The organism is Pedobacter cryoconitis (genome assembly GCF_003259615.1).
GTDB classification, from domain to species: Bacteria; Bacteroidota; Bacteroidia; order Sphingobacteriales; family Sphingobacteriaceae; genus Pedobacter; species Pedobacter cryoconitis.
In genome coordinates this window covers 173,015-213,821 of the sequence record NZ_QLLR01000006.1, presented here as the reverse complement: position 1 = coordinate 213,821, position 40,807 = coordinate 173,015, and the positions used below count along the sequence as shown (strand labels likewise).

The 40,807-nt window shown below is 37.6% G+C and carries 31 protein-coding genes (1 of these 31 only partly in view); 25 read left to right on the top strand and 6 right to left on the bottom strand.

What is annotated here, in order from left to right; translation table 11 throughout:
- Positions 1–288: transposase (locus LY11_RS09615; protein ID WP_146610830.1), on the bottom strand; the 288-nt coding region annotated here is incomplete at its 3' end.
- 50 nt (positions 289–338) lie between these two features.
- Between LY11_RS09615 and LY11_RS09610 the strand changes: the two genes are divergently transcribed.
- The 7 genes from LY11_RS09610 to LY11_RS09580 all read left to right on the top strand — a co-directional run bounded on the left by LY11_RS09610 (position 339) and on the right by LY11_RS09580 (position 9,439).
- Positions 339–2,942, top strand: a complete 2,604-nt coding sequence (locus LY11_RS09610) for a lantibiotic dehydratase (RefSeq protein ID WP_262510916.1) — start codon at positions 339–341, stop codon at positions 2,940–2,942.
- Positions 2,943–3,001: 59 nt separating this feature from the next.
- Entirely contained in the window at positions 3,002–3,193 is a 192-nt protein-coding gene (locus tag LY11_RS09605; RefSeq protein WP_111633496.1) for a class I lanthipeptide, read from the top strand.
- A gap of 194 nt (positions 3,194–3,387) precedes the next feature.
- Positions 3,388–4,683 carry a S41 family peptidase gene (locus LY11_RS09600; RefSeq protein ID WP_146610829.1) on the top strand — a complete coding sequence of 432 codons (1,296 nt, stop codon included), beginning with the start codon at positions 3,388–3,390 and terminating at the stop codon, positions 4,681–4,683.
- Between the two features lie 254 nt (positions 4,684–4,937).
- Positions 4,938–5,729: a sensor histidine kinase gene (locus LY11_RS09595; protein ID WP_111633494.1), complete on the top strand. Its 792-nt coding sequence runs from the start codon at positions 4,938–4,940 to the stop codon at positions 5,727–5,729.
- A gap of 5 nt (positions 5,730–5,734) precedes the next feature.
- Positions 5,735–6,865: a sensor histidine kinase gene (locus LY11_RS09590; RefSeq protein ID WP_111633493.1), complete on the top strand. Its 1,131-nt coding sequence runs from the start codon at positions 5,735–5,737 to the stop codon at positions 6,863–6,865.
- Between the two features lie 97 nt (positions 6,866–6,962).
- Positions 6,963–8,393: a S41 family peptidase gene (locus LY11_RS09585; protein ID WP_111633492.1), complete on the top strand. Its 1,431-nt coding sequence runs from the start codon at positions 6,963–6,965 to the stop codon at positions 8,391–8,393.
- Positions 8,390–9,439 (top strand): sensor histidine kinase, encoded by a 1,050-nt coding sequence (locus LY11_RS09580; RefSeq protein WP_111633491.1) that lies wholly within the window; start codon positions 8,390–8,392, stop codon positions 9,437–9,439. Before LY11_RS09585 ends, LY11_RS09580 begins: the two co-directional genes overlap by 4 nt.
- Positions 9,440–9,731: 292 nt before the next feature.
- Here the strand turns inward: LY11_RS09580 and LY11_RS09575 are convergent, their stop codons facing one another.
- Positions 9,732–11,003 carry a glycoside hydrolase family 71/99-like protein gene (locus tag LY11_RS09575; RefSeq protein WP_111633490.1) on the bottom strand — a complete coding sequence of 424 codons (1,272 nt, stop codon included), beginning with the start codon at positions 11,001–11,003 and terminating at the stop codon, positions 9,732–9,734.
- A 398-nt stretch (positions 11,004–11,401) separates the two neighbouring features.
- Between LY11_RS09575 and LY11_RS09570 the strand changes: the two genes are divergently transcribed.
- Positions 11,402–12,286: a polysaccharide lyase gene (locus LY11_RS09570; RefSeq protein WP_111633489.1), complete on the top strand. Its 885-nt coding sequence runs from the start codon at positions 11,402–11,404 to the stop codon at positions 12,284–12,286.
- Between the two features lie 112 nt (positions 12,287–12,398).
- Complete coding sequence (locus LY11_RS09565) at positions 12,399–14,288, top strand: 7TM diverse intracellular signaling domain-containing protein (protein ID WP_211321518.1); 1,890 nt, start codon at positions 12,399–12,401, stop codon at positions 14,286–14,288.
- Positions 14,289–14,395: 107 nt separating this feature from the next.
- On the opposite strand, the gene LY11_RS09560 is transcribed toward LY11_RS09565, so the two are convergent.
- Positions 14,396–15,439, bottom strand: coding sequence for a hypothetical protein (locus LY11_RS09560; protein WP_111633488.1), 1,044 nt, complete (start codon positions 15,437–15,439; stop codon positions 14,396–14,398).
- Positions 15,440–15,588: 149 nt separating this feature from the next.
- On the opposite strand from LY11_RS09560, the gene LY11_RS09555 reads away from it, so the two are divergent.
- The gene (locus tag LY11_RS09555; protein ID WP_111633487.1) at positions 15,589–17,955 is read left to right on the top strand and encodes a TonB-dependent receptor; all 2,367 of its coding nucleotides are present in this window, start codon (positions 15,589–15,591) and stop codon (positions 17,953–17,955) included.
- Between the two features lie 22 nt (positions 17,956–17,977).
- Here LY11_RS09555 and LY11_RS09550 read toward each other — a convergent pair whose 3' ends face one another.
- A complete protein-coding gene (locus tag LY11_RS09550; protein WP_111633486.1) occupies positions 17,978–18,700 on the bottom strand; it encodes a hypothetical protein in 723 nt (240 codons plus the stop codon).
- A 113-nt stretch (positions 18,701–18,813) separates the two neighbouring features.
- On the opposite strand from LY11_RS09550, the gene LY11_RS09545 reads away from it, so the two are divergent.
- The 4 genes from LY11_RS09545 to LY11_RS09530 all read left to right on the top strand — a co-directional run bounded on the left by LY11_RS09545 (position 18,814) and on the right by LY11_RS09530 (position 22,031).
- Positions 18,814–19,692, top strand: coding sequence for a DUF3828 domain-containing protein (locus tag LY11_RS09545; RefSeq protein ID WP_111633485.1), 879 nt, complete (start codon positions 18,814–18,816; stop codon positions 19,690–19,692).
- Between the two features lie 35 nt (positions 19,693–19,727).
- Positions 19,728–20,249, top strand: a complete 522-nt coding sequence (locus LY11_RS09540) for a DUF3828 domain-containing protein (RefSeq protein ID WP_111633484.1) — start codon at positions 19,728–19,730, stop codon at positions 20,247–20,249.
- Positions 20,250–20,420: 171 nt separating this feature from the next.
- Positions 20,421–21,275: a DUF3828 domain-containing protein gene (locus tag LY11_RS09535; protein WP_111633483.1), complete on the top strand. Its 855-nt coding sequence runs from the start codon at positions 20,421–20,423 to the stop codon at positions 21,273–21,275.
- A gap of 201 nt (positions 21,276–21,476) precedes the next feature.
- Positions 21,477–22,031 carry a DUF6985 domain-containing protein gene (locus tag LY11_RS09530; RefSeq protein ID WP_111633482.1) on the top strand — a complete coding sequence of 185 codons (555 nt, stop codon included), beginning with the start codon at positions 21,477–21,479 and terminating at the stop codon, positions 22,029–22,031.
- Positions 22,032–22,112: 81 nt separating this feature from the next.
- Here the strand turns inward: LY11_RS09530 and LY11_RS09525 are convergent, their stop codons facing one another.
- Positions 22,113–22,715, bottom strand: a complete 603-nt coding sequence (locus LY11_RS09525; RefSeq protein ID WP_111633481.1) for an HD domain-containing protein — start codon at positions 22,713–22,715, stop codon at positions 22,113–22,115.
- Between the two features lie 114 nt (positions 22,716–22,829).
- On the opposite strand from LY11_RS09525, the gene LY11_RS09520 reads away from it, so the two are divergent.
- The 9 genes from LY11_RS09520 (at position 22,830) to LY11_RS09480 (ending at position 34,089) form a co-directional block, all read left to right on the top strand.
- Positions 22,830–23,621, top strand: coding sequence for a methyltransferase domain-containing protein (locus LY11_RS09520; RefSeq protein WP_111633480.1), 792 nt, complete (start codon positions 22,830–22,832; stop codon positions 23,619–23,621).
- A gap of 102 nt (positions 23,622–23,723) precedes the next feature.
- Positions 23,724–27,389: a phosphoribosylformylglycinamidine synthase gene (gene purL / locus LY11_RS09515; RefSeq protein WP_111633479.1), complete on the top strand. Its 3,666-nt coding sequence runs from the start codon at positions 23,724–23,726 to the stop codon at positions 27,387–27,389.
- 103 nt (positions 27,390–27,492) lie between these two features.
- The gene (locus LY11_RS09510; protein ID WP_111633478.1) at positions 27,493–28,290 is read left to right on the top strand and encodes a hypothetical protein; all 798 of its coding nucleotides are present in this window, start codon (positions 27,493–27,495) and stop codon (positions 28,288–28,290) included.
- Positions 28,291–28,828: 538 nt separating this feature from the next.
- Positions 28,829–30,100, top strand: coding sequence for a hypothetical protein (locus LY11_RS09505; protein WP_111633477.1), 1,272 nt, complete (start codon positions 28,829–28,831; stop codon positions 30,098–30,100).
- A gap of 17 nt (positions 30,101–30,117) precedes the next feature.
- The gene (locus LY11_RS09500) at positions 30,118–31,356 is read left to right on the top strand and encodes a quaternary amine ABC transporter ATP-binding protein (protein WP_111633476.1); all 1,239 of its coding nucleotides are present in this window, start codon (positions 30,118–30,120) and stop codon (positions 31,354–31,356) included.
- A gap of 1 nt (position 31,357) precedes the next feature.
- Positions 31,358–32,188 carry an ABC transporter permease gene (locus tag LY11_RS09495; RefSeq protein ID WP_111633475.1) on the top strand — a complete coding sequence of 277 codons (831 nt, stop codon included), beginning with the start codon at positions 31,358–31,360 and terminating at the stop codon, positions 32,186–32,188.
- 67 nt (positions 32,189–32,255) lie between these two features.
- Positions 32,256–33,122, top strand: coding sequence for a glycine betaine ABC transporter substrate-binding protein (locus LY11_RS09490; RefSeq protein ID WP_211321517.1), 867 nt, complete (start codon positions 32,256–32,258; stop codon positions 33,120–33,122).
- Between the two features lie 272 nt (positions 33,123–33,394).
- Positions 33,395–33,598, top strand: a complete 204-nt coding sequence (locus LY11_RS09485; protein ID WP_111633473.1) for a hypothetical protein — start codon at positions 33,395–33,397, stop codon at positions 33,596–33,598.
- Entirely contained in the window at positions 33,595–34,089 is a 495-nt protein-coding gene (locus LY11_RS09480; protein ID WP_111633472.1) for a nucleotidyltransferase, read from the top strand. Before LY11_RS09485 ends, LY11_RS09480 begins: the two co-directional genes overlap by 4 nt.
- 181 nt (positions 34,090–34,270) lie before the next feature.
- On the opposite strand, the gene LY11_RS09475 is transcribed toward LY11_RS09480, so the two are convergent.
- Positions 34,271–34,732 carry a VOC family protein gene (locus LY11_RS09475; RefSeq protein WP_111633471.1) on the bottom strand — a complete coding sequence of 154 codons (462 nt, stop codon included), beginning with the start codon at positions 34,730–34,732 and terminating at the stop codon, positions 34,271–34,273.
- Positions 34,733–34,942: 210 nt separating this feature from the next.
- Between LY11_RS09475 and LY11_RS09470 the strand changes: the two genes are divergently transcribed.
- Positions 34,943–35,923 (top strand): glycoside hydrolase family 43 protein, encoded by a 981-nt coding sequence (locus LY11_RS09470; RefSeq protein WP_111633470.1) that lies wholly within the window; start codon positions 34,943–34,945, stop codon positions 35,921–35,923.
- 421 nt (positions 35,924–36,344) lie between these two features.
- A protein-coding gene (locus tag LY11_RS09465; RefSeq protein ID WP_111633469.1) for a Pls/PosA family non-ribosomal peptide synthetase crosses the window boundary here: on the top strand, positions 36,345–40,807 show its 5' portion. 4 nt of this gene lie beyond the right edge of the window; 4,463 of the gene's 4,467 nt are visible here — the first part of the coding sequence; its start codon is at positions 36,345–36,347; the stop codon falls past the right edge of the window.

Genomic DNA, 40,807 nt, shown 5'->3' with positions numbered 1-40,807 from the left:
CTTGGAGAAAATGCTGATGGCCTTTTTTAATATATCCCGTTCCATCTGCGTTTCACGCAGTTCTTTTTTCAAATTAGCCACCTCTTGCTCAGCTGCGCTGAGGATAACCTTTCCATTCCCAGGAAAACTGCTGCCTTGCTTGCTGGTGAATTCCTTACGCCATCTATATAATAAAGTCACATTGATATCCAGTTCTTTCGCAAGTGCAATTAGATCTGTACGGGTGTTACTCAGTTCAACGCTCATCAGCTTGAACTCCTTCGGGTATGCTTTTCTCTCTCGTGACATAATATTCTGTTAAGATATGTAAATCCTCTTAACTCTGTGTCTACTCAAATATAGCAACTCCAGAAGCTGCAAAACATGGTTTGAATTGTACTGATCTTACCTCGGTATTAGTAAAAGCAGGGATTAAAAGTGAGGAAGCTATTCTATTTATTGATAATTGTATCAATTCACAGCTTCTGATTAATGAACTTGATCCCGCTGTAACTGGCAATGGACTGCTCACTCAGGTCCTTGAAATTTTGGATAGTTATAACCTGCTAGATCACCAGCTGACTGAGATTGTTCAAACACTGAAAAAAATAGAGCAGCTACTAGGTAAATTGGACCGGGAGAAATATAATGGGATTGATCGTTATCAGGAAATACTTAAATTGATTGAATTAATAGGGATTCCATATGAAGCGGGAAAGATATTTCAAACTGATGTAACGGGAGCTGCTACTTCTCAAAGTGGTTTATCAATTAATTTGCAACAGGATATATTAACGGCTTTGGATGTCCTTTATAAAACTTCCACAAAACAGCCGCTTCGGTTGGAATTGTTTGCAAAGCGTTTTAATGAGCGTTATGGCGATAGAGAAATGCCACTTTTAGAAGTTTTGGATGCAGAAACAGGTATTGGTTATGTTCCCGATAAACATCTGGTTCCATCGCCAATTTTAGAAATGCTGACTTTGCCAGAAACAGAAGATAATCAAATGCTTGCGTGGGGCAAATGGGAGGAGATTTTACAAAAAAAATGGCTTAAGGCATATAAAAATGATAAATTATGTATAGAAATTTTTGATGAGGATATAAAAGATATTTTACAGGTAAATTTACCATTACCTTCTTCATTGCAGTTGATGTTTGAAATCACATTATCAGGACAGGTTTATGTGAAAAATGCCGGAGGAACAAGTGCTGTGAACATGGTTGCACGTTTTGCGCAATCAGATGCTGAGCTCAATAACCTGGTTTCTGAATTGACTATTGCTGAACAGGAAAATGAACCTGAAGCAATTTTAGCTGAGGTATTACATCTTCCCCAGGGAAGAGTTGGTAATATTCTTCAGCGCCCGGCTTTCAGAAATTACGAAATACCTTATCTCGCGAAATCTCTTTTACCTGAAGATCAGCAAATATGCGTGCAGGATTTACTAATCTCTTATCGGAAAAACAGGATAGTTTTATATTCAAAAAGACTCCATAAAGTTATTATACCAAGATTAAGTAATGCCCATAATTTCAGTCTGAACGCCTTACCTGTGTATCATTTCCTTTGTGATCTTCAGGATCAGGATCAAATAAGCAACCTGAAATTTAGTTGGGGAAGTCTTCAGAAGCAATATAACTTTTTACCGCGTGTAGTTTATAAAAATATAATATTAAGACGTGCCAGCTGGGTATTTACAGAAAAGGAGATACAGCTTCTGACTCAAAAGGATAATACATTGTTTAGCGAATTGCTGGTGAATTTTATAAAAGAATATAATTTACCTCAAAAGGTTGTTCTTGCTGACGGTGATAATGAACTTTTGATCAATTTTCAAGATCAAGAAATGACTTATGATATTTTTAAGTATACACTAAAAGGCAAAAAGTATTTTGTTTTTAAAGAGTATATAGAACTGGCTCCTGTGGTAAAAGATGTGAAAAACCAGCATTATAAACATCAATTTCAAACCTTTATGACTAGAAATCCTGAATCTGGCATGAATTTATTAACAGAACAGAATCATTATGAGCATGAAGAAGTAACATTGATAGCCAATAATGACAGCTCAGAATGGCTATATTATAAGCTGTACTGTGGGGTGCGTAATGCTGATGTAATACTAGCAAACGCTGTTAAGGTATTAACAGCTCATTGTGAGAAGAAGGAATGGATTAAAGAATGGTTTTTTATACGTTATACAGATAGTGATTTTCATATCAGATTGCGTTTGAAAGTCACTCATGTCAAATGGCTGCCTTACATTACCAGGGTATTTCATAAAGAATTGAAACCTTACCGTAAGATGGGATTTCTTTGGAATGTAACAACTGATACTTATCAACCCGAGTATATCCGGTATGGTGCAACTACGCTGTCCTGCGCCGAACAATTCTTTTATCGGGATAGTATTGCCTTTTTAGGGTTTCTTGATCATACTTCAGGTGATGAGAGAGAACTGCTTCGCTGGCAGTTTGCAATTCTTTCTATTGATACTTTATTAGAAGCATTTGAATTTAAGCTTGAACGTAAATTAGAACTCATAAAAGGGCTCAAAGAAATTTTTGCTGCGGAATTTAAATTCTCATCTGACCAAAAACAGCAGCTTTCCAAATTATTCAGAAAATATAAAAAAGAAATTTATACTTCGTTGAGTATTCAACAGCCTCATGATAAATTTTATCAATTGTATATGGTTTTAAGGCAACGTACGGCAGGTATAGAACCTTTGATTCAGGAACTTAGGGGAAAAGAAAGAGCGGGAGAACTGCAGGTTGCTATGCCAGATTTATTGGGAAGTTATATTCACATGTTGATTAATCGTATTATTCCTGAACTACAGCGTTTACATGAAGCAGTGATTTATGATTTTTTGTATCAGTACTATAAAAGTGCATATGGAAAAGAAACAAAATTTGATGAACGGATTAATATTACTTCATCAGATATAATTCTATAAATGGTTTATTGCATATTAAAGGAAGTAAGTTATATATTTAAAACAAATCTGTAAATTTTATGAAAAAGAATAAACAAATTCTTGATGTAAAATTGTCATTTGAAAAAATGACAATTGTGTCTCTTAATAAGGAAGAGCTTGTGAAAATAAAAGGGGGAGGGTATCCAGTTCAGGAAAAAATGAGCGATCAGCCATCAAGTGTACCGGGAAATGCCACTTGTGACCAAAACAACGGCGGCGGTACAGTTTAAGGTTGTTTTTTTAGCTGAATTTGCAATAGAACTATATATATTATAATAAAAATAACAACAAAGTGAGGGGGAAACTTATTCTAATTTTAATTTTATTACCAGGTCTTGCCTGGGCTCAAAATTGTAACTGTGCTGATAACTTTAATTTTTTAGTAGAAAAAATAAAGAATAATTATGTTGGGTATAAAGATAAGGTGAATGAGTCTAATCAGAAAAAATTTGATCTTTTTACTGATAGCTTACGGAATATTGCAAATTCAGCTGAAAAAATGCCGTGTTTTGATATTTGTACAGAGTGGCTTACTTTTTTTGAAGATGGGCACCTTAGTTTATCTTTTACTCCTGGAAAAGCTACAAATGATGAAATAAAGTCTTTTTTTAATACAGCTGAAAAAACGTCGTGGAATGAACATGATTTTAACTCTTATTTGCAACGAAATAAAGAAAAATTAGATAAGATAGAAGGTTATTGGACTTATGCTGCGAAAAGTTATAAAATTGGAATAGTAAAAGATATTGCTGCCGGAAAGAATGAATTCATTGGTTTTATTGTAAATACGACCAATCCTAACTGGTCAAAGCAACAGGTTAAAGTAAGGATTAAAAAGATAGAGGATAATTATCAGACTATGTACTTCAGAGGTGGGGATCATAGTAAGAGGGTTCCTCTTCTTTTGATAAACAAGGATACCATCGATCTTGGTTTTTTTGGAAAATGGTATAAAAGTCCATTTCTGGAAAATAAAGAGGAGGCCGTCAAATGGGTTGTGGATGATATACTGCCGTCTTTTAAGATATTGGATAAGGAAACTAATTTATTGGTATTACCTAGTTTTAGTATGAAATATAAAAACCAGGTAGACAGTATTATTGAAGTGAATACAGCATTATTGGAAAAAAGTAAACATTTAATTATCGATATCCGAAAGAATTCAGGTGGGCTGACTACAACATTTGAAAAACTATTGCCCTATATTTATACCAATCCAATTTATACATCTGGCGCATCAATATTGGCCACTGCGGATAATATTAAAGCCTGGTATAATCCTGATGTGCCTGGTGTTTCAGAAGCACTAAAAATTAAGCTTAAAGAAAAAGTTAGACAGATGAATGCGCATGTAGGCGAACTCTATCTATTATACCCTCCTGATTCGATCGTATTAGCTCATTTTTCAAAGAATCCGCAACGTATTTCTATTTTATTTGACCGGGGAAGTGCCAGTGCTGCTGAAATTATGATTTTAAATACCAGACAAAGTAAAAAGGTAACTTTTTTTGGGCAGAATAGTGCTGGTTCAATTGATTATGTGGAAGTTCTGAATATTAAGATTCCATGTAGTTATTTTTCCATGTTATACCCAGCTGTTCGCTATAATAGTGTAGATACACATCCTTTAAATAACACTGGAATAGCACCTGATGTAATTATCCCTTATGATGTTCCAAACTGGATTGAATTTGTAAGAAAATATAAACCCAGCCATTGAAAACACCGATAAATTATAAACTAATATCTTATCATATATTATTCTGGATAGGTTTTATAATCATTAACAGATATGATTCTCTTTTCCATCCCCAGGGTAATTATGCGCTTGTTTTGCTCGATGTATTTTGTGCTCAGGGAACAAATATAACTTTAGTTTACCTCACTATATTCGTGTGCTCAAAGTATATTGTTCCAACCAGGGTTGTCCCTTTGATAATTGGACTTTTTATACTTTATTGGTATTATTTTTTCATGTGGTATTTGGTCAGCCATGTGCTCAGGCCAGCAATCTTAATTGGATATGCCTGGAAGTTTAACTTTCTCTATTCAGTTATTAATATTTTTTTTGCGTTCTTTAAATTTATCTTTTTTGGTTTTGCATATGCTATTTTCTGGAAAGTTACTAAGCGGGAACAAAATATTCTGTTAACAGAAAAAGGAAAAATCGAAGCTGAGTACGCATTCCTCCGGGCTCAGATTAATCCTCATTTTCTGTTTAATACATTGAGTTTGTTTTATGTAAAATCTTTGCCTTTATCTAATGAGCTATCGGATGGGATAGTTACTTTATCTCAAATCATGCGCTATTCTCTTGAGAAGAATGAAAATGGTAATCTGGTGTTACTTTCTGATGAGTTGGAACATGTAAATAATCTGATCAAAATCAATCAGATGAGGTTCAACAATAACCTGCACATTGATCTTAAAATCGAAGATACCTTCCCTTCAATTCAGATTGTTCCATTGATTATTATAACTATCGTGGAAAATGTATTAAAACATGGGAACAATACACTTGCTAAAGATCCTGCCATAATTCACTTATTTAATTCTTCAGATGGTTATTTTATTCATTTATACACCTACAATAGAAAGAAAAATACATTAGTCGCAGATGCCAGTGGAATAGGAATGGAAAATATTAAGAAACGCCTTAATTACCACTATGGTGATAATTACGAATTGATTGTTGATAATAATGATGATTTCTATATGCTTAAACTTAAGGTGCCGGTTTCTCACCAAATTGATTTTTATTCTTAAATACAATGCAAATTTCTAAAAAATATAGCTTAATATTTTATCATCTGATTTTTTGGCTGTTTTATTTCGCTTTATACGCCCTTAATGAGTTTGCCAACATTCCTGAAATTTATTTTTTCAGTTTATTTGATGTACTCAACACACAAATACCAGATATAATTATTGCATATCTGGGAGTTTATCTTTTCGCAAAATACACTGTTCCATCTAAACCAGTACCGCTGTTCGTGGGGATTATTTTGATTTTTATACTGGATCTGATTATCTGGTATTTTGTTAGTTATGAAATACGGCCGTATATTAAATCTAATCCACCTGCGCCACTTCCTTTTGGTCTGCGTTATCATATTATTGGAGTAGCATATCATGCCTCCAAATTCTTGATTTTTGGATTTGCATATGCTTTTACAGTAAAAATGATCAAACACAAAAGGAAGCTTAATCAATTAGAAAAGGAAAGATTAGAAGTTGAATATGCGTTTCTCCGGTCACAAATTAACCCTCATTTTCTGAATAATACGTTAAATTTATTTTACGCAAAAGCATTGCCTTTATCTATGGAGCTCTCAGATGGGATTATGACGCTATCCCAAATTATGCGCTATTCACTAGATAGGAATGATACAAATCGTATGGTTATGCTTGCTGATGAATTGGGACATGTGCGTAACGTGATTAAGTTAAACCAGATGAGATTTAGTAATCGTCTGCAAATTGATCTGAATTTTGAATTCATATCTTCATCTATTCAGATTGTTCCGCTGATTATCATCACCATTGTAGAAAATATCCTGAAACATGGTGATTGTTCATTACCTGAAGATCCCGCAAAGGTTCATCTGTATATTTCTGAAGATGGGTGTTTCATTCATTTAAACACGTATAATAAAAAGAGTGACTGGGCAGCCGGGCACTCCAGTGGAATTGGGGTTGAAAATATCAAAAAACGTATTGCACATCATTATGGGAAAGATTATCAATTATTGATTGATGATAATGATACCTTTTATTCCTTATCACTTAAGCTACCTGTTTTTCATAAAGTACAATTTTATACTTCGCCTGGAAAGCGCGTTAATGCAAACCATATAGATTGGCCCAAACTATTCGCAAAGAAGAAGTTTAATCTTTCCTGATCGGTTTCATGTTTAGTTATAAACTTTCAGCATGAATGGATAAGACTAACCATTTATAATTACATAGTATCTGCTTCAAAATACAAACAACAATAAAATGAAAAAAATATTTATACTGGTTTTAATTTTATTGCCTGTTTTATCCAGAGCCCAGACCTGTAATTGCGCTGATAATTTTAAATCCCTGGTACAGAGAGTGAAAAATAATTACGTTGGTTATCGGGATAAGGTAACCGAAGCGAATCAAAAGAAATTTGATGTTTTCACTGATAGTTTGCAGCAAGTTGCGGCTTCAGCCGAAAAGATGAGGTGTTTCGATATTTGCTCGGAGTGGCTATCTTTCTTTGAAGATGGTCATATTAGAATGCAGTTTAAGCCAGGAAAAGCTACAAAAGCTGAAATCAGTGCCTTTTTTGCTACTTCTGAAAGAACAGACTGGACTGAACGGGATTTTGATAAATATCTGCAAGATAACAAAGGAAAACTTGATAGGATAGAAGGATACTGGACTTATGTTTTTAATACTTATAAGATAGCTGTAGTCAAAGATTCCAGCAGTAAAGAAGATGAATTTATTGGTTTTATTATCAAATCAGGTAATCCTGAATGGACACCTCAGCAAATAAAAATCAGGATAAAAAAGGTAAAAGATAAATATGAACTTATTTACTTTAGGGGAGTTGACCATGGCAAAAACTTCGGGGCTGTTTCCTTAACTGGAGATCATATGAACCCTGGTAATTTTGGGATGTGGTACAAGAGCATGGACCTTTTCAATAAAGATGATGAAGGAAAAGTACCAGTAAAACTTAATCAGTCGCCATCATTTAAAATATTAGATGAAGAAACTAATCTATTAGTAATTCCTTATTTTGCTATTAAGTATAAAAAATCTGTAGATAGTATTTTGGAGCGTAATAAAGCGCTCTTGCTAAAAACAAAACACCTGATTATTGATGTTCGAAATAATCCCGGAGGCCTGACAGGTACCTTCGCGCAATTATTACCTTATATTTATACAAATCCAATCTATACCGATGGTGGAGTTGTCTGGGCAACAGCAGATAATATTAAAGATGGGTATGATACTGATATGTCTGATCTTTCTGCAGATGATCAGAAAAAGTTTAAGAAAGATGTTGAAAAATTGAAGGCACACGTTGGTGAATTCTTTCCGCTTTATCCCGCAGATACTATTGAATTTTCTCAGGTTTTAAAAAATCCACAGCGTGTCTCTGTGTTAATGAACAGGGGGAGTGCAAGTTCTGCTGAGCATTTTATTTTAAGAGCTGAGCAAAGTAAAAAAGTTACGCTGTTTGGCCAAAATAGTGCGGGTGCAATTGATTATACGGAGATTGTGAGTGGAAAAATTCCATGTAGTTATTTTTCGGTTCTTTACCCTGCCTTCAGGTCAAATAGGGTAGAGAGACGCAGGTTGAACAATATCGGCATAAATCCTGATGTAATTATCCCGGATAGTGTTTCGGATTGGGTTGAATTTGTACGAACTTATAAACCTGGACATTGAAGAATTCAATAGATTATAAGCTAATATCTTATCATGTTATATTCTGGGTATTTCATTTAGTTTTCAATGGATATGAATCTATTTTTCAGCCTGGTGATCGTTACTGGATGGTTTGGCTTGACGTTTTTTGTGCACAGGGAACAAATATTTTATTGGTTTATCTTATTATAGCCCTGTGTTCCAGATATACTGTTCCGTTAAAAATCATCCCATTAGTTATTGGGATTATTGTGATTTACTGGTGGTATTTCTTCATGTGGTACGAAATAAATAATACGCTCAGACCCTTAATTAAAACCTGGCCAGTATTCAAATATAATTTTCTGTACTTTATTGTTATTATACTTTGGGCGTTTGTTAAGTTTGCATTTTTTGGTTTCGGCTATGCTATTTGTATAAATTTAATAAGGCGCGAAAAACATACAGCAATTATAGAGCGGGAGAAACGTGTGGCTGAGTATGAGTTTTTCCGTGCACAGATTAATCCTCATTTTTTATTTAATACGCTGAGTTTGTTTTATACAAAATCTTTGGCCCTATCTCCGGAATTGGCGGATGGAATTATCACTTTATCTCAAATCATGCGCTATGCTCTGGAAAAAAATGAGAATGGTAAAATGGTACTTCTTTCTGATGAATTGGAACATGTAAACAATGTGATTAAAATTAACCAGATGAGATTTAGCAGCAGATTGCATATTGATCTGAAAATTGAAGATACATTTCCATCAATTCAGGTTGTCCCACTAATTATTATAACAATTATAGAAAACGTGTTAAAGCATGGAAATTGTGCACTGATTGAAGATCCGGCTATAATTCACCTGTGTAATTCTGAGGATGGTTATTTCCTTCACTTATATACTTATAACAAAAAGAAGATAACATTAATTGAAGATGTTAATGGAATCGGGATTGAAAATATTAAAAAGCGACTCGATTACCAGTATGGTAACAATTATGAACTGACCATTGATGATAATAATGATTTTTATACATCGAAATTAAAATTGCCAGTTACTCACCAAATTGATTTTTATTCTTAATCCCTCACTGATTTATGCAAATATCCAAAAGGTATAGTTTAATATTTTATCATTTTATTTTCTGGGTATTTTATTTTTCGCTTTATGCTGTTACTGAGTTTGTCGGTATTCCTGATACTTATTTCTTCAGTTTTCCTGATATATTTGTCACACAGTTCCCCGGTGTAATTATTGTTTATTTAAGCATTTTTCTTTTTTTCAGGTATACTATTCCGAATAAACCAATACCACTGGTTCTTGGCATACTTGCTATCCATTTGGTTAATTGTATGGTTTGGGAAATAATTAAAAATTATATAACTCCACCAATAACAGGTTCGGTAGGTCTGACAGCAGTCAGAGGAATCTGGCCTTTGAGCATTTTGCCACCATCATTTGTTAACCTCAGATAATAATCTGAAGAACAATTGATGCCGTCTTCGTTGAGGGCAAGGAAATTACCTCCCGAAGGAACCATGGAAACATTCTCTGCGGTTTTGGCAATCTGATTACCTTCATTGTACTCATCGAACATAGAAATGTATATCCCCTGGCAGCCTGCCTTGATCATATTGTAAAACTGATGCCACATAAAATCACCATGGGCACGCTGTCTTTCTTGTAAATCGCCGGGTAATACACAAGGTTGATAATCGATGCCATTCGCATTACAATAAGCTTGATCTGGTACATTGCTATTGTTATAAAAGTTGTCAGAATCGTTGATATTGCCAATTCTTCCTACCATCCATGGGGAGATCATATTTAAAGCTTTATAAGCTTGAAGGAAGTTTGGCCGTGAATCGCTGTTTTCTTCTCTCCAATGTGCAGGGACACCACCAATAACATAACAACCCTTTGCTTTGAACCAATTGATAACTTCTAAGCATACAGCCGCAGACCAGGGATGGTTATTATCATCAAACCCAAATCCCCAGATACAAACTACTGGTTTGCCGTTTTGTTTGGCATAGGCCGCAGAAGCTGTATAAGCAGACATTTTGGAGGTCCAGTCAGTTTTGAGTTCTGACTGCATGTTTGTCCAGCCGCTTACATCGTACATGATATAAAATTTCCGGTGATGCGCTTCGGCAGCTATTTTAACTTTATTCGTAATCGCATCCCTTATCGGGCCTTCCCAGCCATTGGGATTAAACCGTTGTAATGCTGCTGCATCTATACCGTTTTGTTCCATCCATTTGAAATGAATATCAATAGTCTGGTCATTATAGGAAGAAAATAGTTTGGCCTGCTGGCCATAACCGAGGTTAGAGAATCCTGTTTGATAAGAAGCAGTGTACTCCCGCATATCTGGCCAGGACTTAATTCCATTATTACTATTGGAAGGTTGCTGTGAAGCGTTTGGAGCCCAATGCCACCAGGCATTAATTGGTGACCCATCGCCAATACAGGCGAACCAGCCCTGATAACCAACTGTAATTTTACCAACCACATCACCAACGGGTGAGGATTGTAACTGCTTTTGGTTTTGTGAACCATCAGCCTGAACGTTAAACTTCTGCTTTGCGCAGCTAAATAGCAGGCATAATGCCGCCATCCAATAAAGGTTATTGATGTTTTTCATAGAAGGTATTTATATAAGATGTTGAAGGTATTTGAATGTGATAAACAGTCTTTTGGGCTGATCTGCGGCCGAATATATCAAATAATAAGTTTAAGAATAAATTTTTGGCACGGGCCCGCTTGCTTTTTTTAATCTTTTGAAGACCATAATCCGGCAATTGAAAAAAAGAATAAATATTTTTTTGTGGTGTAAGCGTATCAAAGGTAAAATGAAACAGAAGTTAAAGCGGTTACAAGTTGATGAAGGCGCTTATTGTGTTAAAAAATCTATGATTTATAGCGTATCAATTATTTTTTAATTATTTGATATATAGTTAATTGTAAAATTATTCTCTTGTTTATGTCAATAAAACTCCTTTAAATTTATAGCAACCAATTTATAAACCAAATATTTATCTAATGAACAAACAGACTACTAAAAGACAGTTGATGGCTAGTATAGTTTTGCTGGCAGTTTTATTCGGGACAGCTTGTAAAAAAGATGTCAATACAAATGAACCGGGTAACCAAAATCAGGAGGCTTCAAGAACCGAAGTCAATGCCGTAAATGGAGATATAAATGTGAACTGGGAAAACAGGACCAATGGTTCAACTTATACCAATTCACAGGCAGCTGCAGATTTTGGAAACATTTCAGGGTGGCAAGAATCAAGGGCATTTATAACCAATGGAAAAGACGGATCTAATGGTTTAAGAGTTACTTTGTTACCAAACGCGCTATCAGGAGCAGGGGGCCTGATTGGAAATGTAAATGTGAGCCAGGGAACCGCTTATGAATTAGATTACGATGTAAAATTTCATAGCAATTTCAATTTCAGCAGAGGTGGAAAGATTGGTTTCGGCTTTGCAATTGGCGAAGGGAATACCGGTGGAGATCCAGGATGGGACGGAAATGGTGGAACGCTCCGCTTAATGTGGTATTCACCAAGTGCAGACCGGGTATTCTTTCAACCTTATGTTTATCATAAAGATCAGCCCACCAAATTTGGTGATACCTATACTAAACGCTTCCCTGCAAGCGGGTCACTTCAAAAAGGAGTTTGGTATCACGTCCATATGTATGTGAAAAGCAATACAGGTTCAAATACTAACGGACATGCGCAAATTATTATCAATGGTCAAACCATTCTGGATAATGATATTCGCTGGACTACAAATGATAGTCAAAGATTAATCAATAAGCTTACATTCCATACTTTCAGAGGAGGAAGCCAGGAAGAATGGAAAGCAAATACTACAGATTATATCTATTACGATAATTTAGTTGTGAATAAAATCAATTAGTGCACTCAACTGGTCTGGCAATCATTTGCCGGACCAGTTATTTGATTGTTAAATTGTTCATTGCAATTGATTATATTTAATCATCCTGTGATTAACATCTTTACAATTTTTAATGAATAAACCTGTATCTAACCCTTCTAAAGGCCATTTGGTTAAAATCCTTATGGTCATGTGTTTATTTTTAACGCTGACAATTGAGCTGTCTCACGCACAAAAGATCATTCCTGTTAATGATAAAGTCCCTCATTATATTTTTTCTTATGGAGAAATTGAGTATTTGGAAGATAGCACAAATGTTTTGACATTATCCGATATTTTAAAGCCCGCTGTTCAGTCAAAATTCCTGATCAATAAGAAGTATACGCCAAAGAACTACCACGTTACCTCTGCTTATTGGTACAGATTTAAAATAAAGCATGCTAAAGCATCTGCTAAAAACTGGATACTGGAATTCTTTGATCAGTCCATTAATCATTTTGGCCTATTTGTACCCGATGGCAAAGGTCATTACCAGGCTTACTATTCCGGGACTGCTTATCCATTTAGTCAAAGAGAATATCAGCATAAAAACTTCATTTATGAGCTTAATAATGATTCTAATGCCACGCTGACCTATTATGTACGGATAAAATCATCGCAGTCAGTAAGCGCAATTATGGTATTGCGGGATATACGCTGGTTTGTAAAATATGCACTGAATGAATACCTGATCTTCGGGCTGTTTTATGGAATGGTGATCGTTTTCAGTTTGTATAACCTGCTCATGTTTTTCGCAGTCAGACAAATGCAATATCTCTATTACGTCTTGTACAATCTGAGTATCGGCTTATACGAAATGAGTATTGATGGGATAGCCTTCCAATACCTTTGGCCAGACTGGCCTTTAGGGAATGAGTACGGCATTGGCTTTACTTTGTACTTAAGCAGTGTTTTCGCATTAATGTTCACGCTTAATTTTCTTTACGTCAAAACTAAGGCCCCCAGGCTTTATCAATTAATTATATGGGTTATCATTTTACGCAGTCTGTTTTTTATAGTCTGTCTGTTTAATAAACATCTGTTTAGTTATAAACTCGTAGAACTGATCCCATTATTGGTTGCTTATGGAACTGGTATCTATATTTTGAAGAACCGTTACCGTCCGGCAATGTTTTTTGTGATTGGTTATACCTTTCTGGTAATTGGTTTTCTGATTAAGATCCTCTTGTTATTGAATGTACCCTGGATGCCATATGGGCCATTTACTTATTATAGCCTGAGTTTCTGTTTTATATTTGAAATGATTCTTGTGTCTTTTGCAATTGGTGAGCGTGTAAGAACACTGCGTAAAAATGAAAGTGAAGTGCAAAAGAAAATGATTCATCAATTGCAGGTTAATGAAAGTCTGAAAGATACTTTAAACAAAGAATTATCTACTCTCGTTGATCAGCGCACACAAGAAGTAAGACTGAAAGCCTCTATTATTGAAAAGCAGAACGAAGAGATTTCGTTGATGAATACGATGTTGGAAAAGGATAACCAGGAGCTGCATTTGAACATAGAGAAAGTAAACAAAGCGAGGGTTATGTCTGATCATGTTGATTTTGCGGAGTTCAGTAAGATTTATCCAGATAGGGAAACCTGTTTTAAATATCTTTCTGAGCTGAAGTGGGCAAATGGATATGCCTGTCGTAAATGTACAAATACGTTTTATCTTGCTGGTTTCTTACCCTATAGCAGAAGATGTACCAAGTGTGGGTATGATGAGTCAGTAATTTCGTATACTATTTTTCAAAATAGCAAGATTCCCATTAATAAAGCTTTTTATATGCTTTTTCTGGTGTACTCTACAAAAGGGAAGATTTCTTCCCATAAACTCTCAGGATTATTGCTTATAAGACAGAGTACATGCTGGGCATATAACAGTAAAATGCAGAAGATTCTGGAAGAACGTAAAAAAGAATTAAAGACCAGCGGAGAGGGGGGATGGAGTAAATTGGTACTGGATTCAAACCATACTTAAACTAAGAGAGCATTTCTTTTAACAATCCAAACCAGGCAGCATTGGAGGATGATAAATAATTAAGGTCAATAACGAGATTACTTGCTTTGATGGCGAAAATGTTGCGGTTACAATTTTACCTGCCTGATGATATTCTTAATATTTAACTCTACAATATCAGTCATAGTTTGACAGCTCAGATAATTCAGATCTGCATAATGTTCCGACATGCCTTTTTTCAATGATTCTATATTTTCTGGCGTGGTTAGGATTTCCGTATTGGATACGTCCCGCAAATCGGTCAGGCGATGACGTTCACTGCGAACGCGGTGCAATATCGACGATTTCTCTTCCTGCTGATACTGCAGAAAAGTCTTATCAGATAGTTGCTCCATACACATCTTTACATAAGGAAGGTTTTCTTTAAAGAACTGTGCAAGGTATACTTTGATATTTCCTTCGTAAAACTGCTGATCAAAGTCAATAGCTCTGATTCTGAATTGAATGTCGTCGAAGTCGGGTGTAATCTGTACCACGAAATTATAAGCACGCATATCGCCTAATAACATAACTAAACAGCGCTCATTGAATTTTACAAACTCCTTCGCTATACGGGTAGGGTTATATTCAGGGTTGTGTAAATACATCTTTGCAAAAACGTCTCCGGGTATTCCTGCAACATGCTCCTCAATCAGCGTTTCCCCATCAACAAGATAGTTAACCTGGTTTGGTGATAAAATCTCTTCCAGCTCCAGTCCGTAAATCCGCGAAGCATCTGCCTTTTTCACATAAAAGTAGTCATACACATCATTTAAGCGGTTTACAATTTTAATCCGGAACGGGTGTGTATTACCAAAAGTGCAATATTCGATTTTCTCAATATACTTATGCTGTACAATACGAAGATTACCCGAGGCTTTTAAATTAGCATAAATGACTTTCAGGCCATTGTGCAGCTGTTCAATCCGGTCTGCAGGATAAATAGGGCCTTCCCAAAGTGAATCCTTTCCATATTTATCCATGATAGGATAGGCTTCATTAAAAACTAACAAATCATTATAAGTAATTGGAAGTTTTGAATCCCGCTGATAGGTTCTCAGGTATTTTTGCAAAGCAGGCGTAACTGGGAAAATAGGTTTTTTACGGGATATTTTTACATCATTAGGTTCCATGTACGGGCAATTTACGCTTAATCGGTGGTAATATATCGTTTCTTTTCAACTACAAAGAGAGATATTATCTAAAGTGTATTTAGACTGATTACAGATAATGTTTATCTTTGCCGATGTTATTATTACACTTACTCCTATCATATTATTTGATGAAATTCTTACTTACTACGCTTTTACTACTCGGTTTTCATACCGTTTTCTCTCAAACAACGCAAACAACAGGAAATATATCCGGTAAAGTTTTACTCGTAGATGGTCAGCCGGCCGGATCAATTTCAGTTTCTTTAATTGACCTTGCCAAACATACATTGACGAATGAGCATGGTAATTACTCTTTTAATCATATCAGCCCTGGAAAGCATACGATCAGAATTCAGATGCTGGGTGCTGCTCAAAAAGATCTGGCTGTAACGGTGATTGCCGGAAAAACCATTACTGCCGATTATCAGTTAAGCAAAGAAAATGTTCAAGCATTGCAAGAAGTTATCATCGGCGGTACATCTAATAAATTTTCCAGGAAAGAGAGCGTTTATTCTGCGCGTCTTCCATTAAAAAACCTGGAAAATCCACAAGTTTATATTTCTATTCCCAAAGAGCTTATCCAGGAACAATTAGCAGTTGATTTAGGTAGTATCTCTAAAAATGTTCCCGGCTCCGGAATCCCAATGCTCGCCAATCAAGGGAGGGTAACTTTTCGTTCCCGGGGTTTTGAAACTGAACCCATGGTAAGAAACGGAGTTGCTGGCTTTGCATATACTGCTATTGATCCTGCTAACCTGGAACGTATAGAAGCCATTAAAGGTCCCTCAGCTACTTTATTTGGAAATAACCTGTCTAGTTATGGCGGTTTATTTAACCGGGTAACCAAGAAACCTTATAACGGGGTAGGTGGTGAGGTTTCGTTATTTGGTGGTAGCTGGGACTATAAGCGAATGGCCTTTGATATCAATACGCCATTAAACGCAGAAAAGACTGTATTGTTCCGTTTAAACGGTGCAGGTACTTATGAAAAGAATTTTCAGGATTCAGGATATACAAAAAGCTTTAGTGTTGCCCCAAGTTTCTCTTATCAGATCACGGATAAACTTTCCATGCTGTTTGATGTAGAGTATGGGCAAGCTGAAGGAACATCCGTAGTTCGTTTTAATCCTTATACAAAGACAGATCCGGCTGCTAAAGTTGTTAAAATACAAAATATCAGAGACATGGGATTTCCTTACGATAAATTGTTTGGAAATAATGATTTAGCTTATAGAACACAGATGGTCAATGTATTTGCCCAGTTTAACTATAAAATGTCTGAAAAATGGACTTCCCAGACTGTGATGTCCAGGTCCAGTACCGCGATCAGAGGTTATATTTCAGCCCTGAATGGTGTTTCAGATACAGAACTGACTGCTTTAGTGATGCGGGGTTATACTTCATTTATTGCAACTGATATTCAGCAAAACTTTATAGGGGATTTCAAGATCGGATCACACCGGAACCGTTTAGTTGTTGGTCTTGATTTTTATAATAATACCAATACTTTTGATAGAGTTCAGGTCACAGGACCGAAAGTTGATTTTGTTAATCCTGGCAATGATGCTGGCATCAGCAAAAAGATTATTGATGATCTGGCACCAACTAAAGCCGGGAAAATAAGAAATGAATCTAATGCAGATAATAGCTATGCAGTTTACGCGTCAGATGTTTTTAACGTGAGTGAAAGACTTTTAGCTATGGTAAGTCTTCGTTTAGATCGTTATCAGGCTGACGGGACAACAGTTGTCGCTACTGATCTCAATACCGGGGCTTTTGGCCAGACCGCGCTTTCCCCTAAATTAGGATTGGTTTATCAGGTAGTTAAAGACCGTGTTTCTTTATTTGGAAGTTACATGAATTCTTTCACCAATAAAAACGGTACTAAGATTAACGGAGATATGGTTAAACCAGAGCAGGCAAATCAAATAGAAATGGGCGTTAAAGGTGATATATTTGATCATAAATTAGTAGGTACAATCAGTTATTATAATATCAAAGTAAAAGATATTGTTCGTCCGGATGTAGCGAATAATACCTACAGTATTCAGGATGGAGATCAAAAAAGCAGAGGAGTAGAAATTGAACTGACGGCAAATCCATTTCCGGGATTCAATATTATTGCGGGTTATGCTTATAATGACAGCAAGGCTATCGGAGGAACTCCGGATACTGAAGGCTTAAGACCAGCCTTATCGGGACCTGATAAGATGCTCAACTTTTGGTTGAGTTACAAATTTCCGCAAGGAGCATTAAAAGGTTTTGGTGCTGGTTTTGGCGGGAACTCAGGAAGTTCATCTTATCAAACCAATACCAAAACTTCTAAAGTGATTATTCCAGGTTATACCATGTTTGATGCCACTGTATTTTATGATCAGCGCCGTTTCAGAATCGGGGTTAAAGTTGATAACCTGACCAGTGAAAAGGCCTGGTCTGTAAGGTTAACCCCTCAAAGTCCGGCGCGTTACCTGGCGAACCTGACCTTCAAATTCTAAATTAATTGTTACAGTTTGTTAGTTAATCAACTAACAAACTGTAATTACAACGGTATCTTATACTAGTATAAGGCAACCCTTTATAACTGCCTGCCTCTGCTAAATTATAATCCTGTCTGATGATATATAAGCCTTTCATCACGGGCATAAAAGCAGCTTCACCATGCGCATCTATTTCAAGTGACTTCTCCCAGTTTTGTGGATTAAATACACGTAATTTCGTACCACTGACGGCCGGATTTCCATTATTGAAAGCCCTTACGATAATCATTTTATCTCTGGTAGCAGTAACTATATCTAAAAACTGGACAGGCTTTTCTACGTATCCCGTATGCTCAACAGTGTAAGCCGCACATAAATAATCGATCGGGCGTACACTCTTTCCGCCGGTTTTTGAACGGTCTACAACCGGAAGAGACTCATTGCGTGCTAAAATCTGGTATACACCCTTTTCCCGGGGAGTAAAAGTACCTTCCCAGCAATCTGCTTTAGGATTGATCGTGACCACCGTTGTTTTACCTTTTTCATCCAGGACAGTCACTTTGAAATCGCCAAGCGCTATAAGTTCAGGTCCTGTTTCGCGGTGACGGATATTATACTGATCAATTTCACCAAAACAGATTTGAATCTGTACAGGCTGATTTACTTTTCCCGGGCCTTTAATCACAAACCAATAACCATGCGCCTGGCTGATCACCGGTAAACAGACAAGAAAAAATAGCAAGCTGTAAATAATTCTTTTCATAATGCGGGCAAAGGTAAATATTTCGGGATTCAAATAGGGGTATAGTAGCTAAATCGCGTTTACAGAATTATAAAAGCTGTTTCAAGCCGCTTACTAACTTTAAAAATAATTATATGAAATTAAAAATCCTGTTATCATTGATCGTAACGACGCTCTTAATCAGTTGTAACCCTTTCAAAAATAATGAGATTAACAAAGTGATTAATGCCTTCTATAATCACCACAACGGGTCTTTTGAGGAAGTCAACAAAACCTTACTCTCCACAGGTTTATCCTCTTTAATAGACAAAGCAATTGCAGAAGAAGTAAAATCTGCCGAAGAACTCAAAGCCTTAAAATCAACAGATAAGCCAAATAAGATTGAAGGGGATATTTTTACCAGTCTTTCAGAAAGCTTCACCTCTTATGAGATCGGGAAAACCAGTATTTATGATGATAAGGCTACTGTTCAGCTCGAATTCACGAATAACAAGGCAGGCACTGAAACCTGGAAAGACGACATCGAACTGATTAAAGAAAATGGTGCATGGAAGATTGATAATGTCCGTTTTAAAGGCGAACGTGCTTTTGGTAAAAGTACTAAAGATATTTTGTCGCAATTTTTGACCCCAATTACTGCAGTAAATTCTGATGCTGACGATCAGCGGTGCAGACTGTCAGCTGGCAATCAATATCAATGGAGTAACCTTAAAAAAGGATGTATCCGTGTTCTTGAATTGCCTTTTAAATTAAGAAGCATGGATAAAGGCTCAATAGCAAGTGTCATCTTCTCTGATGATCAGAAAAAGGCAGAAGTATTTACACAAAACACAAGCTGGGTGTTAAACAAGAAATCTTTGACAGCTTATGAAACTGAAGCTTCCGATCAGGGTGTCTTTCTGGAGAAAAGAAATAATGTGTGGAGGCTCGGAGAATTAAAAGACGGTAAAACGATCTATTCAGGAAACGTAGAGTATGCCCCAGCTGTTAAAATAAAATACTTGTTAAAATAAACCAATATACGCTGTTAAAATAAATCCATATACTGATGATTTTCAAAATCCTGTTATCAATTATTACCGCTGTAGTATTATTTAGTTGTACCAATTCTAAAAGTAATAGTGCAGCTAAAGCTGTTGACGCATTTTATAAAAATTACAATGGCCCCTTTGAAGAGGTCAACAAAACTTTATTATCAAGAGAACTAGCTACACTGATAGATAAAGCTATTAAATTAGAAGAGCATTCGGCCGCCGAATTAAAAGCTGCAAATTCAACAGATAAGCCAGCAATGATAGAAGGAGATATTTTTACAAGTCTGTATGAAAGTTTTACTTCTTTTAAAATTGTACGTGTAAAAACTGACGGGGACCTTGCCACTGTACGCGTAGAATTCACCAATCAGCGGGAAGGAGATATTGTGTGGACAGATGAGGTGAAGCTGATCAGACAAAATGGGAACTGGAAGATCGATGACGTACGTTATGGATTGAAAAATGCAACCCTCCCTAACCTTAAAAAAGGGCTGTCAGATTTCCTGGCTCCAGAGCCCGTTGTCAATGAAAACTGACAAGCGATAAGAGGTTCGGAAACAGAAAAACGATTTATTTAATAAACAAAGTTACTGTGTTATCATTCAAATACTTATAGGTTAATTACCGTGATATTATTTATTGTCCTGTCTGAATAATTGCTTATATTAGATAATGCTATTTTTAGCTGAAAACCAAATATTAAGCTTATGAAAATCAAAATTCTATTTTTTCCTCTTATTGTTATTGCGCTCTTATTTAGCTGTAACAATACTCAAAGTAATGGGGTCACTAAGGTGGTCAACACATTTTATAAATATTATAAAGGCAAATATGTCGGCGCTGATAAAGGGATGCTGTCTGCCTCCCTGGCTGTATTAATTGATAAAGCCCTTGAAAAAGAAGCTACATCAGCAGCAGAAATCAGGGCTGCAAAATCAACGGATAAGCCAGCTATGATCGAAGGGGATATTTTTACCAGTTTGAATGAAGGATATACCGGTTTCAAAATTGGTGAAACTAAAATTGAAAGAGATAAAGCCACAGTCACTGTAGAGTTTACCAATAAGACTTATAACAATACCATATGGAAAGATGATGTGATACTGATCAAAGAGAACGGTGCCTGGAAGATTGATAACGTCAACTATAAACAGGACGCAGGTACAGGTAAAAACATCAAAGCCGTTTTAACGCAATTTTCCTCTGCAGCAGTTTCTACCCCAGGTGTTGTGGTAGGTGGGGATTCAGATGCGCATGGTTGTAAGGCTTCTGCTGGTTATACCTGGAGTGTACTTAAGAAAACCTGTATCCGTGCATTTGAATTGCCTTTAAAGTTATCAAATCCTTCAGGAACTCTGATGGCAGGGGTTGCCTTTTCTGCTGATAAAAAGCAGGCTGAGGTATTTGCGAAAGAAGGTAATATTATTTTAAACCAAAAAGCTGAAAATTCTTATACAAGTACAACCCCTGATGGTGGTATGTTCCTGGAAAAAAGAAATGGAAAATGGGAATTTGGCGGGTCCAAAGACGGTAAAGCTTTATATACTGAAAGCAAGAAATAGCGTTTTTACTTTATACATTACCCCCTGATTCAATACTATATAACTTTCAAAATAGCCTGTTCATTTAGTGAACAGGCTATTTTTATTTACATCACATCGACGAGCTTCATAAAGTTAATTTATTGATTAATAATAGGCTAATATTGCCGTGAATGATAAGTTTCTTGATAAAAATGCTTAATTTTTCACAAAAAAGCAGACATGGGAGAAAAGATCATATCAAAAGTAATCGGAACTTTAACTGAAGATGATAGCCTTTCAGATTGGTGGATAGGAGGGAAAATTGAGATCCCGTTTTTTGATCAGCAGAAGGTAGGTGTCAGTTTTACCGATTATGACCGGGAGCATGATGAAACTTTTTTAGCGGAGGCTGATGATGCTTTACAACATTTTTTAGCATTGACTTCTGCAGACCGGAAAGCTGTGACCCATCTTGTTTATAAAAACTGTTTAGATTTTCTGGAATTAGCGGAGCCTGACGAGGCAGATGATGATTTAAGGGCAATTACTGAGGAGAATGAGATTTGGAAATTTGTGCAGCCTACAGAAATTTATGTGACAAGACGGTTATATGAACAAGAAGATCTCTATGTTCAGGTTGCCTGTGCTTGTGATTGGGATCAGGAACATGGGTTACAATTAGTTTTCAGACAAGGCAAAAAACTGACCAGGGTAAGTGGGCAGGATGGTCATTTAACCGAAGCGGACGCTTATGGCAAACCAGATAGTGAAGACTATCTATTATCTCAATTTTAGATTTACTCCATGAAAAAGCAGAATTATATGGTCAGCAGGAAGCAGAATCAATAAATTCTACTCCTGATCTGGCCTTTTTTACTACTCCTGATCCGTCTTTTTTATATATCCTTTCACCACACTATCATTGATTAATGCTTCAGTGAAATCCCATATAGTTTTAGAGCCGTCCTGAATTTTGATGGTTTTTTCCATAACTGTATGATAGGGAACACTGTGTTCAGTCCAGGTACCGCCCTGGTTAGATACATTTTGTAGAATCGGTTCAAACCTGTCCATCGACCGCGCAAATCTGGCCTCTGAAGTATTTCCTGTTTCAAACTCTTCCCAGATGGCAATAAATTCCTCTGCTTGTTTTGCAGGCAACAAGCCAAATATTCTTTCTGCCGCTTTACGCTCTGCCTCTGTATTGTCGTGGTTTACAATGGTATCGTATAGAAAAACATCACCTGAATCAATCTCTACCAGGTCATGGATCAACAACATTTTTAAGACTTTTAAAATATCTACAGGCTCATTGGAATGCTCTGCTAATGTAAGTGCCATCACAGCAAGGTGCCAGCTGTGTTCCGCATCATTCTCTCTGCGGTCACTATTAAAAAGGCGTGTTTTCCTTTGAATGTATTTAATCTTGTCGATTTCGTGAATAAAAGCAACTTGCTGAAGTAATATATCTAAGTTCATGATGATAAATATCTTTTTCAAAGATAGAAATGGAAAATGGTTATCATAAGAATCCGATAAGAATTTTCTAACTTAAAGCGCTAAATAACCATTTAGCATAAACATTAATCTAAAATGAACAAAACTATACACCGGGACCACCAAACCACCAATAAAATATTCGATAACAGGAGCTTAGAGAAAGATTATGCGACTTTAATCCCGATCCTTAAAAATGGTTTGCGCGTACTGGATATTGGCTGCGGAACGGGGGCAATATCAAAAGATATTGCAGAAAGGGTAGGACCAGAAGGCTCTGTCACCGGAATTGATAATACAGAGAAGTTTATTGTCAGTGGTAAAGAAAGCTATCAAACCACCCTGAACCTGCAACTTATTCACCATGACTTATTCAGCTATGAAACTCAGGAGAAATTCGATCTGATTGTTTCCGCCCGCACCTTACAATGGTTAAGCAATCCAAAAGAAGCACTGTTGAAATTCAAATCCCTGTTAAAACCAGGAGGTCAGCTTTCTATTCTGGATTATAACCACGAACAATTGAGCTGGCAGCCACAACCACCCGAAAGCATGTTAACCTTTTATCAGACCTTTTTAAGATGGCGTGCTGATGCAGGGATGAACAATCACATTGCCGAAGATCTTGCCGGTTATTTTGCAGAAACCGGTTTTCAGGAAATTGAAGTGTTTAATGCAGAGGAAGTTTATCAGCAGCAGGATGACAACTTTTTACAACGGATTGGCATCTGGTCAAAAGTTGCAGGTTCTACACAAATGGTAGAGGAAGGTTATCTGGAAGATTCCCTTAGATTAAAAGCAATTGAAGAGTATGACCAGTGGATAGTCACTGATGCGGAGCAAATGATCATGAAGTTAAAAGAAGTGAGAGGGAAAACACCCCTGTGATTCTACATCTTAAAGTAGAATTTGCATATTGTTGCATCTATTTTTGCAATATATAGCGGCGTAGAATTTTTTTAAATTAAATTTGCGCCATAAAAACATACCATGATCTATTTCTTCTCCAACGAGCTTAATACTGTTTTTGCTTTACAATCAGAGCAAACTCTCTCATCGTCAGATATTTCAAAGTTAACTTGGCTGTTTGGCGGTGCCCAATTCAAACAAGAAACCGTTTTGACGGAGTTCTTTATTGGCCCGCGCGCTGCAATGGTAACCCCATGGAGCACGAATGCTGTTGAAATTACCCAGAATATGGATATTCACGGGATCATCAGAATTGAAGAGTTTAAAAACACAACAGCAGACTTTACTGACTTTGACCCGATGCTGTTTCAAAAGTACAGTGAACTTAATCAGGAGATTTATACGATCAGTATTCAACCAGAATCTATTCTGCCAATTGAAGACATCGCGGCGTATAATCAGCAAGAAGGCCTTTCCTTAAGCGAAGAAGAAGTAGATTACTTAAATAAATTAGCAGAAAAACTAGGACGTAAACTAACAGACTCTGAAGTATTCGGATTTTCTCAGGTTAACTCAGAACACTGCCGTCACAAGATTTTCAATGGTACGTTTGTGATTGATGGAGAAGAACAGCCATCATCGCTATTCAAACTGATCCGTAAAACATCTGAAGCTAATCCTAACGGAATTGTTTCAGCCTATAAAGATAACGTAGCCTTCGTTAAAGGCCCGAGAGTTCAGCAATTTGCTCCTAAAAGAGCTGACGTACCGGAATACTATGAAATTAAAGACTTTGATTCAGTAATCTCACTCAAAGCAGAAACACATAACTTTCCAACTACAGTAGAACCCTTCAATGGAGCAGCTACAGGTTCAGGAGGAGAAATCAGAGACAGGTTGGCCGGTGGTCAGGGTTCATTGCCATTAGCGGGTACTGCTGTTTATATGACATCTTTCTCTCGTCTGGAAGAAAATCGCCCATGGGAAAAAGCAGTAAACGAAAGAGACTGGTTGTACCAAACCCCGATGGACATTCTGATCAAAGCTTCAAACGGAGCGTCTGATTTTGGTAATAAATTCGGTCAGCCATTAATTACAGGTTCGATCCTTACTTTTGAACATGAAGAAGACGCAAGGAAACTGGGTTATGATAAAGTAATCATGCAAGCAGGCGGCGTAGGTTATGGTAAAGCTGACCAGGCACAAAAAGAAAAACCTGCCCTGAATGACAAAATTGTTGTTTTAGGCGGGGAAAACTATAGAATAGGAATGGGGGGGGCTGCGGTATCCTCAGCAGATACAGGAGCTTTAGGTTCAGGTATCGAGTTAAATGCCATTCAGCGTTCAAATCCTGAAATGCAGAAAAGAGTTGCCAATGCAGTGCGTGGTATGGTAGAAAGCGATCACAATACTATCGTATCTATCCATGATCACGGAGCAGGTGGTCACCTGAACTGTCTTTCTGAACTGGTTGAAGAAACTGGTGGAAAGATTGATTTAGATAAACTGCCGGTTGGTGATCCGACCCTTTCTGCCAAAGAAATTATTGGTAACGAATCTCAGGAACGCATGGGGCTGGTTATCAGTGAGAAAAACATTGATACCTTACAGAAAATTGCTGACCGTGAAAGGGCTCCGATGTATACTGTAGGAGAGGTGACAGGCGATCACCGTTTTACTTTTGAATCTGCAACCAATGGCTCTAAACCAATGGATCTGAAAATGGAAGACATGTTCGGCAGTTCTCCAAAAGTAATCATGCAGGATAAAACGATTGATAGAAAATATCAGCCCGTAACTTATAATACTGCAGACTTGAATACTTACCTCGAGCAAGTATTACAACTAGAAGCTGTAGCCAGTAAAGACTGGTTAACAAATAAAGTTGACCGTTGTGTAGGCGGCCGCGTTGCCAAACAACAATGTGCAGGCCCATTACAATTACCTTTAAATAACTGTGGTGTAATGGCACTGGATTTTCAAGGTAAAGACGGTATTGCAACATCCATTGGGCATGCACCGCTTTCAGCCCTGATTGACCCTGCTGCGGGAAGCAGAAATGCAATTGCAGAATCACTATCAAATATCGTTTGGGCTCCTTTAAAAGATGGTCTGGAAAGTATTTCACTTTCTGCCAACTGGATGTGGGCTTGTAAAAACGAAGGAGAAGATGCCCGCTTATATAAAGCTGTAAAAGCATGTTCAGAGTTTGCCATCAGTTTAGGAATTAATATCCCTACTGGTAAAGACTCTTTATCCATGAAACAGAAATATAAAGACGGAGAAGTTATCGCGCCAGGTACAGTAATTATTTCTGCTGCTGGTCATTGTGATGATATTACTGCAGTTGTAGAACCTGTTTTACGTAAAAGTGGTGGCGCTATCTATTATATCAATCTTTCCGGAGACCGTTATAAATTAGGCGGTTCATCATTTGCACAGATCTTAAATAAAATAGGTACTGAAACCCCTGATATTTTAGATGCAGCACAATTCAAAACAACTTTTAATACTTTACAAGAATTAATTAAAGCAGGAAAAATACAAGCAGGACATGATATAGGCAGTGGAGGTTTAATTACTACGCTTTTAGAATTGTGTTTTGCAGACCGTAATCTGGGTGCAAGCCTTGATCTTTCTGCTTTAGGAAATCAGGATATTATAGAAACACTTTTTGCTGAAAATATCGGTATCGTATTCCAGGCTGATGCAAGCGCAGAAGCTATTCTCGATGCAAATGGTGTAGTTTATCATCAAATAGGTACGGTGAACGAAACAGCTCAGTTAACTGTTAAAAACGCTGCTGGTAACTGGAGCTTTGATATTGATCATTTACGTGATGTATGGTTTAAAACTTCTTACCTGCTTGATCAGAAACAAAGTGGCCCGGTTAAAGCTAAAGAACGTTTTGATAACTATAAAAACCATGTATTAAACTATAGTTTCCCTTTAAACTTTGACGGTAAAAAACCAGTTATTGACTCTTCTAAACCAAGACCTAAAGCTGCTGTTCTTCGTGAAAAAGGAAGTAACTCAGAAAGAGAATTGGCAAATGCGATGTATTTAGCTGGTTTTGATGTGAAAGATGTACACATGACTGATTTAATCTCAGGCAGAGAAACCTTGGAAGACATCCAGTTTATAGGTGCAGTTGGTGGATTCTCTAACTCGGATGTTTTAGGATCGGCTAAAGGCTGGGCAGGAGCATTCTTATACAATGAGAAGGCGAAACAAGCGCTTACAAACTTCTTTAAGCGTGAAGATACGTTATCTGTTGGGGTATGTAACGGTTGCCAATTATTCGTTGAGCTTGGTCTGATCAATGAAGACCATGAAGAAAAACCTAAGATGTTACACAATGATAGTGCAAAACATGAGAGTATTTTTACCTCACTGACCATACAGGAAAACAATTCTGTAATGCTTTCCAGCTTAGCAGGAAGTACTTTAGGCGTGTGGGTTTCACATGGTGAAGGTAAATTTCAGTTGCCATACGCAGAAGACCAGTACAATATCGTGTCGAAATATGCTTATGAAACCTATCCGGCTAACCCTAACGGATCTGATTACAATACCGCTATGATCAGCGATAAAACAGGAAGACACCTGGTGATGATGCCGCACATTGAGCGTTCATTGTTCCAATGGCATTGGGCTAATTATCCTGAAGGACGTAAAGATGAAGTTTCTCCCTGGATGGAAGCTTTTGTGAATGCAAGGGAATGGATTGAGAAATTAGCCAGATAGATTATTTAAAATAGCTGGACCTGCAAATAAGCAAGTTCTTTATAATGGCCTGATGTACTATCTTTGTATAGTAATCAGGCCATATTTATATCAGGGGGATTTTATGAAAAGGATGGTGTTATTATTTCTGCTATTATTTGCTTACCGTGTACAAGCACAGGATATTGTGTACGAAGTGAAAATTGGTACGGCGAGCAAATATAAAAAAGACCCTACACCCAGATTGGCCATGTACCTCGCCTTTGATCTGCTTTTTCCTGACCGTTATCTGCCATTACCACTTTTTAAGCTCACAGGTGTTAAAAAGATGAAAGTAGAAAACCCTGGTGATCCATCTAAAAGCTTTGTACTGGTATTCAACAGAAGAGGGCAGTGGACTGCAATGCAAACTCCAAATGATACCTTAAGGATAACCTATAAAGATGGTGCGCCCGATGAATTTATAAATCATTCCGGGAGCTTTAAGAAATTTCAGTATTCAGGGGACACAGTAATTTCACTGCATAACCACAAGGTGGACCGCTATATCCGTAAAGGCAGAATTTTTCATAAAGTGAATAAGCATGCTGATAAATTATCACAACCGATAACCATTTATTCTAATACGAACTGGGATTTGCCCTTAACCATCCATTATAAACAACATCCGGACGATGATGAAATGAATATCATGACAGAAAACTTCTTTAATGATGGCAATGGGAACCTGATTTTGGATAAGACTATTTATATCAAAAGATCACACCTGGTCTTTAAAATGGAGAACGGATTACCGATCACTTTGAGCACCTTCAAACAGCGCTTATCCGGTGCGGAAAAATCAGTAAAAGAATCCGGCGAGCAGCCAGAATTGCTTAATTTCAGCTACGAATATTTTGAAAAAGAAAAAAAAACAAAATAAAATATCGTCCTTTTGAAGGCTGAAATTCCCACCCTTTATCCGGCAGTCAGATTTACTGTCCCGGTTGTCTGAAATTATGTGTTCAAACTCTTAAAACAGATCTGGCTCAGCTTCTTTAATATCGGTGAAAATCAAGCTTTATGTTTGCTGACACGCCTTTTTTTATTGTTCAATAATTATTACACCTTCTCTAATATTGCAATAAAACCGGGAGGAAATTTTGCGTCTTTTTTATAGCATAAAACCGGTTGAAATAACCCCTTTTTTTTCTTGTTTTTGCAACGCTAAATCCAGTCGATTCTAGTCCCATATCCGCCACAGGGGCTAAAAACCGATAAATTATGCTTACCTTTGCCTCGGTTTTAGTTTAAACGTCCGCTGTTAAATACGCCATCTGAGCGTTAAATTCTAGAAAGAAACAGCACAATTTCTGTTTAAATATTCAGGGAATTTACTCCCTGAGCATTTTTTAATTAATGTTTTATTTAAAGCATTTTATGATATGCGGCAATTAAGCCAGCATATATAAACTTTATTTATGAAAATAAAATTACAGCATCTGTTAAGCTGTATTGTATTTACCGTTATTTTACCTTTAACACTAATAGCGCAAGACTCTACATCAATAAAAAAAGATACTGCAGCAACTCCTTTAAAGGATACCAGGACTGCTCCTTTAAAGGATACCTCGTCTGCCTCTACAGAAAATACCACAACTGCTCCTTTAAAAAAGGATAATACAACTCCTTCGCGCCCGGATAAACCAGTTCTGAAAATTGGCGGCGCATTAAGATTCAACTACAACCTTTCCTCCTGGAAAAAAGAACAAGTTAAAAGAGGCGGGGACTTTGGTCTGGACATGTTTAGGATCAATGCAGACGTTGCTTATAAAAAGCTGGACTTTCACGCAGAATATCGCTTTTACTCTAAAGATTTCGGAGGGAGTTTCTTGAAAGAAGGTTATGTAAGATACCTTTTCAATGACAGTACCCATATGGACATCGGACTTGTTCAGAATCCATTTGGAAATACCGCTTATAACTCTCATAACTGGTTCTTCAACCTTCCATATTATGTAGGTTTTGAAGATAAGTTTTCTATGGGTGTGAACTTCCATCAGCGTAGAAACCGGTGGATTTATGATATTGCCTTCTTTAAAAATGCGATGGAGCTGAACTTCGGAGATAAATCCGGAACAGACCCATCCCGTTACTCATATGACGTTGCCGGCAGGAACAAAGAAGTTAATCAAGGTAATATCAAAACAGAATATTTGATAGCAGAAGACAAGAAAATTGGAATCTCCGGTATGCTTGGCGGAGTCTATAATATTCCTACGGGGCATATGGGAGCAAGATGGGCTGCAGCATTACACACAGATATGACTTTTGGCAGGGTTAATGTTAAGTTGCAATCTATGTACTATCAATATAATCTATCTGACTCAACTCAGTATAAAAATATAGTACAACTAGCTGCCTATGGTTCATCATACGATGTCGCCCGCAAAGCTTACCTGCATACCGCATCTTTCGCTTACACACAGCCTGTAAAACTGGGCCCGGTAAAGTCGCTTGTTTTCTATGAGAATTACTCTTATATGAACAAACCACAAGACGGATTTAAGGATACACAAATGAATGTACTCGGCTGTATGATTAATGCAGGGAACCTGGTGACCTATGTGGATTGGGCCGCAGGAAAAAACCAGCCCTGGTTAGGGCCGGATTGGCAAAACGGATTATCTACAGGTAATCCGGATTCAAAATGGAGTAGCCGGTTCAACATTAATATCGGTTATTATTTTTAACGTAAAACATCTATACTATGTCTAAACTTAAGATAGAAGACCTTACACTCATATTCGGGAAAGAAAAAGAGGAGGCACTCACACTATTGAAACAAGGGAAAACCAAAGCAGAGATCCTGAAAGAAACAGGATGTACAGTTGCGGTAAAAAATGCCAGTTTTAATATAGAAAAAGGCGAATTCTTTGTAATTATGGGTTTATCAGGTAGTGGTAAATCTAGTTTGTTAAGATGTCTGAACAGGTTAATTGAACCCACTTCAGGCAGTGTTATTTTAAACGATGTAAATATCACAAGCCTTGGAGACAAGGAATTGCAGAACGTTCGTAAAAAAGAAATGGCCATGGTTTTCCAGAACTTTGGTCTGTTACCTCACCGTACGGTCCTTGAAAATGTGGCGTTTGGTCTGGAACTACAGGATATTCCAAAAGAACAACGTGAAGCAAAAGCTCAGGAAGTTATTGAAATGGTGAGTCTGAAAGGATATGAAAATCAGAACACTTCAGAACTTTCAGGTGGGATGCAGCAACGTGTCGGTTTGGCCCGTGCCCTAGCGAATGACCCCGAGATCCTGTTAATGGATGAAGCCTTTTCTGCACTGGACCCGCTGATCCGTACACAAATGCAAGATGAGCTGATTGATCTGCAGGAAAAAATGCACAAAACAATTGTTTTTATTACACATGATCTTGATGAGGCGATCCGTCTTGGTGACCGTATTGCCATTATGAAAGATGGCGAAGTGATCCAGATTGGTACTCCTGAAGATATTTTAACCAATCCGGCAGATGAATATGTGTCCTCTTTTGTAGAAAAAGTGGACCGTAAATCAATTATAACTGCAGCAAGCTTGCTATTTGAAAAACCTACTGTTGCGATTTTCAAAAAAGATGGGGTAGAGGGTAGTTTGAGAAAGATGCGTTCTTCAGGATTAACGTCGCTACCAGCAGTTTCGGTAGACAAACATTTTCTTGGTTTTGTTTACCTGAAAGATATTCTGGAGCTTAAAGCCAAAGGACACCAAACCATAGAAATGGCTATTGTCAAAGACGTACCTGTTGCATACCCGGAAACTACAGTGGAACAAATGCTTCCATTTATTGCAGAAAATGGAAGAGCAGTGCCAATTATTGACAGAGAAACCAATAAACTGCTTGGAATCGTTGCACAAACTTCTCTTTTGATAGAGACTACAGGAACTTCCTGGGAAAATGTAACTGGAAACTCAATTGATAACTTACAAAACGAAGTAATATAATATGATACATATAGGACCTTATATAGAAGAATTTATAAACTGGCTTACCAGCAATTTTGGAGCCTTATTTAATATAATAAAGATTATCGTGATTTCCGTTGTGGACTCCGTTGAATGGGTATTGATGTTCCCTCCATTTTATATCATCATTTTACTGGTTGCTTTCCTGGCCTGGAAACGTACAGGTTTAGGTGTAACTATATTTACCATTTTAGGCTTAACCCTGATCTGGGCAATGGGCTACTGGGGACAAACGATGGCTACCTTAGCGCTGATTCTTTCTGCTGCCTTTATTGCACTGCTCATGGGCGTACCGATGGGAATCTGGGCTGCTAAAAATCCTTTGGCGGGAAAAATTATGCGACCTGTTCTCGACTTAATGCAAACGATGCCTGCCTTTGTTTACCTGATTCCTGCAGTATTGTTCTTTGGTTTGGGAAAAGTGCCTGGAGCATTTGCGACTATTATATTTGCGATGCCTCCTGCAGTTCGTTTAACTACCCTGGGCATCAGTCAGGTGCCTAAAGAAATTGTAGAAGCAACCCGTTCATTCGGGGCTACACCAAGACAACTGCTTTTTAAAGTAGAATTGCCTTTGGCCTTACCTACCATACTGGCAGGAGTGAACCAAACGATTATGATGGCACTTTCAATGGTTGTTATTTCAGCAATGATTGCGGCCGGAGGATTAGGTGAAGTGGTCTTAAAAGGGATTACACAATTGAAAATAGGACTAGGGTTTGAAGGTGGTATCGCAGTAGTGATCCTGGCAATTATCCTGGACCGTATTACACAATCCTTTGGGAATACTAAAAAGAGAAATATAGCCTAAGCTTATATTCCAAAGCGCTCTTAAAAACTTATTAATGATATTAAATCGAAAAAATAAATCTATTCAAATGAAGAAAGTAATTAGCGGATTATTAATAGCACTGACAGCAACCACACTTTACTCTTGTGGAGGAGCTGCGAACAATAAAAAAGTGACTATAGGTTATGTAAACTGGGCAGAAGGTGTTGCTATGACTCAGTTATCAAAAGTATTACTGGAAAAAGAAGGTTATACTGTAGAATTGAAAAATGCTGATGTTGCACCAATTTTTGCAGCAGTAGCAGGAGGGGATGCAGATGTCTTTATGGATGCCTGGATGCCAGTTACACACAAAGAATATATGGATAAGTTTGGCGCAAAACTGGAAGTTTTGGGTACTAACTATGCCAATGCCCGTATCGGATTAGTTGTTCCTGAGTATGTGAAAGTAAACAGTATTGAAGAACTGAATGCAAATGCTGCACTTTTTGGTGGCAAAATTACAGGAATTGATGCAGGTGCAGGAATTATGAATAAAGCAGAGTTAGCCATTAAAGACTACAAATTGAAGTTTGAACTACAATCTGCAAGTGAGGCTGCGATGCTGGCTATTTTGAAAAAAAGTATAGATGCAAAGAAACCAGTAGTTATTACCGGCTGGTCACCACACTATATATTCAGTACTTATAAACTTAAGTTTTTAGCTGACCCAAAAGGTGTTTTTGGAAAGGTTGAAACTTTACAAACTGTTGCCAATAAAGACTTTGTGAAATTAAACCCGCAGGTGACTTCGTTTTTCAGAAACTTTCAGTTAGACGATGCACAATTAGGTTCACTAATGGCAGCACTTAAAGGAGCTGATGATGAAAAAGCAGCGATTGAAAAATGGCTGACAGCTAACGAGGAATTCTCAGTTAGAATGAGTTCTTTTTTAAAGACTGAATCTGTAAAATAGCAGATAACCTGATGGTTGTTTCATTCTAATAAACAATCCAATGGTCGTTCCATTATCATAAACATCATTACAATCAAAGGCTATATGTCTCTTCATCAAGGAGTATATGGCCTTTTTTTTTAACTGAGGTATTTAAAAAACTTTGTTAGTGAGATTTAAAGTGAAAACTTAGATGTCGTATCTACACCTCTTAATGAGGTTATTACTAGCTATCGTTTTTTAGGTTTAAATAGATATATTTACATCTGATTCAAAGGCTAAATGATACTGCGATGAATAAGGTAAAAGACAGAATAAGAATCTTCAATACATTTGAAGAAGCTAAGAAAAACGAAATTCAGGACATTATCAAGCAATCACCTGTTGATCGTTTAAGGCATACAGTTGAGCTTATTTTACGTGTATATCAAGTAAGCAGAGAAGACTTAAAGAACAGAAGTGCTACAGGTAAAATTAGAATAATAACTTCCGGATGAATTTGTTTATAGAAAAACATCAGGACTTATTAAAAGAACTTTTATTAAAGGATGTTGATTTTATTATAATTGGTGGTTATTCTGTAATATTTCATGGCTATGCAAGAAGTACTGGCGATGTGGATTTATGGCTAAAACCAGACAACTTAAATAAATTGAAATTGTTAGATGTTCTAAAACAAATGGACTTTGATGAAGAGGATATACAACATATTGCTGAACTGGATTTTACAAAATATATTGTCTTTTCAATGTGGGACGAACCCGAAAAAGTAGATTTTTTAACCAGAATTAGCATGATAGAGTTTGAACACGCAGATCAGAGAAAAATTATTGCAGATGTTGATGGCGTAAAAGTTCCGTTTCTTCACCTTAACGATTTAGTACTGTCGAAATTTAATACTGGTAGGTTGAAGGATAAAGCCGATGTAGAAGAATTACAAAGAATACAAAAAGAAAAAGAAAGTAATATGGGGAGGTACCCTGTTTAGCTTGTTGGAAGAAGCCATTAATGGAAGATACCAGATAATGGAACAATACCTATTCAGAACTGGCTGTTATTATAAACCAGTTATTGCTGTTTTTACACAAAGGGTTAAGGTCTGATACCCTAACCCTGAATTTCATTTATACAGATTAGTATACTTCCGTTTAAGCGTATCTCAACATTGGCTAAGCATCTTTCAATACCTGCATGTCAAGTTTATCCATTTTCATCATTGCGCTCATCACTCTGGCAGCCTTTTCAGGATCATTATGATTTAATAATCTGCTTAAATCAGCAGGCACAATCTGCCATGATAACCCAAATTTATCTTTAAGCCAGCCGCACCTTGATTTTTCTCCCCCTTCTGATAACTTTTCCCAAAACTCATCTATTTCTTGTTGTGAATGACAGTTTACAAATAGAGAAATTGCCGGGGTGAAAGCAAACATAGGCCCGCCGTTCATTCCCAGGAAATCCTGTCCATCCAGATGAAAAGAAGCAGACATCACTGAACCTTTTGGCATAGGGCCACCCTCTCCATGATAAGAAATGTTTTGAATCACTGAATTTTTAAAGATGGAAGTGTAGAAATGAATGGCCTCCTCCAGATTGTTGTCAAACCATAAAAATGGGGTTATTTTTTTCATACGTAATATATTTGGTGGTTAATTAATTTTAATTTATTTAGCCATACATTAGGGAGAATAGTAGCTAAGCCCGTTTAAAGTTTAAATATACCTTAGTAATTTGATTTAATAAAGGGGGAAAAGAGACATTTAACAGGGGAAATCGTGCCCTTAAGGCTGAGACAATAACCAAGAAACAATAACCAATAACTACAACCAAGAACCACAACCATGAAACGTATTTTGATCCTTCTCGCATGTTCAGCTTTCGGAACTTGCCTATTTGCGCAGAAAAAACCAGTTAAAACTTCCGGTAACCCGATTTTTCAAGGCTGGTATGCAGACCCCGAAGCCATAGTTTTTGATAATAAATTCTGGGTATATCCAACTTATTCCGCTAAATATGAAGAACAAGTATTTATGGATGCTTTTTCATCATCAGACCTTGTGACCTGGAAAAAACATGAACATGTTCTTGATACTGCTAATTTTAAGTGGGCAAAAAAAGCAGTATGGGCACCCTCCATTACCAAAAAAGACAATAAATATTATCTCTTTTTTGGTGCAAATGATATACAAAGTGATCAGGAAACAGGAGGGATTGGGATCGGTGTGTCCGATAAACCCGAAGGCCCTTTTAAAGATTACCTCGGAAAACCATTAATTGATAAATTTTATAACGGTGCCCAGCCTATCGACCAGTTTATATTTAAAGATAAAGACGGTCAGTATTATTTGATATACGGAGGATGGGGACACTGTAATATCGGAAAAATGAAACCTGACTTTACGGGTTTTATCCCATTTGAAGATGGCAAATTATTTAAAGAAATTACTCCTCAGGGATATGTAGAAGGCCCTTATATGTTTATCAGGAATGGAAAATACTACTTCATGTGGTCAGAAGGAGGATGGACAGGCCCTGATTACTCAGTCGCCTATGCAGTTGCAGATTCCCCGATGGGACCATTCAAAAGAGTAGACAAAATACTCAAACAAGATCCAAAAGTTGCCACTGGTGCAGGCCATCACTCTGTGATCAAACACCCTCAAACCGATGACTATTATATCGTTTATCATAGAAGACCATTAAGTGAGAGCAATGGAAACCACCGCGTAACCTGCATTGATAAAATGGAATTTGATGCCAACGGCTTAATTAAACCAGTGCAGATTACATTTGAAGGCGTAAAAAGCAATCCAATCAAATGATAAAAAGTAATCCAATCAGATAATTAGAATTATTCTTGTAAATTGTTACAATTAATGCCCGGTAAAGGCGTTTTGTTCCTGTTTTAACCTTGTTTTTTATCATTTGTTTTATTCATTTTTGCACCCTTTTTTAAAACGCTGGATCTGCTGGTCCCGGCAAAAGGGCTATAAAGAAATTACAATAACACAGTTGGTGAAAATGATAACAGTATAAAGGATAAACTGAACAATTTGATGCCAAAAATTAGGACTGGTTTTTGTAAAGTATAAAAGCAAACAATAATGGCCAGATTGATTTAAATCCTATTTATTAGCAATAGGAGCATGGTAATAAGAGAAAAAACAACTAAGTTGTACATCCCATATCAATTGGGATTATAGACTGATTTTAGCCAAGAATTTTAAATACGCTGCTACACAAATGAATGAATTAACCGGGCCTTCTAAACAAACTTTGAACTTATTAAGTGCTGTTACAGGAGCTGTTTATGTGCTGTTGAATAAATATCAGGCCTATCTGAACGATGTAGTAAAGATTGAACTGAGCATTCGCGAAAACGGGCAAACTGGATCAGCTAAAAATGGAATTGAACTTCAATATCCATTAGATGGCTCATTGAAGTTCAATGTTTTAAGTGATCATATTGCCAGCCGCATTGATACCCTTAACTGCACGCAGGCCGATGACTTTTCAGTAATAATCAACTGGAAAAGTGACGATCAGGCCAATGAATATAAGTGCGTCATCCGTATAGAAGACGGTGATGTGGCTGCAGCAGAATTTACCTGTAAAGACACCGCATTTTACGCCGCTGTCTTTAAACAAGCACCCAGCCATTTTCTGAACGTATTACAGCAAGTAGCAGAAAATCCGGCGATACAAATCTCCAAACTCTCCTTTATGGATGAGCAGGAGCTGGAACAACTCATCATTTTTAACACCGGTCTGATCGATAACGCCGTTGGAACGCCTGAATTATTACACTCTATATTTGAACGTACCGCTTTAATCTTTCCTCAAAACAAAGCGGTTCACGCCGGAAGCAGACAGGTAAGTTACCAGGAGTTAAACCTCGCCGCAAACCAGCTGGCCAACCGTTTAATTGCAAAAGGTATACAAAAGGGTGATTTTGTAGGGATTTTACTCAAACGTTCACCGGAAGTCTACCTTTCCATGCTTGCCATTCTTAAAGCAGGAGCAGCCTATGTTCCCCTGGATATTGGTTACCCGGAAGACAGGGTGAGTTTTATCCTCGAAGATTGCGGAGCTAAATTTTTACTGAGTGATGAAGCCTGCTCTGCCAGTTTCAAACTTTCCTGCGAAGTAATCCTGGTAGATGACAACTCATTTGCCATTCGTCAAAATGATAGCGATGCTCCGGAAATAGCACTTACAGTTGCTGATCCCGCTTATATGATTTATACCTCTGGTTCCACAGGACGGCCTAAAGGTGTAATTATCTCTCACGCAGCTATCAGTAACCTGGTTAAAGGAGAAGATCGCTTATTTGAATTAAACCCACTGGATAAAGTGGCACAAGTTTTCTCTGTAGCCTTTGATGCCTCTTTAGAAGAAATCTGGCTTGCATTCCGGTCAGGTGCTACCTTATTTCCTGTCTCGGAGGCCGTTATGCACTCGGGAGCAGATTTAAGTGATTATATCGAAACCCATCAGCTCACGGTACTGTCTACCGTACCTACTATGCTTTCGATGATGCAATACCCTTTGCCATCGTTACGCCTGCTGATTCTTGGCGGAGAGAACTGTCCGCATGAACTATTGCTGCCATGGCACAGCAGCGGCCTTAGAATCGTCAATACTTATGGGCCAACAGAAGCAACGGTAATTGCAACCTATGCAGATTTTGATCCCTTACATAAAATAACCATCGGGAAACCCGCAGTTAACTATACCACCTATATCCTGGACGAACAACATTTACCAGTACCCATTGGTGTACCCGGTGAACTTTGTATCGGCGGGCCCGGACTGGCTATCGGTTACTTACATCAGCCCGAACTAACCGCAGAGAAATTCATTCAGCCAGCTTTTCCAATCGCTGATGCTGCACCAGCCTGCTTATACCGCAGCGGTGACCTTGCCCGTTTCAATGAGCAGGGCAATATTGAATTTCTAGGACGTATTGACCTTCAGGTAAAACTAAGAGGATATAGAATAGAACTTTCAGAAATAGAATCGCAATTACTGCAAATTGAAAGTATTAAAAATGCGGTTGTTACCGTTAAAGAAGACGAACAGAAAGTACAAAGACTGGTTGCTTATCTGATCCTGAAAGGAGAAGCAGATACCTTTAATGAAGAAGGCTGTAAAACACAGCTTAAAGCCAGGCTGGCACCCTATATGGTGCCTGCGGTATTTGTTATTATGGAAGCTTTTCCACTGCTGGCCAGCGGAAAAGTAGACCGGAAACTCTTACCACAGCCTGCTAAACAATATAAAACAGAAGGACGCAAGCTTGTAGCCGCCCGTACCCCGACAGAAACAATGCTGCTTGACGTATGGAAAAAATACTTTGAACCACAGGAAGTTTCCGTAACCGATGACTTTTTTGACCTTGGCGGACATTCACTGGTTGCCTCGATGATGGTTTCAGAATTACGTAAAACCGGCGCTGCAGCACAAATCTCCGTACAGGATATTTATACCTGCCGCAGCCTGGAAAAGCTTGCCGCTAAAATCAGTGCAATTGCTGATGATAACGAACAATTGCCAAAAGAAAAAGCAGAACCAACGGTCAGGTTAAAAGTGTCGGCAGGAATGAAAGCCTTCACCTCATTCTTGCAGCTAATCAGTGTATTTATCTTTTTTATGATAGGCTCAGCGGGGCTGATGGGGCCTTTTGTGATTCGCCATTTTGGGTCATCCACTAATGTTTATGATCTTTTAGTTTACGGAGTAACCGGATTTTCCGCTTTATTCTTCTCTATCATTATCCTGTCTATTATAGCGAAATGGGTGCTGATCGGTAAATTCAAAGCGGGTAAATATCCACTCTGGGGCTGGTATTACCTGCGTTTCTGGATCGTAAAGAAATTGATTGACCTGAGCCCGATCGGGATTCTGAGTGGAACACCATTTCTAAAATGGTATTTCAGCTTAATGGGTGCAAAAATAGGAAAACGCGTATTCCTTGGTTCAGACAGGATCAGGGTATTTGATCTGCTGACTATCGGTGATGGCTCAAGCATTTCCAAAGAATCGCACTTGTTAGGTTATAAAATTGAGGACGGAGCCTTGGTTATCGGTAGTTTAACCATTGGAGAGAACTGTTTTATAGGCACACGTTCCGTAATTTCACCCGGCGCAGTGATGGAAAACGGTTCTGGAATAGGAGAACTGTCACAACTTCAGCCGAACACCACAATTCCTGCAGGGGCTTACTGGAAAGGGACACCAGCAGTGCACATCGGGCCTAATAAAGCCGCAGCACCGATCAAATTTTCCGGACAGAACAAACCGATGAATTTTGCTTTATATGTAGCTGTACTTGCCTTAACACTTGGTTTTGTCTTTGTTTTTCCTTTCGGATTGAGTATTCCGTTTATTGTGGTCTATTATGAAGTGATCCTGTCATTCGGACTGGGATGGGCAATGCTACTATCTATCCCGATCTCGGCTATGTATATTATCATTTACTGTGCTTCGGTAGCCCTGTTCAAATGGCTGATTATTGGTAAACTCAAAGAAGAAGCTTTCAGTATGTACAGCTTTAAGTATATCAGGAAATGGGCGGTGGACTCTCTGATGAATATGAGTTTAACCTATTTCAGATCTGTTTATGCCACTATATATCTATCTTCCTGGTTAAGACTGATGGGGACCCGTATCGGTAAAGCCACCGAAATATCTACCGTGAATCAAATCACAACCGATCTGGTTAAAATAGGAGCAGGAAGTTTCCTGGCCGACTCTGTCAGTTTAGGTTCTCCTGAAGTGCATCAGGGCACTATGTATCTGCGTCAGATTACGATCGGAAATAAAACATTTATAGGAAACAGTGCTGTGATTTCAGCAGGGGATACAATCGGCAGCAATTGTCTGATCGGTGTGCTCTCTACTCCGCCAGCGAATATTGAGAAAAAATATGTCAATGACTCCTCCTGGCTTGGGGCCCCGCCAATGTACTTGCCTAAAAGACAGGAAAGCGTGAAGTTTGCTGACGACCTGACTTTCAGGCCAACCAATAAATTATACATTCAGCGAGGTGTTATTGAGCTTTTCAAAATTACGTTGCCCTATGCGATTACCTCGGTGATCCTGTTGTTATTCTATCATTTAATTGATAACTATTATGATCATTCCAGCAGACATATCGTTTATACACTGAGTCTCGCCCCATTTTTACTATTGGCACTGATTGGTGCTTCCGCTTTAATCACCGTGCTGTTTAAAAAAGTGCTTATTGGTACTTACAAACCATCAAACCAACCCTTATGGAGTATGTTTGTCTGGAAAAATGAGCTTGTTAACTCACTGTGTGAGAATATGGTTTATCCTTTGTTAGTGAACACATTGCTGGGCACACCATTTGCCCCGATATTTTTCAGGATGATGGGCTGCGATATAGGAAAAGATGTTTATATGGATACCAGTGAGATCACAGAATTCGACCTGGTACATATCGGGGACCATGTAGCTATTAACCATATGTGTACTATACAAACTCACTTATTTGAAGACCGTGTAATGAAAATGGCACATTTGCATATTGGTGATAACTGTAATCTGGGCGCAATGAGTGTGGTACTTTATGATTCTACGATCGAAGAAGGAGCTACCCTGCAAGCACTGTCTTTAGTGATGAAAGGGGAAACTATCCCTAAACAGACACAATGGGCAGGTTCACCGGCTAAATTTGTGAA

Bases quoted from the DNA above. Each gene is read 5' to 3' on its own strand.
- LY11_RS09605 (WP_111633496.1), top strand. From the start codon at position 3,002: ATGAAAAAGAATAAACAAATTCTTGATGTAAAATTGTCATTTGAAAAA.
- LY11_RS09595 (WP_111633494.1), top strand. From the start codon at position 4,938: ATGTGGTATTTGGTCAGCCATGTGCTCAGGCCAGCAATCTTAATTGGA.
- LY11_RS09590 (WP_111633493.1), top strand. From the start codon at position 5,735: ATGCAAATTTCTAAAAAATATAGCTTAATATTTTATCATCTGATTTTT.
- LY11_RS09585 (WP_111633492.1), top strand. From the start codon at position 6,963: ATGAAAAAAATATTTATACTGGTTTTAATTTTATTGCCTGTTTTATCC.
- LY11_RS09575 (WP_111633490.1), bottom strand. From the start codon at position 11,003: ATGAAAAACATCAATAACCTTTATTGGATGGCGGCATTATGCCTGCTA.
- LY11_RS09570 (WP_111633489.1), top strand. From the start codon at position 11,402: ATGAACAAACAGACTACTAAAAGACAGTTGATGGCTAGTATAGTTTTG.
- LY11_RS09565 (WP_211321518.1), top strand. From the start codon at position 12,399: ATGAATAAACCTGTATCTAACCCTTCTAAAGGCCATTTGGTTAAAATC.
- LY11_RS09560 (WP_111633488.1), bottom strand. From the start codon at position 15,439: ATGGAACCTAATGATGTAAAAATATCCCGTAAAAAACCTATTTTCCCA.
- LY11_RS09555 (WP_111633487.1), top strand. From the start codon at position 15,589: ATGAAATTCTTACTTACTACGCTTTTACTACTCGGTTTTCATACCGTT.
- LY11_RS09550 (WP_111633486.1), bottom strand. From the start codon at position 18,700: ATGAAAAGAATTATTTACAGCTTGCTATTTTTTCTTGTCTGTTTACCG.
- LY11_RS09545 (WP_111633485.1), top strand. From the start codon at position 18,814: ATGAAATTAAAAATCCTGTTATCATTGATCGTAACGACGCTCTTAATC.
- LY11_RS09540 (WP_111633484.1), top strand. From the start codon at position 19,728: ATGATTTTCAAAATCCTGTTATCAATTATTACCGCTGTAGTATTATTT.
- LY11_RS09535 (WP_111633483.1), top strand. From the start codon at position 20,421: ATGAAAATCAAAATTCTATTTTTTCCTCTTATTGTTATTGCGCTCTTA.
- LY11_RS09530 (WP_111633482.1), top strand. From the start codon at position 21,477: ATGGGAGAAAAGATCATATCAAAAGTAATCGGAACTTTAACTGAAGAT.
- LY11_RS09525 (WP_111633481.1), bottom strand. From the start codon at position 22,715: ATGAACTTAGATATATTACTTCAGCAAGTTGCTTTTATTCACGAAATC.
- LY11_RS09520 (WP_111633480.1), top strand. From the start codon at position 22,830: ATGAACAAAACTATACACCGGGACCACCAAACCACCAATAAAATATTC.
- purL (WP_111633479.1), top strand. From the start codon at position 23,724: ATGATCTATTTCTTCTCCAACGAGCTTAATACTGTTTTTGCTTTACAA.
- LY11_RS09510 (WP_111633478.1), top strand. From the start codon at position 27,493: ATGAAAAGGATGGTGTTATTATTTCTGCTATTATTTGCTTACCGTGTA.
- LY11_RS09505 (WP_111633477.1), top strand. From the start codon at position 28,829: ATGAAAATAAAATTACAGCATCTGTTAAGCTGTATTGTATTTACCGTT.
- LY11_RS09500 (WP_111633476.1), top strand. From the start codon at position 30,118: ATGTCTAAACTTAAGATAGAAGACCTTACACTCATATTCGGGAAAGAA.
- LY11_RS09495 (WP_111633475.1), top strand. From the start codon at position 31,358: ATGATACATATAGGACCTTATATAGAAGAATTTATAAACTGGCTTACC.
- LY11_RS09490 (WP_211321517.1), top strand. From the start codon at position 32,256: ATGAAGAAAGTAATTAGCGGATTATTAATAGCACTGACAGCAACCACA.
- LY11_RS09485 (WP_111633473.1), top strand. From the start codon at position 33,395: ATGAATAAGGTAAAAGACAGAATAAGAATCTTCAATACATTTGAAGAA.
- LY11_RS09480 (WP_111633472.1), top strand. From the start codon at position 33,595: ATGAATTTGTTTATAGAAAAACATCAGGACTTATTAAAAGAACTTTTA.
- LY11_RS09475 (WP_111633471.1), bottom strand. From the start codon at position 34,732: ATGAAAAAAATAACCCCATTTTTATGGTTTGACAACAATCTGGAGGAG.
- LY11_RS09470 (WP_111633470.1), top strand. From the start codon at position 34,943: ATGAAACGTATTTTGATCCTTCTCGCATGTTCAGCTTTCGGAACTTGC.